We start from the raw sequence: 57,157 nt of genomic DNA, 5'->3' as shown, positions 1-57,157 counted from the left end.
CGCACCGGGGTCGCGGCTCGTCACCACCAGCATTTCCGGCGTGCCGATTTCGCCGGCGTCGAGTCGCGCTTTCAGCGCCGAGAAGGTCGGGTCGAAGCGCCGCTGAAAACCGATCATGCACACCACGCCGGCACGCTCGACCGCGTCCGCGCAAGCCTGCGCACGCGCCAGCGTCAGATCGACCGGCTTCTCGCAGAACACGTGCTTCTTCTGCGCGGCGGATTGCATGATCAGATCCGCATGCGTGTCCGTGCTCGAACAGATCACGGTCGCGCCAACGGACGCATCGCCCATCGCGCAGTCGATATCCGCGACCTGCGCGCCGTGCTCGGCGGCGAGCGCGGCGGCCGCCTCACGATTCACGTCGACCACATACTTGAGCCGCACGCCCGGCTGCCGCGCGAGATTCGCCGCATGAATCTTGCCGATGCGCCCCGCGCCGAATACGGCCACGTCGATCGTCTTTGCCCCATCAGTCATCGTATCCTCCGGTGTCTTTGGATTCTTCAACATTCAATTCGAGCTTGTACGCGAGCGCGATGAACAGCGCCTGGCACAAACAGATCGTGCTGGTCAGCGAGCGGAACGCGAACGCGCTGCCCTCTTTTACATACAATTGCGTGGTGGCGTAACGTGCGAGCGGAGATAGTTGGCTATCCGTAATAACGAGCGTCTTGGCCTGGTGATGATGCGCAACACGCAAGCAATACTGCGTTTCCTTTCCATAGGGCGCGAAGCTGATCGCAATCACCACGTCGCCTTTTTTCACGCTGCGAATCTGTTCGCGGTACATGCCGCCGAAACCGGACACCAGATGCACGCGCTTGGGCGTGTGCTGCAACGCGTAGACGATATAGCTCGCCACCGGAAACGAACGCCGCACGCCGATCACGTAAATGTTGTCGGCCTGCTGCAGCATCTTCACCGCGGCGTCGAACTGCTTGTCGTCGAGCCCGGCTTCGAGTTCTTCGAGACCGCCGCGCGCGGCTGCGATGAATTCTCGCGCCACTGAACCGCCGGACAGCGCCCCCGGCTTTTCGTCGATCAGCTTGCGAATCCGCTGCTGATAACTCGGCGACGAACTGCCCTGTCCGGTGTAAGCCTGCCGAAACACCGCCTGCAGATCAGAGAATCCGGAAAAGCCGAAGCGCTGCGCAAAACGCACCACGGCGGACGGATGCACGCCGCAACTCGCGGCGATGTCGCTGGTGCGATCCACCATCACGCTCGAACGGTGCTGCTCGATATAGGTCGCGACATTCTTCAACTGACGCGGCAATGCATCGTAGTTCTCCGCGATGCGCTGCATCAATTCTTCGACACTTGGCAATTCCTCGGTGCTCTCTTCCGCCATGGCTCTCTCTCGGGTGCTTTATTGCAGTGCGGCAGCGGCTCGTCACGCCCGCCACACGGCCTCCTGACGCTGCCGATTATAGGCAGCCGCCGAATCAAATGGAACGTATTTTCCATTTTTATTTGTAATGAAATTTTCATTGCAACGCCTCGGAAGATGGCCTAATCTTGGTCGTGAGCGATGGTGCTTTGGTGGACACACCCGGGCCGTATGCGGATGAAAAGCCGCCCGCCAGACGCTCCCTTCAAAAACGACATACCGAGAAAGGTGGAGACAATGAGACTTTGCAAGGGCAAGGCTACGCTCAGGATTCTGGTGACGGCATTGACGTTGGCGACGGGATTCGGCGCGGCCTCGGCCGCCCGCGCGGCTGACGCACACTTCGTGCTGATCAGCCACGCGCCGGATTCGGATTCGTGGTGGAACACCATCAAGAACGCCATCAAACAGGCCGACGAGGACTTCAACGTCGAGACCGACTATCGCAATCCGCCGAACGGCGACATTGCCGATATGGCGCGTCTGGTCGAGCAGGCAGCCGCGCGCAACTACGACGGCGTGATCGTCACCATCGCCGACTTCGACGTGCTGAAGAGCTCGATCAACAAAGTCACTGCGAAAAAGATTCCGCTCGTCACGATCAATTCCGGCACGGAGGAACAGAGCGCGCAACTCGGCGCGATCATGCACGTGGGCCAGCCCGAATATGTGGCAGGCAAAGCCGCCGGTGAGAAAGCCAAGGCAGCAGGCGTGAAGTCGTTCCTGTGCGTGAATCACCTCGCCACCAACACCGTGTCGTTCGACCGTTGCCGCGGTTTTGCCGAGGCGATCGGCGTCGATTACAAGTCGTCCACCATCGACTCCGGCCAGGACCCGACCGAAATTCAATCGAAGGTCAGCGCGTATCTGCGTAATCACCCGAACACCGGTGCAATCCTGACGCTCGGACCGACCCCGGCTTCGGCCACACTGAAAGCGGTCACGCAAATGGGTCTGGCGGGCAAGATCTACTTCTGCACGTTCGACTTCTCCGACGACATCGCCAAAGCGATCCAGAACGGCACGATCCAGTTCGCGATCGACCAGCAGCCGTACCTGCAAGGTTATATCCCCGTGGCCGTGCTGGCGATCGTGAAGAAAGAGCACACCACCGATCCCGCGAAGATCCGCAAGATTCTCGAGGCGAATCCGAAGTTCAAGGAACGGCTTGCCACCTACGGTCTCGCGCCGTCCTACGGCCCGAAGAATATCCGTTCGGGCCCGGGCTTCATCACCAAGGAAAACCTCGACAAGGTCATCAAGTACGCAGGGCAGTACCGCTGATTCTTTTCTCTAGTTAGTCACGCGCACGGCGGGCACCGTTTCGATACCGGACGGGCCGCCCGCCGCCACCGCGCATTTCACCGGCTGTCGTTCTCGCAATTCATCCCCACGCGAGGCAGGCACAACCGGGTTCCAAGGAGACATCATGGGTGTAGCCGGCAAACACTTCCCACCGCACGTCAAGACGAATGCCGAGGCAGCCCCGCCGCTGCCCGATTCGGATGAACGGCTGCGCAAGGAATCCAGGTTCGGCCATGTGCTGAACCGCCCCGAATTCGCCGCGATTTCCGGCGCGGTACTGGTGTTTCTCGTTTTCGCGCTGACGGCCGGCAACTCCGGCATGTTCAATCTCGACGGCGTGATGAACTGGTCGCAGGTGTCCGCGTATCTGGGCATTCTCGCCGTGGGCGCGTGTCTGTTGATGATCGCCGGCGAGTTCGATCTGTCGATCGGCTCGATGATCGGTTTCGCCGGCATGATGGTCGCGATTCCGTCTGTCTATTTTCACTGGCCGATTTCCCTCGCCATTCTGTTCGCGTTTGCGGGCTCGATGCTGCTCGGCGCGCTGAACGGCTATCTGGTCATGCGTACGCGCCTGCCCTCGTTCATCGTCACGCTCGCGTTCCTGTTCATCTTGCGTGGCCTCACGCTCGCGCTGTCGATCATGTTCGCGGACCGCACCATCGTCTCCGGCGTCGGCGATCTGGCGCAACAGGATTGGCTTGCGAACACGCTGTTTCACGGCGTCGCGCTGAACGGTCTCTTCACGATGCTCGCGCATCACGGCATCGGCACGCTGCTCGATAACGGCCACGCGCTCGTGCCGGGCATTCCGAAGGTGATTCTGTGGTGGCTCGGACTCGCCGCGGTGTGCGCGTTCGTGCTGGCGAAAACACGCGCCGGCAACTGGATTCTCGCGGTGGGCGGCGACGCCAACGCCGCCAAGAACGTCGGTGTGCCGGTGCGTCGCGTGAAGATTTCGCTGTTCGTGCTGACCGCGTTCTGCTCGTGCCTGTTCGCGGTGCTGCAGGTGTGCGATATCGGCTCGGCTGCCGCCGACCGGGGCTTGCAGAAGGAGTTCGAAGCGATCATCGCCGCGGTGATCGGCGGCACCTTGCTGACGGGCGGCTACGGATCGGTAGTCGGCGCGTGTTTCGGCGCGTTGATCTTCGGCGTGGTGCAGATCGGCATTACCTACACGAACGTCAGTTCCGACTGGTTTCGCGTGTTCCTCGGCGTGATGCTGCTGATCGCCGTGCTGTTCAATCACTATGTGCGCCGCCGCGTCTCGCAGGCGTAACGAGGAGACGACCATGTCCGATACGAATACCGTAGCGAATGCCGTGGGCAGCGCGAGCGATCGCGAGGACGACGTGATCCTCGCGCTCGAAAACGTCAACAAATACTTCGGCAAGGTGATCGCGCTGAGCGGCGTGACCTTGCGTCTGCGACGCGGCGAAGTGCATTGCCTGCTCGGCGACAACGGCGCGGGCAAGTCGACACTGATCAAGACGCTCGCCGGCGTGCATCAGCCCTCTTCCGGCCAGTATCTGGTGGATGGCAAACCGGTGTTGTTCGAGTCGCCGAAAGACGCGCTCGACCTGGGCATCGCCACCGTCTATCAGGATCTGGCGCTGGTGCCGCTACTCTCCGTCGCACGCAACTTCTTCATGGGACGCGAGCCGCAAAAGAAACTGTTCGGCTTCCTGAGCGTGATGGACCTGGAAACGAGCGCCACCACCGCGCGCGACAAACTCGCGGAAATGGGCATCAACGTGCGCGACCCGCATCAGCCGATCGGCACCATGTCTGGCGGAGAGAAACAGTGTCTGGCCATCGCGCGGGCGATTCACTTCGGCGCACGCGTGCTCATTCTCGACGAACCGACTGCCGCGCTCGGCGTGAAGCAGAGCTTCAACGTGCTGAAGCTGATCCACAAGGCGCGCGCGAAGGGCATCTCCGTGATCTTCATCACGCACAACGTGCATCACGCGTATCCGATCGGCGATTCGTTCACGGTGCTCAATCGCGGCAAATCGCTCGGCACGTTCACCAAGGAAACCATCAGCAAGGACGAAGTGCTCGACATGATGGCCGGCGGCGCCGAGATGCAGAAGATGATCGGCGAACTCGAAGGCGCGACGATCTGATTCATTCGCGCGAGGAACCGGCGCCGCTGCGCCGGCCACCGCGCTCAGCTATTCAGGAAACTTCATGGATCATTCCAGCACATCCAGCGCAAACACGTCCGCCCCGGCGACGGCGGCCAGCCGCTTCGCGCCGGGCCGCAGCCGCGACATCGTCTGCCTCGGGCGCCTCGCCGTCGATCTGTACGCGCAGCAGGTCGGCGCGCGGCTCGAAGACGTGTCGAGCTTCGCGAAGTATCTCGGCGGATCGTCGGCGAATATCGCGTTCGGCTGCGCGCGCCTCGGTCTCGCGTCAGCGATGCTGGCACGCGTCGGCAACGATCATATGGGCCGCTTTCTCACGGAGACGCTCACCAAAGAGGGCTGTGACGTCAGCCACGTGCGTATCGACCAGGAGCGCCTGACCGCCCTCGTGCTGCTCGGCCTGAAAGACCGCGACACGTTCCCGCTGATTTTCTATCGCGAGAACTGCGCGGATATGGCGGTGGATGAAGCGGATTTCGACGAGGCTTTCATCGCGTCGTCGAAAGCGCTGCTGATTACCGGCACGCACTTTTCCACCGAACAGGTGAACCGCACGAGCCGCCGCGCGCTGGATTACGCGCGCCGCAACCAGGTGCGCACCGTGCTCGATATCGACTACCGTCCGGTCTTGTGGGGTCTCACCGGCAAAGCCGACGGTGAAACGCGTTTCGTCGCGAGCGAAGGCGTCACCGCGCATTTGCAGCGCATTCTGCCGCTGTTCGATCTGGTGATCGGCACCGAGGAAGAATTCCGTATTGCCGGCGGCAAGACCGAACTGGTCGACGCCCTCGCGATGGTGCGCGCCGTCACGCCGGCCACGCTGGTGCTCAAGCGCGGACCGCTGGGCTGTCAGATTATCGACGGCGCGGTGCCCGCCTCGCTCGACGACGTGCCGATTCAAGGTGGCGTGGAAGTCGAAGTGCTGAACGTACTCGGCGCCGGCGACGCGTTCGCCTCGGGCTTTCTCTCGGGCTGGTTGCGCGATCAACCGCTCGAAGCGTGCGCGCGAGCCGCGAACGCTAGCGGCGCGCTTGTCGTGTCACGTCACGGCTGCGCACCGGCCATGCCGACGCCCGCCGAACTCGACTACTTCCTGCGCGAAGCCAAAGCCGATCCGCAGCGCATGCGCCGCCCGGATCGCGACGCGCGCCTCGCACGACTGCATCGCGTCTCGCCGGCCCGCAAGCAATGGGACGAAGTGCTCGGCTTCGCCTTCGACCACCGCAACCAGTTCTTCGAACTCGCGCAGCAAACCGGCGCCGACGACGCGCGCATTGCGCAACTGAAAGGCCTGTTCGTGGAAGCCGTCGCGCAAACCGAGCGCGCGCTGGGTTTGCAAAACCGCATCGGCGTGCTGATCGACGACCGCTACGGCCAGGACGCGCTGAACGCGGCCACCGGCCGCGGCTGGTGGATCGGCCGGCCGGTGGAACTGCCGGGCTCGGTGCCGCTCGTATTCGATCATGGCCGTTCGATCGGCACCACGCTGATCCCTTGGCCGCAGGAACATATCGTCAAATGCCTCGTGCAGTTTCATCCCGACGAACCCATCGAGCAGCGCCTCGAACAGGAAGCCCAATTGCGCGCGCTCTACGACGCGACGCAGGCAAGCGGCCATGAACTGCTGCTCGAAGTGATCCCGCCGAAGCACGCGCATTTGCCGCAAGCGCCGGACACCGTGTATCGCGCATTGAAGCGCCTGTATAACATCGGCATCTATCCCGAGTGGTGGAAGCTCGAACCGATGGACGCCGCGCAATGGCGCAACGTCGACGCGCTGATCGCCGAGCGTGATCCGTATTGCCGCGGCGTGGTCCTGCTCGGTTTGTCGGCGGCCGTCGAACAGTTGAACGAGGGTTTTCGCGCGGCGGCGCAATCGGCGACATGCCGCGGCTTCACGGTCGGGCGCACGATCTTCCACGAACCGAGCCATGCATGGCTGGCCGGAGAAATCGGCGACGACGAATTGATCGCGCGCGTGCGCCGCACCTTCGAAACGTTGATCGCTTCGTGGCGCGCAGCACGTGGCGCGAGCGCCACGCAACCGGGCGCGACCCACCACGTCCATCAGGAGCAGGCCGCATGAATCAGCGCGTAATGCATCACGACGCGGCGTCCGCCAACGACGCCAGCCTTGCTCGCACGGGCTCGGGCGGCACGGTGCGCCTGACGGCCGCGCAGGCGCTGGTCCGCTATCTCGCCGCGCAACGCGTCGCGACCGAGGACGGCCACGGTACCGATCCGCTGTTCGGCGGCGTGTTCGCCATCTTCGGCCACGGCAACGTGGCGGGGATCGGCGAAGCGCTGTATCAGCACCGCGACGAATTACCGACTCTGCGCGCCCATAACGAACAGGCGATGGCGCACAGCGCGATCGCCTATGCGAAGGCGCATTTCCGCCGCCGCATGATGGCCGTCACGACGTCGATCGGACCGGGCGCCACCAACCTCGTGACCGCGGCGGCGCTGGCCCACGTGAACCGTTTGCCGGTGCTGCTGTTGCCCGGCGACATCTTCGTCTCGCGCGCACCCGATCCTGTATTGCAGCAGCTCGAAGACTTTCACGACGGCGGCGTCTCCGCCAACGACGCGCTCAAGCCGGTGTCGCGCTACTTCGACCGCATCGTGCATCCGGCGCAATTGCTCAATGCGCTGCCGCGCGCCGTGCGCGTACTGACGGACGCCGCCTTGTGCGGACCGGTTACGCTCGCGTTGCCGCAAGACGTGCAGGCGCAGGCATGGGATTTCCCCGTCGACTTCTTCAAGCCGCACATCGTTACGTTTCATTCGCCCGCGCCGCGCATCGACGAAATCGAGGCCGCCTTCGCGCGTCTGCGGCAGGCCAGGCGGCCGTTGATCGTCGCGGGCGGCGGTGTGCTCTACGGCCGCGCCTCCGATGCACTGCATCGTTTCGCCACCGCGCACGGCGTTCCGGTCGCGGAAACGCAGGCCGGCAAAGGGTCGCTTGCCTGGAACGATCCGTTGAACGCGGGCGCGCTGGGCGTGACGGGCTCGCCCGCCGCGAACGCGCTCGCACACGACGCCGATTGCGTGCTGGCGATCGGCACGCGCTTGCAGGACTTCACGACCGGCTCGAACACCTTGTTCACGCAAGCCGATGTGATTGCCATCAACGTCAATGCTTTCGACGGCCTCAAGCATCGCGCGCTGGTGGTCGAAGCCGACGCGCGGCTTGCGCTCGATGCGCTCGCCGAACCCCTGCAAGGCTGGCACGCCGATCGCACCTGGACCGCGCGCGCACACAAACTCGCGGCGGGCTGGCGCGATACGGTGAGTACGCTCACCCATGCGCCGCAACGCGACAGCGTGCTGCCTTACGAGGGCGATGTAATCGGCGCGATACAGCGTTCGAGCGCAAGCTCGCCGGCGAACGATATCGTCGTCTGCGCGGCCGGCACCCTGCCCGCCGAATTGCATAAACTGTGGCGCGCCGGCAAACCGGGCTCGTATCACGTCGAGTACGGCTATTCGTGCATGGGCTACGAGATCGCCGGCGGACTCGGCGTCAAGCTCGCACGGCCCGCGCGTGAAGTGATCGTGATGGTCGGCGACGGCAGCTATCTGATGATGAACAGCGAGATCGCGACCTCCGTGATGATCGGCGCGAAGCTGATCGTCGTGGTGCTCGACAATCGCGGCTATGGTTGCATCAACCGCTTGCAGCAGGCGTGCGGCGGCGCGCCGTTCAACAACCTGCTCGAAGACTGCAAGCAGGGCCCGCTCGGCGCACCCAAGATCGATTTCGCCGCCCATGCGCGCGCCCTGGGCGCCCAGGCCGAACACGCCGCGAACGTCGCCGAACTCGAAGCCGCGTTGCAACGCGCGCGCGTGGCCGATCGCACCTATGTCATCAGCATCGATACCGACGCTGCCCGCACCACGGACGACGGCGGCTGGTGGTGGGAAGTGGCCGTGCCGGAAGTCTCGGCGCGCCCCGCGGTACGCGACGCCCGTGCGAAATACGAAACCCAACTCGCGGCACGCGCCGAACCGTCCAGCTCCGCGCCAAACGCCGGCCCCACCGACAACGAATGAGGACGCCCGCATGACTGCTTTCGACGTACGTATCGGCATCAATCCGCTCTCGTGGATGAACGACGATCTGCCTTCGCTCGGCGGCGAGACGCCGCTCGAGGTGGCGCTGACGGAGGGCCGCCAGATCGGCTATCAAGGCTTCGAACTGGGCAACAAGTTTCCGCGCGAGCCGCAGGCGCTGAAGACGCTGCTCGCGCAATACGATCTCGCGCTGGTCTCGGGCTGGTATTCCGGACGTCTCGCTCGGCAAAGCGTAGCGGAGGAAATCGCCGCCGTCGGCCCGCATCTGGAGTTGCTCGCGCAAAACGGCGCGACCGCGATGGTGTACGGCGAGGTCGCCGATTCGATTCAGGGCGCGCCGCAGCCGCTTTATCAACGGCCGCGTTTTTTCAGCGACGCACAATGGGCCGCTTATGCGGAGCGTGTCGACGAATTCGCGCGCTATACGCTAAGCCGCGGCGTGCGGCTCGCGTACCATCATCACATGGGCGCTTATGTCGAGACGCCTGCCGATGTCGATCAGCTGATGGCGCGCACCAGTGACGCCGTCGGCCTGCTGTTCGACGCGGGACATATCACGTTTGCCGGCGGCGATCCCATTGCCGTGCTCGACAAACATATCGCGCGGGTCTGCCACGTGCATTGCAAGGACGTGCGCCCCGCCGTGATGAAACTCGCGCGCAATCGCAACTGGAGTTTTCTGGACGCGGTGATCGCCGGCGCCTTCACGGTGCCGGGCGACGGCGCGGTGGATTTCCCGGCGATCATCGAGCGATTGAAGCGGCACGGTTATCGCGGCTGGCTGGTGGTCGAAGCCGAACAGGACCCGGTCGTGGCGCCTTCGTTCGAGTATGCGCAAAAGGGCTACAAGACGTTGCGCGCGTTGGTCGACGCACCGCTCGACGCCGCAAACAGGACAGAGCAGGAGGCAGCATGAGTCTGTTGGTGAAGGCGCAGCGCGAAGGCCAAACGATCGCGCGAGTGACACCGGAGTCGGCCTGCTGGCGATATGTGGGGTTTGCCGCTTACCGCCTCGGCACGAACGAAGTGGTGCACGTGCACGAGTCAACGCGCGAAGTGTGCATTGTCGTGCTCACCGGCACAGTGGACATCGAAACCGCGGAGACGACCTGGCGTTCCATCGGCTCGCGTGACAGCGTGTTCGAGGACGCCGCGCCTTATGCGGTGTATCTGCCGCCGAACGTGCGGGCGACGGTTCGCGCTTGCCGCGATGCCGAGATCGGCGTGGCGAGCGCGCCTGCCGAAGGCAAGTATCCCGCGAGGTTGATCGAGCCCGCTTCGATGAAGCGCTCGACACGCGGCAAAGGCCTGAATACGCGATACGTCTGCGATATTCTTCCGCAGACCGAGCCCGCCGAATCACTGTTGGTGGTGGAAGTCAGAACGCCTGGCGGACACGCTTCGAGCTACCCGCCGCATAAGCACGATACCGACAACGTGCCGCACGAGAGTTCGCTCGAAGAGACTTACTATCACCGGCTCGATCCGCCGCAAGGGTTTGCGTTCCAGCGCGTCTACACCGACATGCGCGATATCGACGAGTCGATGGCGGTGGAGGATCACGACGTCGTCATGGTGCCGCGCGGCTATCACCCCGTGGTCGTGCCGTATGGCTATGACTCGTATTATCTGAACGTCATGGCAGGCGGCAAGCGGACCTGGCATTTCCGCAATGACCCGGCGCACGAGTGGATCATCAATAAGGACGCTTGAACTTGCGGCCTGCGCGGCGTCATCGAGACGGCAACGCGCAGGCTTCAACCAATTTCAAACGGCCTCCAGTTGAGCCACGCTACTTCCTGACGGCCAGATCGACATCCAGGCCGCCATCCTCGCCCATCCTCACGGTTCCCTTCGACACGTCCTTGCGATAAGCGTACAGATCGAACTTCATGACGCTGGGGTTCGAGCTGTCCTTGATGAACGTGCGCGTATTCGTCACCAGCGAATTGAACATCTTCACGTCGCCGGACTCGATCCAGACGAAGCTCTTGCCCGCGCCCGCAGGCGGCCTTGCCGCCGCGACGTTGCTATCGCGCTTGAACTTCAGCACGAGGCCTTCATCCGTAACCGTCGCGCTCGCGAGACGCCCTTGCAGGACCGGCGGCGGAAACACCGTGTACTGATCGAACACCAGCTCGTTACCCTTGAGCGCCACACCCTTGCGCGTGAACGGCGTGAGTGAGGCGAGCGGAATATCCAGCGCGCGCAGCAAGCCGGCCTGCGGCACGCCCAGCACCTTCACCGAAGTTGGCTCGTACACCAGGTGCCGCTCGTCTTTGGCGACGATCGTGCCGCTCATCGTGGTCGGCAGCCAGACTCCAGGAAAGTGATTCCACAACTTGATGCCACCTGTCACTTCGAGTTTGCCGTCCACGGGTTTCAACTGCAGGTCGTTGAGCGAACGCGGCTCGTAGTCGAGCAGATAGTCGTTGAAGAGCGCCGCCATGGCGGGCCACGGCTCCACGACCTCGCCGCCGATAATGCGGATATCGTACTGATCGGGATCGTCCAGATCGACCGGTTGTCCCGGCTTTTTCGGCACCATCTGCGCGTCCAGCGAACGCACATGAAAACCGATGCGCCCCGCCACGTAGAAGTCGACGTTCTCGACGTGAATCAGCGGCGCGGGGCCCGGCGAATGGCGCTCATCGCTGAACGCCGAACCCGGCGTCGCCATGCGCTGCCCGGAAAACGCCGCGCGTGTGCCGACCGGAATCGCGCGCGCCACCGCGGCGGTTTGCACGGTCTGCGGCACGCGTTGCCACACGAGCCGCGCCTGCGCGAGCGCTGCCTGCTGGGCGCGAATGAAGCTGTCGTTATAACGCGCGCTCGCGCTGCCGGTTTGCGTCGGCGAGTCCTTGTCTTTGTCCGCGCTGGCTAGCGTCGTATACGACGGCAGATGCACGTCCAGCGCGCCCGCTTCGTCGAAGGTGAAAAAACCGGCCGCCATCTGCTCGCGATAGTGATACAGATCCAGCACGAACGGTGCTTTGTTGTCGATCGGCGTGAGCGCCATGTCGATGTTCATCGGCATCGAGCGCATGAATTTGACGTCGCCGCCCTGCACCAGCATGCCGCGCGCGGGCATCGTCGCGGGCCAGACGATGTTGGGCACGCTCCGGTCGTCGAGCGTGAAGCGCACGCCCGCCGCGCTCGTCTCGATCTGCGTGATCGTCATGCGCAACGCGGGCGGTGGCGTCAGTTTGGCCACCTGCATCACGACGTCGTCACCGTCGAGACGCGCGATCGGCGTGTCCACTTTCAGCAGGTCGGCCATCTTCACGTGGGCGGCCTGCATCAGCTTGTCGGCGCCGACGCCGGCCACTTCGACATGATCGGCGTGAAACACGAGTTCCTCGGTGTTGCGCATCGACAGTGATCCGCTCAACACGATCGGCACCCATGTCTCGCGATGCATCTCGCCGGTAATGCGCAAGTTGCCGCCGTCCTGCGGAACGACGCGCATATTGCGCAGCGGCGAGCCCTGATACTGGAACAGGTAGCGATTGAAGATCGCGGTGAGCTTGGCGCTGTCCAGCGTGACATGGCCGCGGTGGACGTTGATTGTGACGCTGGTGGGATCGTCGAATACGATCGGCTGGCCGGCGCGCGCCGGGCTTAGCGTCGCCGCCATGTCGTGGATCATGAAGCCGATGTCGCCCGTCACGCGAAAGTCCACGTCGCGCGCGAACATCAGCGAACCGTCGATGCCGGAATCGCGCAGCGTCAGCGGGCGGCTGCGCCTTTCGGTCAGGCCGCTCGCCGATGGCATGCGCGCCGCGATGCTTTGTTCCGCGAGTAGCTGTTTGGCTTTGGCCAGTTCGAGTGTGGGACGACGTGTAGAAGCGCCAGGTTGAGTGGCGAGCGCGGGATCCGTGGCGGCGGCGTTGGAATTGGCGTTGGCGTTGGCGTTGGCGTTGGAATTGGCGTTGGCGTTGGAATTGCCGTTGCCGCTTCCACGGCTGTCATTCGTGCTGACGTTGTTGCTCGCCACATCAACTGCCTTGTTCGCGGGATTTGCCGGTGCGGATGCCGCGTCGCCCATCGTCGAACTGGCATCGGCGCAGGCGGACATCAGCAACGCCGCCGTCAACAGCGCGGCGCCTGCGCTGATCGGCGAGCGCCAGGCGCGCTTCGGGCTTGCCTCGTGCGAAGCCGGCATCGGCGCATGATTCGCCGACACCTTATCCAACGCGCGTCCGTATCTCATGATGTCTCCTCCTGGAGCCGCGACGCGTCTTCGCGCGCCGGGCACGGCATGGTGAGTCGCGCATACGCAGGCTTTAAACAGCAAGCCGCCGTCGCGCGTCTTTTACCCGATTGTCTTTATTTGTCAGCGCGCTGCCGACAAGATTTCTGGAGGACGCTCACCAAACGATCAAGCGTTTGAATCGGCGTGACGCGTCATCGGAAAGCCGCATGCGCGCGGCCTGAGCGGCGCACTGGCAAATGAGATTCAAACGGCATGTCCGGCGCGATTGCCGCGCCGCGCACGCAATGCGCTCGCCAACCGACGCGCGAGGCATTCAGCAGCACAGCAAAACGATCATCCTTCACCATGCGGCGCTGCAATAAAACACGGCGAGTCAGCGCCTCGATCAACCAACGCCGAGCCATTCCCGCATCACGTCAGTCCTTTGCACGAACGACGCGAGCGCATCGTCGAACACCACTTCGCCATGCCCCATCACCGCGACGCGGCTTGCGATGTTCTGTGCGATCACGAGCCGCTGTTCGATCAGCAGCATCGCCACACCGCGATCGCGCAGCGCCCGCAAACATCCGGCGACCTGCTCCATCACGAGACGCGCGAGACCCTCGCCCGGTTCGTCGATCACGAGCAGATCGGGATCGCCGAGCAGTGCCCGCGCGAGCGTCAGCATCTGCTGCTCGCCGCCCGACAGCGCCCCCGCGCGCGTGCGCTTGCGCTCGCGCAGCACGGGAAAAAGCGCATAGGCGTCGTCGAAAGTGAAGCGCGGCGCGCGGCCGCGCTCGCGTGGCGCAACGCCGAGTTGAAGATTCTCGTGCACGCTTAGCGTCGGAAAGACGTCGCGATGTTCGGGCACATAACCCAGCCCGAGACGCGCGATTTCGAAGGTGCGCAGACCGCCGAGCGAGCGGCCCGCAAAACGCAGTTCGCCTTCGCTGCGCACGAGGCCCATGATCGCGCGCGCGAGTGTCGACCGGCCCGAGCCGTTGCGGCCGACCAGCGCCAGCACTTCGCCCGCCTCGATGCGCAGCGTCACGCCGTGCAACGCCTGGCTCGCGCCGTACCACGCACTGAGTCCGCGAATGTCGAGCAAGGCGCTCATGTCCCGAACCCTTCGCCGAGATACGCGGCACGTACCGCCGCATCCGCGCGGATCGCCGCCGGTGTGCCGCTTGCGATAATGCGCCCTTGCACGAGGACAGAAATGCGATCGGCGATCGCGAACACTGCGTCCATGTCGTGCTCGACCATCAGCAGCGTGCGGCCCGCCGTGGTCTCGCGAATCAGTTCGATGGCATGCGCCGCCTCCGCGCGATTCATGCCCGCCGTCGGTTCGTCGAGCAGCAAGGTATGCGCGCCGCCCGCGAGCGCGATGCCGAGATCGAGCGCGCGTTGCTCGGCATAGCTGAGCGTACCCGCCTGAGCGTGGCGGCGCGCACTCAGGCCAACCGCGTCGAGCACCTGTGCCGCGCGCGCGTCGACCGTGCGCGATCCGCTGAAACGCTGCCACCAGCGCGTGCGGTCGCGCTCCGCCAGCAGCGCCGCGCAGCGCAGGTTGTCGAACACGCTGAGCCGCGTGAACACGCTGGTGTTCTGGAAGCTGCGCGCAAGTCCGCGGCGCGTGATCGCGGCCGGCGCAAGGCGCGTAATCTCGGCGCCGAACAGATCGATGCGCCCGGCGTTCGGCCGCGCGCCGCCGGCGATCAGATTGAAGAGTGTCGACTTACCCGCGCCATTCGGACCAATCAACGCGTGGCGTTCGCCGGGCTGAACCGCGAGATCGACGCCGCGCAGAATCTGCGTAGCGCCGAAACGTTTTTCGATCCCGTAGAGCGCGAGCGCCGGGATCATCGCGCGTCTCCGTCGGTGTGCGTGGCGCTCGAAAGCGTGGCTGCGAGGCGCGCCTGCGCGCGAATCGCGTAATGCGCCGCGACTCCGCCGAGCGCGGCCAGCATGATGAGCGCGGCGCCGAGCGTGAGCGGCGACGCGCCCAGCCAGACCAGCGCGCCCGTGCCGCCGGCGCCACCGGTGCCGCTAAAGACCCCGCCGTCGTCCAATCCGAATTGCACGGCGTACGCCCATTGCACCGCGAGCACGACGGCCGCCGCCCACAGCAGTGCGGCCGCCGTGCCCCACAGGTAAGCTGCGCGGCATCGCTGCCAGCCGTGCGTGGCTACACGCGCGGCATGCCGCTGCACGAAACCCGCGAGTCCGTCGGGCGAAATCACCACCACCACGATGAAGAAGAGTCCCAGATAGAACAGCCATGCGCGCGTGACGCTCGCCACCGCGACACTGAAAAACGTCAGAACGACCGCGCCCGCGACCGGACCGAAAAACACCGCCGTGCCGCCGATCACCGTGGCGATCAACACTGCGCCCGAGCGCATCATGCCGACGCTTTCCGTCGACACCAGTTCCACGTTGATCAGCGCCAAGGTTCCCGAGATACCCGCGAAAAACGCCGACACCACCACCACGCCGTAACGGATGCGGCGCGGATAACAGCCGATCGCCGCCGCCCGCACCGGGTTGTCGCGCACCGCATTGGCAACGCGCATGAAGGGCGTGCGCGAGAGCGCGAACATCGCCCCGCTCGCGAGCAGACACCACACGACGATCAGCGCATACGCCTCGCGCGCCGGACCGAAGCTCCAGCTTCCCCACGGCGCTCCGCTCGCGCGATCGATCGCCACGCCCGCCTCGCCGCCGAACCAGTCGGGCAGCGTCCATGCGGTGGCTGCCACGAGTTCGCCGAGACCGAGCGTGATCATCGCGAAGGCCGTGCCGGCACGCCGCGTCGAGACGAAACCGAACAACGCACCGCACAGCGCGCCGCCGATGCCGCCGACCAACGGCAACAGCACGAGCGGCACGCCGATCCGGTTGAACACCTGCGCGGCGAGGAGTGCGCCAAGGCCGGAATAAGCGGCATGACCGAATGACAGCAGTCCCGTCTCGCCGAGCAGCAGATTGTAGGAAAGCGCGAACACGATCATCGTCGCGGTCTGCGCGAGATAGGCGAGCAGCCAGCTTTGCGGCCAGACAAAAGGCGGCACGGTGAGGAACAGGATAAGCACGAGCCACGGCGCGAGCACGCGCCACACCGCACGCGGCGCGGTCGCGGACAGCGCGGACGATGCGCCTGGGTCACGCACGGTCGTCACGCCGCCCGAAGAGGCCGCGCGGGCGCAGCGCCAGCATCGCGACCAGCAGCAGATACGGAATCAGCGGCGCGAGTTGCGCGAGCGTCAGCGCGTCCCATTGCGCCGGCAGCGATGCGTCGAATAGCGACAGCACGTCGCCCAGCGACACATTGCTCGCCACGGCCAGCGTCTGCACGCAGCCCACCAGCAGCGACGCCGCCAGCGCCCCGCTCAGCGAGCCCAGTCCGCCGATCACGACCACCACGAACACGATCGAGCCAAGCGACTCCGCCATGCCCGGTTCGATCACGAAGAGCGGCGCGCCGATCACGCCGGCCAACGCGGCGAGCGCCGTGCCGGCCGCGAACACGCCGGTGAACACGCGCGGCACGTTGTGGCCGAGCGCTTCGACGGCGCTCGCGTGCGTGAGCGCGGCGCGCACGATCAGCCCCGCCTTCGACACGCGCAACACCGCGTAGAGCACGCCCAGCATGGCGAGCGATACCGCCATCATGAACGCCCGATAGCGCGCGAACGCCGCGCCGTAGACCGTGAAGAGCGGCCCGTCGAGCACGGCCGGCACCGTCGCGGAAAGCGGGCTCAAGCCCCAGCCGAGCTTGACCAGTTCGCCGAGCAGATACGCGGCGCCGAACGTCAGCAGCAATTCCGCGAGATGTCCATGCACGCGCACGCGCCGCAACAGCCAACGCTCAAGGCCCGCGCCGATCAGCCCGACGACCAGCGGCGCGATCACCAGCGCGCCCCAGAATCCCGCGCGCGCCGCCACCGAAAAACCGACGTACGCGCCCAGCATGTAAAAGCCCGCGTGCGCGAAATTCAGCACGCCGAGCATGCTGAAAATCAGCGTCAAGCCTGCCGACAGCATGAACAGCAACAGGCCGTAACTGACACCGTTGAGCAGATTGATGACGAACGACTGCACGCGCCTATTCCGCCTGCCCAGCGACGCACAGCGGTTCGAGCGCCGCGCGCAATTCGGCGGGCAAGCTCACCGGACGCCGTGTGACGCGATCCACATACACATGCACGAAGTGTCCTTGCGCGGCGGGTTGATCTTCGCCCTCCTTGAAAAGCCCCACTTCGTAGCGCACGCTCGACGTACCGAGCCGCACCACCCGCAGGCCCGCTTCGATCCGCTCGGGAAACACCAGCGGCGCGAAGTAATTGCAGTGCGTCTCGACCACCAGCCCGATCGTCGCGCCATGCTCGAAATCGAGCACGCCGGTGCGGATCAGATACTCGTTCACCACCGTGTCGAAGTAGCTGTAGTAGACGACGTTGTTGACATGGCCATAGACGTCGTTGTCCATCCAGCGCGTGGTGATCGGCAGGAAATGCCGGTAGGCGATGCGCGCGGCGGGTACGGGTTTGTTCATGCTGGCGTGAGTATCTTTAGCGTTGTCGTGCGCGGTGCGCGGCGATTGTTTTTTTCAGAGCGATTCGCTCAGCATGCGGCGGTAGTCGTCGGCCGTCGCTTCGCGCGGATTCGTGCGGTGACAGTGGTCGGCGAGCGCACCCTGAATCACCTTGTCGAACATGCTTTCGTCGACGCCCATTTGCCCGAGGCCGGTCGGTAAACCGAGCCGCGCGGTCATGTCGAACAGCGCCTGGGCGAGATCGGCATTCTCCGGCAAATTCATCACGCGGCGCATTCTTGCATAGCGGCGCTCGGCCACCACGCTGTCCGCCGTCTCGTTGAAACGCAGCACGGCGGGCAGCACAACCGCGTTCAGCGTGCCGTGATGCAGCGACGTGCGCCCGTTCACCGTCAGGCCGCCCAGCGGATGCGACAACGAGTGCACGCAGCCCAGCCCTTTCTGGAAGGCCATGGCGCCTTGCATCGAAGCGCTCATCATGTTCAGGCGCGCGTCGCGATCGCTGCCGTCCGCCGTCGCGCGTTCGATGTTGGCCCAGGCGCGCTCCAAGCCGTCCAGCGCGATGCCGTCCGCGGGAGGATTGAAGGCCGGCGCGAGAAAAGTTTCGATGCAGTGCGCAACCGCGTCCATGCCGGTGGCCGCCGTCAACCCCGGCGGCAGGCCGAGCGTGAGCGCCGGATCGCACAACGCCGACTTGGGCAGCAGATGCCACGAATGAAAGCCGAGCTTGCGGCCATCGTTCAGGATCACGATTGCACCGCGCGCGACTTCGCTGCCCGTGCCCGCCGTGGTGGGAACCGCGATCAGCGGCGCGACCGCGGCCGTGATCTTCGGGCTGCCGCCTTCAATGGTCGCGTATTGCGTCAGCGCGCCTGGATGCGTGGCGGCGATCGCTACGCCCTTGGCCAGATCGATGGACGATCCTCCGCCCACCGCGATCAGGCCGTCGCAGCCTTCGTCACGGTACATCTGAGCGGCCGCGAGCACCATCGCCTCGGTCGGGTTCGACGGCGTGTCGTCGAAGACCGGGACGTCGCCGAACTTCAGCGCGTCGAGCGCGCGCTGCGCGAGGCCGGCTGCGACCACGCCCTTGTCCGTGATGATCAGCGGCCGCTTGATGCCGACGCGTCCGCATTCCGACGGCAACTGCGACAGCGCGTCGTAGCCGAGATGGATATGGGTCAGATAGAAAATATAGGCCATGCCGTGCTCCTCCCTGAGCGCGAGCTCGTTTACCTGCTGCCTGGTCTGTTACTGCCCGGGCCTTTCGACAAACTCGAACGGCAAGCCGCGCCGCCGCATCCACTCGCCGAGCGCCTGGCCGGTGCCCGCGCGCCACGGCCGCAACCTGGCCGGCTCGACCAGCCGGTATTCGAGCAATTCCGGCGAGAGCGCAACCGTGCCGTATGCCTTCACGTGGTACGCGATGATCAGCTCGTTCTTGCGGATGAATTCATACACGCCGATCAGCTCGACCGTCTCCGCGTGCAACGAAGTTTCCTCGAGGACTTCCCGGGCAATCCCCTCTTCCGGCGTCTCGCCGTTTTCGAGGAAGCCCGTAATCAGCGCGAATACGCCTTCCTGCCACGCGGCATTGCGCGCCAGCAGAATCTTGCCTTCGTATTCGACGATCGCCGCCACCACGGGCAGCGGGTTGTTCCAATGGACGTAGCCGCACTCGGTATCGGGACAGGTCTGGCGGATGCGCCCGCCTTCATGCGCTTCATCGGCGCGCTCGATCAGCGGCGTGGAACAGCGTGGGCAGAATCGGTATTCGGTCATGGCGTGAGAGAGACGTCCCGTTTGTTTTGTGTGATTGTGTCTGACTTCTGGGGAATGGCGTTCGGGTCACGCCGCGCACAACTCCCGCACCTCGGCGGCGAACCGTTCGACCGTTTCCGGCTGCGTATCCCACGCGCACATCAGCCGGCAACCGCCCGCGCCGATGAACTCGTAGAACTTCCAGCCGCGCGCGCGCATGGCCTTGGCGGCTTGCGTGGGCAACTGCGCAAAGACCGCGTTCGATTCTCTGGGGAACATGATGCTCACGCCCGGAATTTCCTGCAACCGCGTTTGCAGCAGTTGCGCCATCGCATTCGCGTGACGCGCGTTGCGCAACCAGACGTCGTTATCGAGCAGACCCAGCCACGGCGCGGAAATAAAGCGCATCTTCGAAGCCAGTTGGCCCGCCTGTTTCAGGCGGTAGGCGAAATCGTCGGCGAGCGCGCGGTCGAAGAACACCACTGCTTCACCGACCGGCAAGCCGTTCTTGGTGCCGCCGAAACACAGCACGTCCACGCCCGCGCGCCACGTGATCTCCGATGGATGCACGTCCAGCGCGGCGACCGCGTTGGCGAAACGCGCGCCGTCCATATGCACTTTCAGATGACGCCGTTTGGCGATCGCCGCGATCGCCCGCACTTCCTCGACGCTGTAGACCGTGCCGACTTCCGTCGATTGAGTCAGCGTGACGACTTTCGGTTTCGGGTAGTGGATGTCGGCACGGCGTGTGACCACCGCTTCGATCGCGTCCGGCGTGAGTTTGCCGCCGACGCCCGGCGCCGTCAGCAGTTTCGAGCCGCCCGAGAAGAACTCCGGTCCGCCGCATTCGTCGGTTTCGATATGCGCGAGTTCGTGGCAGATCACCGAATGGTACGACTGGCATAGCGACGCGAGCGCCAGCGAATTGGCGGCCGTGCCGTTGAATACGAAGAACACTTCGCAGTCGGTCTGGAACAGCTCACGCAGACGGTCGCATACCTGGTTGGTCCAGGAGTCGTCGCCGTAGGCCGGCTCGTGGCCGCTGTTGTTGGCGGCGATCAGCGCTTCGAGCGCTTCGGGGCAGATGCCGGCGTAGTTGTCGGACGCGAAATGTTGCATGGCTGGCGGCGCGCCCGGCGACAGGCGCGCTGAGATGACGGGAAAGCGGTCATTTTAGTGCGCCCTTCGGTTATTTGTTTTCCGGTTGCGGGCCGGCGGGGGCGGTCGCGTCGATACGCGCTCAGTTGCAGCCGCAATCGGGCATGCGGCCACGGCCACGAGTCATGCGCGCGACGACGATCAGCCCGGCCGCGCCCACCAGCAACGCGGTCGCCGCCAGCCACAGCGCCGGCGAAAACGACCCGCTCTGTGCGGCAATCGGCGCCGCGACCAGCGGGCCGACGATCTGACCGACACCATAGGCCGCCGTCGCATAACCCATCAGCGCGGCAGCGTCGTCGCCACGCAGACGCCTCGCCTCGCGCATCGCGAACAGGGTGATCGCGGTAAACGGCAAGCCGATCAGGATGCTGCCGAATGAGAAGCCGCCTGCTGTCGGCCAGACGATACCGAGCGCGATGCCGCACGCCTGCAGCACGTAACAGCCGGCCAGCAGCTTGCGATTGTCCCAATGCACCGGCAAACGCGCGGCCAGCAGTGCGCCGACGATCAGCGCCGCGCCGAACATCGGCCAGAACAGGTCGGGCCAGGACGAACCGGGCAACGCGTGACGCGCGATCACCGGCAGGAAAGTCGCGGTGATGATGTAGCCGAAGCCGGGGATGCCGTAGAGGAGGATGAGCCAGAAGGCGTCGGCGGGGCGGGTGGTGGTGTGGGCGGTGTGGGTCTTAGTGGCGGGGGTCGGAGTGGCGGGAGTCGTAGTGGCGGAGGCGGTAGCGGCGTGGGCTGCGGGGGCGCGATCTGTGGCGGCGCTGCCAGTGGTGGCGCTTGTAGTGCCCGTGCTTGTCGAGCCCGCGCCTGTCGTGCCCGCGCTTGTCGTGCCCGCGCTTGTCGTGCCCGCGTTCGTCGTGCCCGCGCTTGTCGTGCCCGCGCCTGTCGCGCCCGCGCTCGTCGCGCCCGCGCCTGTCGTGCCCGCGCCTGTCGTGCCCGCGCTTGTCGCGCCCACGCTCGTCGTGCCCGAGCCTGCCGCGGCGGCATAGGCAGGCGCGGCACCGCCGCCCGCCACTCGAACACCCCGCTCATTCCCGCGAGCGGTGAAAACCGGCCAAACCACAATCGCCAGAACTGCGGCGACAAGCCCAAAACCGAGCCACCCCGTCGAGGGCCCGTACCCATCCGCCACCGTGACCAGCAGACCCGTTCCGACGATACCCACACCCGGCCCCGTATAGATCACCCCGCCCCACTCCGGCGCACCGAGTTCGGCAAGCCGCCGCAAGCCCCACTGCGACGCGAAAACGAACGTCATCGCACTGACCGCGCCGGCGACGAAGCGTACCGCCGCCCATACCCAGAACTGACTCGTCACGCCCATCGCCAGCGTCAGCAGCACCGTCGCGGCAAGCCCCGCGCGCACCATGCGCGCCGGCTCGATCCGCAGCGCGGCGCAACTGACCGCGCCGACGAAATAGCCCGCGTAATTGAACGACGCAAGCCACCCACCATGCTGAATGTCGATCTGCGGCTGGCCAAATGCGCCGCCGTGCAGCATCAGAGGCAAGAGCGGCGTGAACGCAAATCGGCCGATGCCGAGCGCAACGGCCAGTGTGACCATGCAGGCAAGCGCGGCGCGGCGGGCGGCGTGGTGCCCGGCTAGGCTGCCGCGCGCAATGGAGGCGAATTCGTTCATGAGCGGGCGGTGATAGATGCCGTTAGCAGGATCGGAATGGCTGAATTCATGATAGCTTGACCTTTCGATCACGAAAAATGAATAATTCGGATATCACCAATCGCCAGGAGAGAATCATGGATCTGGCCGCCCTGACCATTTTTCGCGCCGTCGTGCGGGAAAACGGCGTGACGCGCGCCGCTGCCAAGCTCAACCGCGTGCAATCGAACGTCACCACGCGCATCAAGCAGCTTGAAGAGCAACTGGGCACCGACCTGTTTATCCGCGACGGCCGCCGTCTCGTGCTGACGCCGGCCGGCGAGACGCTGCTGCCATATGCCGAACGACTGCTCGCGCTCGCCGACGAGGCGCGTCACGCGGTGCGCGAGGATCGTCCGAGCGGGCGCCTGCGTTTGGGCACGATGGAAAGCGTCGCGGCAACGCGTCTTCCCGCGTTGCTCGCGCATTACCACCAGCGGTGGCCCGCAGTTGCACTGGAACTGGAAACCGGCACGACCGGCAAGCTGATCGAGCGGGTGCGCGAATTCGAAGTGGATGCGGCGTTGGTGGCAACGCCGTTGGACCCCGCCGCGCTCGGCGAATTATTCGAGTCGGTGCCTGTGTTCAGGGAGGAGCTGGTGATGCTGACGCCCCGCGGGCATCGGCCGATCCACGACGTACGGGACATTGCGCTGTCAACGCTGATCGCGTTCGAGCGCGGTTGCGCTTACCGGGCCTACATCGAGAAGTGGTATCTGGAACACGGCGTGAGGCCCGCGCGCGTGCTGGAGTTGGGCTCCTACCACGCGATCGTGGCTTGCGTGGCCGCCGGCGCGGGAGTGGCGGTCGCGCCACGATCGGTGCTGGATTTGCAGGCTGACGCCAGCAATATCGCGGTGCATGAGCTACCGGATATCGGCGAGATCGAGACATTGCTCGTGTGGCGGCGCGGGCATTTTTCGTCCGCACTGAACGCGCTCAAGCAGGCAATGGTGACTCGGGAAAGTGTCGCGAATTTGCCTGAGCCAGCAACTGCGGCGGAAGGTGCTTCCTGATCTTGCCGCTGTGGCTGTGGCTGTGGCTGAGGTTGCGGTTGCGGTTGCGGTTGCGGTTGCGGTTGCGGTTGCGGTTGCGGTTGCGGTTGCGGTTGCGGTTGCGGTTGCGGTTGCGGTTGCGGTTGCGGTTGCGGTTGCGGTTGCGGTTGCGGTTGCGGTTGCGGTTGCGGTTGCGGTTGCGGTTGCGGTTGCGGTTGCGGTTGCGGTTGCGGTTGCGGTTGCGATTATGCCTGCGCGGCGCGGCATGAGATCAATTGTGCGAAGGTGAACTACGAGGGAATCCTCGCGAGGCGGGGCGCCACGCCAATGAACAAACTGGCGTGACAGACCTAAAAAACTCAGGCCACACGGCACGCCCAAACTGCGGCGCGCGGTGTGGCCCAATCATGCTCGAATCAGAGCTGGCCTTCGACCCAGCCCTTGACGCCGGCCAGTGCCGCCGGCAGATTCGCCGGCTCGGTGCCGCCCGCCTGGGCCATGTCCGGACGGCCACCACCCTTGCCGCCGACTTGCTGCGCGACGAAGTTCACCAGTTCGCCTGCCTTGACCTTCTTGCTGGCGTCCGCCGTGACACCGGCGATCAGGCTCACCTTGCCGCCTTCGACCGATGCCAGCACGATCGCCGCGCTCTTCAGCTTGTCCTTCAGCTTGTCGACGGTTTCGCGCAGCGTCTTCACGTCCGCGCCTTCGAGCGTAGCCGCCAGCACGTGCACGCCGCCGACTTCGATCGCCTGACCGGCCAGTTCGTCGCCCTGGCTCGACGCCATTTTCGACTTCAGCGCGCTCAGTTCCTTTTCCAGCGACTTCACCTGGTCCTGCACCTGGACGATACGCTGCGTCAATTCCGACGGTTGCGCCTTCAGCACGGCAGCGGCCGCATTGATGCGCGCGTCGAGATCCTGCACGAAGCGCACGGCGTTGTCGCCCGTAATCGCTTCCACGCGACGGATGCCCGCCGCCACGCCGCCTTCCATCACGATCTTGAAGAGGCCGATGTCGCCGGTGCGATGCACGTGCGTACCGCCGCACAATTCACGCGAAAAACCCAGGTCGAGCACGCGCACTTCGTCGCCGTACTTTTCGCCGAACAGCGCCATCGCACCGCCCTTCACGGCTTCGTCGAACGGCATGACCTGCACGATGCCCGGCGCGTTCGCCAGCACTTCGGCATTGACGATTTCCTCGACGCGGCGGATCTGCTCGTCTGTCATCGGCGCGTTGTGCGCGAAGTCGAAACGGGTCTTGTCCGCGTCGACGAGCGAGCCCTTCTGTTGCACGTGCGTGCCGAGCACTTCGCGCAACGCCTTGTGCATCAAGTGCGTGGCCGAGTGGTTGCGAGCCGTGCGGGCGCGGCGCACCGCGTCGATTTCCGCCTTGACGACGTCGCCCACCTTCAGCGTGCCCTGCTCGAGCGTGCCGTGATGACCGACCACGTCGGCCTGCACCTTCAGCGTATCGCTCACCGCGAAGCGCACGCTCGCATTGGCCAGCACGCCCTGGTCGCCGACCTGGCCGCCCGATTCCGCGTAGAACGGCGTGTGGTCCAGCACGACCACCGCCTGCTGGCCGTGGTTCACTTCCTGCACCGAAGCGCCGTCCACGTACAGCGCGATCACCTTCGCGTCGTCGAAGACGATTTCTTCGTAGCCGTGGAACGTGGTCTTCGCGCCCGAGTATTCGAGGCCTTGCGCCATCTTGAACTTGCCGGCCGCGCGAGCCTGTTCGCGCTGACGCGCCATGGCTTCGTCGAACGCGGCTTCGTCGACCGTGACTTCGCGCTCGCGGCACACGTCTGCCGTCAGATCCAGCGGGAAACCATACGTGTCGTGCAGCTTGAATGCGAGTTCGCCGTCGAGCGTCTTACCGCCCTTGGCGTCCAGATCGGCCAACGCGCTCTCGAGAATCGACATGCCGTGTTCGATGGTTTCAAAGAAGCGCTCTTCTTCCTGACGCAGCACGTCGGTCACGCGTTGCTCGGCTTCCTTCAATTCCGGATATGCACCGCCCATTTGCGCGACGAGGTCCGCCACCATGCGGTGGAAGAACGAGCCCTTCTTGCCCAGCTTGTAGCCGTGACGGATCGCGCGGCGCACGATCCGGCGCAGCACGTAGCCGCGGCCTTCGTTGCCCGGAATCACACCGTCGACGATCAGGAACGAGCACGCGCGAATGTGATCGGCAATCACCTTCAGCGAGTTGTTGGTCAGGTCGCTCACGCCGGTTTCGCGGCCCGCAGCCTTGATGAGCGCCTGGAACAGGTCGATCTCATAGTTGCTGTGCACGTGCTGCAGAACGGCGGCGATACGCTCCAGGCCCATGCCGGTGTCGACGCACTGCTTGGGCAGCGGCGTCATGTTGCCTTGCGCGTCGCGATTGAACTGCATGAACACGAGATTCCAGATCTCGATGTAGCGGTCGCCGTCTTCTTCAGGAGACCCCGGGGGGCCGCCCCACACGTCCGGGCCGTGATCGTAGAAAATTTCCGAGCACGGGCCGCACGGGCCGGTGTCGGCCATCTGCCAGAAGTTGTCCGACGCGTAGCGCGCACCCTTGTTGTCGCCGATACGGATGATGCGCTCGACCGGCACGCCCACTTCTTTCGCCCAGATGTCGTGCGCTTCGTCGTCTTCGTGATAGACGGTGACCCACAGCTTGTCTTTCGGCAGCTGGTACACACCTGTCAGCAGTTCCCACGCGTAGTGGATCGCGTCGCGCTTGAAGTAGTCGCCGAACGAGAAGTTGCCCAGCATTTCGAAGAACGTGTGGTGACGCGCGGTATAGCCGACGTTTTCCAGATCGTTGTGCTTGCCGCCGGCGCGCACGCTACGCTGCGCGGTCGTGGCGCGGGAATACGGACGCGACTCCGCGCCGAGGAACACATCTTTGAACTGCACCATTCCCGAATTGGTGAAGAGCAGTGTCGGATCGTTGCCGGGCACAAGGCTCGACGAGCGAACGATCGTATGGCCCTTCGATTCGAAGAACTTGAGGAATTTCTCGCGGATTTCGGCGGCTTTCATAGCGTGCGGGGGACGGGTTTGCCAGTTCCCTGGCTGTTACCGGCGGCATCGTGGGATGCGCCAACTGTTTGTTTCTTAAACGACTGATTATACGGGATCGGCGCCCGTGCGCGGCAGCGCGCCCTGCAGGGTCGGCCGTTCGGCCAGGTTTGAGCGGGCAGCGTGGGACATTATGGGGCGCGCCGTTAGTCTTATGACGTTCGGCCGACTCCGCCCGCGTGCCGGAATCGCTTAAGATTGCCTCCATTCGCGGCGCCTTGCGCGCCGCCTCGCGATTCGCAACTACGTGCATGAAACCAGGGCGCGCTGCGCGCTGGCCGACACAGGAGACATCTACGAATATGGGCGCTCTCAGTCATATCCGCGTGCTGGATCTCACACGCGTGCTCGCCGGACCCTGGTGCGCGCAGACTCTTGCCGATTTCGGCGCCGACGTGATCAAGATCGAACGCCCCGAAGTCGGCGACGACACCCGCCATTGGGGGCCGCCGTACCTCAAGACACCTGACGGCGAAGACACCCGCGAAGCCGCGTATTACCTCGCGGCGAACCGCAACAAGCGCTCGGTCACCGTCGACATCGCTTCGCCCGAAGGCCAGCGGATCATCCGCGAGCTGGCCGCGCAGAGCGACGTGGTGCTTGAGAACTACAAGGTCGGCCAGTTGAAGAAATACGGTCTGGACTACGCATCGCTCAAGGAAGTGAAGCCCGACCTCATCTATTGCTCGGTGACAGGCTTCGGGCAGACCGGGCCGTATGCGCAGCGCGCCGGCTACGACTTTATCGTGCAAGGCATTGGCGGCTTCATGAGCATTACCGGCGAACGCGACGGCCAGCCGGGCGGCGGCCCGCAGAAGGCCGGCGTCGCGATCGCCGACCTCATGACCGGCATGTACTCGACCATTGCCGTGCTCACCGCCCTCACCCACCGCGACCGGACGGGCGAAGGCCAGTACATCGACATGGCGCTGCTCGACGTGCAGGTGGCGATGCTCGCCAATATGAATTCGAACTACCTGGCAAGCGGCCAGCCGCCGGTGCGCTGGGGCAATGCGCATCCCAACATCGTGCCGTACCAGACGTTCCAGACGAGCGACGGCTGGATCATCGTCGCGGTCGGCAACGACGGGCAGTTCCGCAAGTTCGTCGAAGTGGGCGGCCGTCCGGAACTGGCCGACGACGAGCGATTCGCGACCAACCCGGCGCGGGTGCGCAATCGCGACATCCTCGTGCCGATTCTCGCGGAGATGGTCCGGCTCCAGGGCAAGCAGCAATGGATCAGCGCGCTCGAAGCCGCAGGCGTGCCGTGTGGGCCGATCAACGATCTCGGTGAAGTCTTCGAGAACGAACAGGTGGTAGCGCGCGGGATGCAGGTGGATCTGCCGCATCCGTCGGGCGGCACGGTCAAGCTGGTGCGCAATCCGATCAATATGACCGGCACGCCGCCCGAAGCGCTTGCGCATCCGCCTACGCTCGGGGAACACACGGAGAGCATTTTGCGTGACGTGCTCGGCTATGACGAAGCGAGGATCGCGGCGTTGCGGGGGCAGTCGGTGATTTGAATCCGACGGGGTCGCGTTGGTCGCGCGTTGATCGCGTTGATCGCGTTGATCACGGTGGCACGTTGATCGCGTTCAGCGCGAGCGTTACTCAGCGACGGTTTGACGTACCGAACGACTCCAGCCACTCGCGCCCTTCGTCCCAATCACCAAGCCCGCTGTCCGCGTTGATATGCCCGCGCGCACCGATGTCGATCCAACGGCTGCCCCAACCGTTCGCACAGGCCTGTGAAAACGGCACGCCGCCATAGGGATCGTCGCGGCTCGCCACGACAATGGACGGAAACGGCAGGCGCGTGAGCGGCACGGGTGCGAATCCGCTCGCGTCCTGCGGGAAATGCGCTTCGGCGGGATCGGGCGGAGCGACCAGCAATGCGCCCGCCACCTTCGCAAGCTGCGCGGCGCCCGCGTACTGCGAGGCCCAGAAGGCGACCGTCAGGCAGCCGAGGCTATGCGCGGCGAACACCACCGGTGCGTCAGCGGCGGCTACGGCGGCATCGAGCGTGCGGCACCAGGCGTCGCGTTCGGGGTGGTCCCAGTCCGGCATCCGCATCCGTACGAATGCCGGATTCAGCGCTTCCCAACGTGTCTGCCAGTGGCCGGCGCCGGAGCCTTGATAGCCGGGCAGCACGAGTGTGCTCAGTTGTTTTTGTCCGCTCATCGCGTTCCCCGTTGGTCGTTACCTGCAGTTAGTCGTGACTTGCAATTTGTTGTCGTAGGCACGGCCACCCTTTCAACGCATCACGCGCGCCACACCCACGCCGCGCGGATCCGCTGCCGGCTCAGGCGCGGCGCCCTCGATGCGGATCATCTGCACGTCGCCATTGAACGACTGCCCCTCGAGCGTGTAGCCCATGCCTTGCAACTGCTCCGCCAGTTCACCCGTGACCGGATGATACGGCTCGAAATAGATCGTCTTCTGCGGCAGCAACTGATGGTGGAAACGCATCGCGGCGAGCGCGTCGGCGGGCGGCATATTGAAATCGTACAGGTCGGTCATTACCTGGAATATCGACGTCAGGATGCGCGAGCCGCCTGGCGTGCCGATCACGAGCGACACCTTGTTGTCCTTCAGCAGAATGGTCGGCGTCATCGACGACAGCGGGCGGCGTCCGGGCGCCACCGTATTGACCTCCGCGCTGCTCGCGCTCGCCGGCCTGGTGACGAAGTCATCCATGGCGTCGTTCAGCAGAAAGCCGCCGCCGTCCACCACCACGCCCGAACCGAAGTCACCGTTCAACGTGTACGTGTTCGACACGGCATTGCCCCACTTGTCGACCACCGAGAAATGCGTGGTCTGCGCCTTCTCCGGCGCCGCGTCGCCGAGGCCTGGCTTGACCGGCGCCGCGCCCGGCACTTCGTCGGGTTTGACTTCGTCCGCGCGCTGCGCCAGGTAGGCGTCGTCGGTCAGTTTGCCGACCGGCACCTTGTACGCATCCGGATCGCCCAGGTACTGCTGGCGATCAGCAAACACGCGGTCTTCGATCTGCGCGATCAGATGGATATACGGCACGGAATTGAGTTCGAGGCCGTCGAACGCCTGCTTCAGATCGGCTTTCATCTTCAGCATCTGGATCAGCCCGACGCCGCCCGAACTCGGCGGCGGCGCGGTAACGACCTGGTAGCCGTTCCAGTCGGCGGTGAGCGGCTGACGCCACACGGCTTTGTATTGAATCAGGTCCTGCTTCGTGACGAGACCGTGGCCGTACATCTGCTGGGCAATCAGATCCGCGGTGCGGCCTTCGTAGAATTCGCGCCCGCCGTCGCTCGCAAGGCGCGACAGCGTCTGCGCGAGTTCAGGCTGGCGGTACGTCACGCCCGCCTTGAGACTGGAAAAGTACGCGTCGAAATTGGTCTTGCGGGCGAAGTTCTTCGCCGCGGCGTCGCGGCGCTGCTGCAACCATGGCTCGACCTGAAAGCCGTCGGTGGCATAGCGGATCGCCGGCGCCAGCACCTGCTTCCACTTCAGCTTGCCGAAACGCTGCTGCGCCTCCCACATGCCCTCGACCGTCCCCGGCACGGCCACCGCGCGATGGCCGACAGTGCTCATGCCCGGCAACAGGTTGCCCTTGTCGTCGAGGTACATGTCGCGGGTCGCCTGTTGCGGCGCGCGCTCGCGGTAGTCGAGGAAGTGCGGCTTGCCGTCCATGAACACGGTCATGAATCCGCCGCCGCCCAGATTGCCCGCGTCCGGACAGGTCACGGCCAGCGTGAACGCGATTGCGACAGCGGCATCCACCGCGTTGCCGCCGGCGGCGAAAATCTGCTGCGCCGTGTCCGCGCTGTAACGGTCCGGCACGGCCACGGCCGACGCGTCGAATACGGCTTTGGGCGGCGGCGTTTTCGCCAAAGCGGGCACGGGCGCGAGCGCGCTGCCCGCAAACGCGGCGAGCATGGCCGACACCGTCACGAGCCGGGCGAAATTAAGAGCGGTGAAAGGCGCGCGAGGCGCGCCGTGCGTGGGGACAGACATCCGAGAAACTCCGGCAACTGAGGGCGCCATGGTGCACGAACGGCAGGATTTCGTGCAAGGCGACAAGGGACTGTGCGGCCCGGGCATGGAAGGCTCGCGACCGGGTGCGGCGCCAGAAAGCCCAATGCAGGCATGCCGCACGCGAGCGGACGAGGCCGCGCCGCTCGCATCCTAAGTCGGCGGCGAACCCATCAACAAACCGATTTACCTCCTGTTACAGCGCCGGCTGCGCCCCGAATCCGCCTCGAAAACGGCTCAAACGTTGGCTGCATGCCGCACTCGCCTGCCGCAACGGGGCTCGTCAGGTAGAATTGTCGGATAAGAGGACGCATTGCGCGCCCTCGACAGACTTTCACCTTCTCGCATGAATACCGAACGCAACGACGCGCCAGCGGCATCCAATTTCATCCGCAACATCATTGACGAAGACAACCGCACCGGCAAGTGGGGCCAGCGCGTCGAAACGCGCTTTCCGCCCGAGCCGAACGGCTATCTGCATATCGGTCACGCCAAGAGCATCTGCCTGAACTTCGGCGTGGCGCGCAGCTACGGCGGCGTGTGCCATTTGCGCTTCGACGACACCAATCCGGAAAAGGAAAGCGTCGAATACGTCGACTCGATCATCGACGCCGTGCGCTGGCTCGGCTTCGAGTGGGAAAAAGACGGCAAGGAACAGCTCTACTACGCGAGCGATTACTACGACAAGCTGTACGAATTCGCCGAGCTGCTGATCGAACGCGGTAAGGCGTATGTGGACAGTCAGTCGGCCGAAGAAATGCGCGCGAACCGCGGCTCGGCCACGGAAGTCGGCACGCCCTCGCGCTTTCGCGAACGTTCGGTGCAGGAGAATCTCGACCTGTTCCGCCGCATGAAGGCCGGTGAGTTCAAGGAAGGCGAGCACGTGCTGCGCGCGAAGATCGACATGTCGTCGCCGAACTTCAATATGCGCGATCCGGTCATTTACCGGATCCGTTTCGCGCATCACTACCGGACCGGCGACAAGTGGTGCGTGTACCCCATGTACGACTACACGCACTGCATCTCGGACGCGCTGGAAAACATCACGCATTCGCTGTGCACGCTGGAGTTCGAAGACCACCGTCCGCTGTACGACTGGATTCTGAACGAGCTTGCCGAGGCCGGCATTTTCACGCGCCCGCTGCCGCAGCAGATCGAATTTTCGCGCCTGAACCTGACTTACGCGATCACCAGCAAGCGCAAGCTGCTGCAACTCGTGACCGAAGGCCACGTGGACGGCTGGGACGATCCGCGTATGCCGACCATCGTCGGCGTGCGCCGGCGCGGCTTCACGCCGGAAGCGATCCAGTTGTTCTGCGAGCGTATCGGCATCACCAAGGTCGATTCGTGGATCGACATGAGCGTGTTCGAAGGCGCGCTGCGCGACGATCTCGACGCGAAGGCGCCGCGCACGGCCGCCGTGCTCGACCCGGTCAAGCTGATCATCGACAACTTCCCGGAGGGCGTGACCGAGCCGTGCAATGCGCCGGTCCACCCGCATCATCCGGAAATGGGCGTGCGCGAATTTCCGATTTCACGCGAGCTGTGGATCGAGCGCGACGACTACAACGAAACGCCGCCCAAGGGCTACTTCCGTCTGTTCCCAGGCAACAAGGTACGCCTGCGCTACGGCTACGTGATCGAATGCATCGGCGCGGACAAGGACGAAAACGGCAACATCGTCGCGATCCACTGCAACTACTTCCCGGACAGCAAATCGGGCACCGAAGGCGCGAACAACTACAAGGTCAAGGGCAACATCCACTGGGTCAGCGCCGCAGCCGCGTGCCCGGCCGAAGTGCGCATCTACGACCGCCTGTTCAAGGAGCCGCAACCGGACGCCGGCGGCCGCGATTTCCTCGAGGCGCTGAATCCGGATTCGAAGCGCGTGGTCAACGCCTACCTCGAGCCGGGCGCGCGCGAGGCGCTGCCGGAACAGCGCTATCAGTTCGAACGCCACGGCTACTTCGTTGCCGACCGCGTCGATTCGCAACCGGGTAAGCCCGTATTCAATCGCATCGTCAGCCTGCGCGATAGTTGGGGCAAGCCGGCGTAAGCTGAACGTGAGCTTTGTTGCGCAGTAAACGTTGAATACGGCGTGCGTCTCGTGAGAAGGATGCACGCCGTTTTGTTGCATCCCTATTCCATCGACAGTGACGACGCGGTGTTCGCAAGCGCCAGTCCCGGAGGTCTGATGAAAGTTTCAGCCCGCCACAGGGCGAGTATCAAGGACACAGCGCGGCACCCCATGCAGGACACGGCGTGGCGTGCAACGCGCGGCGCCGCGCAGGCCACGCGCGGCTGCGTTCGTGGTGCGCGTCGCGCGCTCATGGCACTGGCCGCCTTCGGCGCGGCGTCGCTGACCTGCTCCGCGTACGCGGACGAACTCACCGGCACGCTGAAGAAAATTCACGATGATGGCGTGGTCGTGCTCGGCGTGCGTGAAGCGTCGATCCCCTTTTCCTATTTCGGCGGCAAAGGCACGGTCGGCTACTCGCAGACCATCGCGCTGCAGATCGTGGACGAGATCAAGAAGACGCTCGGCATGCCGCAACTGAAGGTGCGCGAGATCACCGTGACCTCGTCGAACCGTACGCCGATGTTGCTCAACAACCAGATCGATCTGGAGTGCGGGTCGACCACGCATACGGTGGAACGCGAAAATCTGGCTGCGTTCTCCAACAGTTTCTTCCAGTACGCGGTGCGCATGATCGTGCGCAAAAACAGCGGCATTACGGATTTTCAGGATCTGGCCGGCAAGGCGGTCGTAACGACCGCGGGCACCTCGGATGAGCGCCTGCTGCGTCGCCTGAATACCGACAAGCATCTGAACATGCGCATCACCAGTGCCCGGGATCATCCCGAGGCGTTCGGCGCGCTCAAGGACGATCGGGCCGTGGCCTTCGTGATGGACGAGCCGATCGTGTACGGTTTCAAAGCGACCGACCCGCGTCCGGACGACTTCGTGGTGACCGGCACGCCGCTTGGCTATGAAGTTTACGCGTGCATGTTCCGCAAGGGCGATGAACCGTTCCGCAGCCTTGTGAACGGGGTGATCGCACGCGGTCAGACTTCCGGCGAAGCGGAACGTCTGTACAAGCAGTGGTTCACGCAACCTATTCCGCCGCACGGTATCAATCTGAATTTTCCGCTGTCGGAGCAGAACCGCGCCCTCTTCGCGCATCCCAACGACCGCGCGCTCGACTGAACGTCAGGCGGCCTGCGCACTCGCCCGCCTCGCCAACCTCGCCACTAGAGCGACCGGTGCAGTTCCGCGAGTGACAGCGTGGTCTGAAAGAGCCGCGTGAGACTGCGGCTCGCATACTTGTCGACCTCGTCCGGCGAGGTCCAGCGGTAGGCATCCATTTCCGGAATCAGCGTGCCGTCATACCGGCGCGGAAAAAGCGACGTGCAGGTGCATACGCTCAGATCGAGTTCGTCGACGGTAGCGCGCGCGCCGAACAGATGCAGATCCTTGTCGCGCCGGTAGACGAACAGACCGAGGTCTTTCAGACGCGCGGGCTCGATGGCGATACCGGTCTCCTCGACCATCTCGCGCAACGCCGTGACATGCGGCGCCTCGCCTTCTTCGCCGTGCCCTTTCGGAATATCCCAGTGCGATGTCTCGGTGGCATGCGCGAGCAGCACGCGGCCATCCGGATCAAGCAACACGATGCCGCACGAGATCACCCGCGCGCTCATCGCGCCCCCGCTTCACGCGAGCACACACACGAGCGCACACGCACATGCGAGGCTTCCAGCCGCGCCGGCAGCAAGCGGACACGCGCCGCCATGACGGCCTGCATGCTCAATGCTTTTTCTGCAGTTGCCAGGTGCCGCTGCCCTGCTTGCAGAACTGCGGGCGCAGGCTCATGGACTGTCCCTTCGCATTGAGGACGACGCCGACATCACGGCAGGTGCGTTCGCCATCTTTGGCCGTACTGGCGACCGTTATCGCTGCGTCGATCTTTACGCTGTTGCCCGTGCCTTCGTTGACCCAGTTCGTGGTTTCGCCGTCCTGTTTGTCGTTGAGGGCGGAGAAGACCGCCTTTTTGACCGAGTCGATGTCGCGTTGCTTCATATAGGTGAGCGGCGTGTCGTTCAGAAAGCCGAGGTTCGCTGCGTGCGCGCCGATCGCGCCACCGAGCAACACACTAGCGGCGGTCAGGTGACACAGCACACGGGTTCGCATCGACATGAAGGGTTCTCCTCGAAAGTGTTCGGACGGTCTCGCGCACGCTCACGGCGTCTCGCGATCTGGACCTCAAAAGCATAGCATGGCGCCTCTGAAGTGACCGTGCGAAACGGCTGAGCTCTGAGTCAGCGCAAACGCCCGCGACGTGAGCCTGCGGCGCGCGCCGCTCCCCGAGTCACGCGTTGGCGCCTGCGGCGGTCTCACGCAATTTTAGGACGCGTCCCATTCCGAGTAGTACGACCCATTCTTAAGATGGCTTGTCGCGCTTTCGCGGCAATCCAAAACCCGCTCCGGCCACCTCGCCATGCACATCCTGTCCACCCTGGAAATCTTCGCTGCCGCACTGGCGCTGCTGTGCCTCGCGCTCGTGCCGGTTGCTATTCGCCGCGATCCGGGACTTGCGCGGCGCATCGTGCGGATGGACGCGTTGCCTCGCGCCCGCTGGCCTAATCTGCTGACGCGCGCGGGCATCGCTTGCCTGCTCATGTCGTTCGCCTGGCTGCTCGTCGGCTGCTATTACATGCTGGCGAGCGCAGGCGATTGAGACTGCACTGAGCGGCTGACTACGCGAGCAATCGCAGCCCTTGCACCACCTGCATCCACGTCTTGCTTCACTTCGCGGCCACTGAACTGACCGTCCCGCCACCCGCGCTATACCCGTCCGTCAGCGTATTCAAAAACGCGACCACGTCCTTGATTTCAGCCTCGTCGAGCGCCGGCTTGTCGCCCGGTTTGCGGTCGAACGGCGCCTCGGTATTCAGATTGGCCCAGTATTGCTGCGGCAGATCGTCGAACTTCTGCACCTTGCCTTTCGACACCGGATAGAACTTCTCGGGGTTCGTGTCGCGCTGCGCATAGAAGCGCACCACCTGATCGAGCGAATGATAGATGCCGTTGTGGAAGAAGCTCTTCTTCAGCGCCCCATTGCGCAGCGTCGGTGTGCGGAAAATGCCGCAAAATTCGGCGCGGCCCTTCAGATCGGTGCGCTCCGGACCGCACGCGCCGAGGTCGTAGAAATGCGGATCGCGATTCACGGGCAGCGCGCGATTACGCGGCACGCCGATCGCGATCAAGCCAAAGTCGCTGAACTGCGGTGGCGCGCCGTCTTTAGTGCGCTGGCTAATGTGGCAGCTTGCACAATTGCCTTTATTTTCGTCGTTGAAGAGCTGCAGTCCGCGAAGTTCGGCTTGCGTCAACGGTGCCTTGCCCGCGAGATACGCGTCGTACTTGCTGGTGTACGGATAGAAGGTTTCGGGCGTCTGCTCGAAGGTTTCGAGCGCTTGCAGCACGGCTTTGAAGGTGGCGTCGTCGCTATCGAAAACGTGTTCGCCGAAGGCCGCGCGGAAAGCGTCGGCATACGGCGCGGCCTTGACCGCCGCTGTGACCCTGGCCGGCGTGCTGCCCATTTCGAACGACGACAGCAACGGAATGCGCGCCTGGTCAGCGCCACGGTCCACGCGGCCATCCCAGGTCAGGCCGCCCGTCGGCCCCGCGTCCACGCTTTCATCGCCCTCGTCGTCGGACTCGTGATAGTGCTCGGCGAACGCCGGCACCGATTGCAGATACTTCAGCGTCGGCGCGGCGCGCATGCCGGTGCGGCGCATATCGCTGCCGCCCAGTTGCACCGACAACGCATTGGCCGGCGAGAACCCATGGTCCGGACTGTGGCACGACGCGCAAGCGAGCTTGCCGGAGCCGGAGAGCGACGCATCGAAAAACAGCTGCTTACCGAGGGCTGTCATCTGCCGCACCGACTCATAGACCTGCGCGCGCGACTGGCCCGCCTCATGGCCGGCGACCCGCACAGCCGACGCCGCGACCGGCCCGGACGAATGCGACGATGCGCCCGCGCCAGCGCTCGCCGCTTCACTCGCGATGGCCGCGGTCCCCGGCGCACCCGCGTCACACGCGGCAAGGGTCATGGTCATGGCGGTCAGCGCGAGCGCCGCGGCGAGCCGCACGCGCCTCGGCGCGAGTCCGGCAGTACGCCGCGCCACGCCTCCAGCCATTATTTTTCGAATCCCCGACAGACCTGGCCGCATATGAAAGATGTGAGTTCGCGATAGTGAAGTCCGCGAGCGTATTTCATCCGCATGTCGATTAAATGACATGTAGCCGACGGAATTTCCCAAATCAGAGGCGATTCGTAATCAATTACATCTTTCTGTCAAATTGCCTTGCCAAACTTTCGCCGGCGGCCATCCGTGTAAGGAGTGCACGTGGCCCGTCCCCAACGCGAGAGAGAAACCACATCAAATGAACAAGAAACTGATCTGCGCGACGCCTATCGCGATCGCAGCAGCGTTGAGCCTGTATGCATGCGGCGGCAGTGAAGTCACGCAACCGGACATCACCTCGATCAAGACGGTCGTGGTGATTTACGCGGAAAACCGCAGCTTCGACAATCTGTATGGCAACTTCCCGGGCGCGAACGGCTTGCAGAACGTGACGGCGGCAAGCGCCACGCAGGTGGACCGCAACGGCACGACGCTCGCGACGCTGCCGCAGGTGTGGAACGGCCTCACGCAAACCGGCGTGACGCCGGTGGTTACTCAAGCCATGACGGCGAATCTGCCGAACAGCCCGTTCGCGATCGACGATCCGAACGGTTTCAACACGCCGATCACGGCCACGACGCGCGACCTGTATCACCGCTTCTACGAGAACCAGATGCAGATCGACGGCGGCAAGAACGACAAGTTCGCTGCATGGGCGGATTCGGGCGGTCTCGTGATGGGCCACTACTCGCTCAATGCCGACAAGCTGCCGCTTTGGAAGATCGCGCAACAGTACACGCTGGCCGACAACTTCTTCATGGGCGCGTTCGGCGGCTCGTTCCTGAACCACCAGTGGCTCGTGTGCGCGTGCACGCCGACCTATCCGAACGCGGACAAGAGCCCGGCGGCCGGCTCGATCTCGTCGGTGGAAAGCGACGGCGTCACGCTGAAGGTCGCGGCCAACTCGCCGGCTTCGGCGTTGAGCGGCCCGCCCAAATACGTGAATTCAGGCAACCTCACGCCTGACTTCTACGCGATCAACACGATGCAGCCGCCGTATCAGCCGAGCGGCAACAAGGCGGCGTCGGGCGGCGACAAGAATCTCGCCGATCCGTCCGCGGCGACCACCCTGCCGGCGCAGACGCAGCAGCACATCGGCGATCTGCTGAACAACGCGAAGGTGTCGTGGGCATGGTACGGCGGCGCGTGGGGTGCGGCGGTGTCGGCGGCGCAAACCGGCACGTCGAACGTGATCTACGGCGCGAATCTGTCGGCGCCGAACTTCCAGCCGCATCACCAGCCGTTCAACTATTTCGCCGACTTCGCGCCGGGTAGCGCGAACCGCGCGCAGCATCTGCTCGACGGCGGCCTCGCCGGTTCGGAGTTCATCAAGGCGATCGACAGCGGCACGCTGCCGCAAGTGTCGTTCTACAAGCCGCAGGGCAACCTGAACGAACACCCGGGCTATACGGACGTCGCGTCGGGCGACCAGCACATCGCCGACGTGATTTCGCATCTGCAGAAGAGCCCGCAGTGGAACAACATGGTGGTCGTCGTGACGTACGACGAAAACGGCGGCTTCTGGGATCACGTGGCGCCGCCGAAAGCCGACCGCTGGGGTCCGGGCACGCGTATTCCGGCGCTGATCATCTCGCCGTACGCGAAGAAGGGTTATGTCGACCACACGCAGTACGACACCACCTCGATCCTGCGTTTCATCACGCACCGCTTCTCGCTGCCGACGCTGCCGGGCATCGCGGCGCGCGACGCGGCGCTCGTGAGCAACGGCAGCAAGCCGATGGGCGATCTCACGGCCGCGCTGAACATCCGGCCATGAGCGAACGGCCGAACGCGTCCGATACCACGCGGACGACGTTGAGCATCAAGCAACAGTCCGCCGGACGGTGAGACTTTGAGGGGCAGCTTCGGCTGCCCTTTTTTTATGCCTGCCGCACGGAGTGCGACGCGTTTCCACGAGCGGCGTATGCTTCGACGCAAGACGCGATCGCTTCGCCTCGCCGATAACGGCCCGACATGCTTCGCAATGCATGGCGGGCTTGCCCACTCACTCAGGAGTTCGACAGCATGACTGGAAGAACCATCAAGGTACCCGGCCCCGATCATCCGATTACGGTCGAACCAGCGAAGGCGCGCGTGGTCGTGACCGTAGCCGGCAAGGTGATCGCCGATACGCACAATGCGCTGGTGCTGCGTGAAGCGTCGTATCCGGCGGTGTATTACATTCCGCGCAACGACGTCGAGATGACGCTGCTCGCGCGCACCGACCACGTAACCTACTGCCCGTACAAGGGCGATTGCGCGTACTACAGCATTCCGCTCGGCGGCGAGCGGACGGTGAACGCGGTGTGGACTTACGAGTCGCCGTATGCGGCGGTAAAAGAGATCGCACAGCATCTCGCGTTCTATCCAGACCGCGTCGACTCGATCGATGTGAAAGCGGCCGGTTGAGAACGGCGCGGCGAGGCAGCAGCAATGCGCGACGCACGCTCGCCGCGCACCTGCACGGGCCGCGGCACGCCGCGCGGCGTGAGCACTCGCAAACATGAAAAGTACGGCAGGAGGGACTCGAACCCCCCACCCTCGGCTTAGAAGGCCGATGCTCTATCCAGCTGAGCTACTGCCGTATTGACGTGAGGCGATGCAACTACGCACAGCATGCATCGCCCGCAATGAGAACCCGCTCTCGGGCATTGGACCCTGTGCCCCGACAAGCCACAGAGTTCGTGGAATACCGAAATTCTAACTGACCGTGCCCGAGACGGGAAATCTGAGCTCGCGCGGGACAGCGCGTTGGACAGAGTTCCGCGAGCCGGCCCGAGCGCCGTGGCAAGCCATAACAAGCCATCAAACAAACGGGCCCGGCAGGTTGAGCCGGGCCCGGATTATAACCGATCGCTCCCTGCCCGCCAGCACGCAGCGGACACGGCGAACACAATCAGACCGGCTGCGGATTCAGCAGGAACCAGCCGAGGAACACGATACCGGCAATCACGCAATACACGCCGAACGAAGCCAGACGACCGCGGCCTTCGAAATAGCGCATCAGGAAACGCACGCTGAGGTACGCGGCGATCGCCGTCAGCACGCCGCCAAGCAACGCGTCCGCGAGCTGGCCCGGCGCGTGGAACAGCTTCGGCAGTTCGAGCACGCCGGCCGCGAAGATGATCGGCGTGCCGAGCAGGAACGAAAACTCCGCGGCCTTCTCCGCCGTCAGGCCGGCCGCATTACCGGCGATCATCGTCAGGCCGCTGCGCGAAAAACCTGGAATCAGCGCGCCGATCTGCGCCAGACCCACGAAAAACGCCTGACCGAAACTCAGCTTCTCCGGCGCCTGATGCGTCCGCGTACGCTGCAGGCGGTCGCCGAACCACAGCAGCACACCGTTGACGATCAGCGCGATCGCCACGATCCGCAAGTCGTGGAAAATCCGCTCGAGCCGCTTTTCCAGCAGCAGGCCGACGAGACCCGCTGGAATCGTGCCGATGATGAGCGCCCACATCATGTGCGCGTCGTCGTTACGGCGGCCACCGAACGACGCGAAGAAACCGCGCACCAGCGCACACCAGCGTTTGCGGAAGTACCACAGCAGCGCGAACGCCGTGCCGAGATGCAGCGCGACGAGGAACGGCAGCAGTTGCGGCGCGTGTTTGTCGATATGCATACCGAACAGCGCGGGCACGAGCAGCGTATGGCCGAGGCTGCTCACCGGAAACAGTTCGGTGACGCCTTGCAGCACGCTCAGGAAGATCAGAAACGACAGGTTCACGCGGCGGATCCTTGTAAGGAAAATGTCGGGGACTAGCGCGCCGGATAAGGATCTGCGGGCGCGTCAAAGGCGCACCGATTATGCCTGGCTGCAATGTCAGCGCCAAGCGTTTGAGCCGCATTCGAGGAAATATTGTGCGCCGCGTCACAACTCGAAACCGTTGTTACGGGCCTGAAAAAGAATGGGCACCGCGGGAAGGCTGCCCTATGTGACTAGCGTGTAAGTCATGACAGCCGGCGGACCAACCATCCGCGTGCCGCGCTTTGACGGCGAAACAAGAAGGTAATCCGGAGCGCTCGAATCAGCGTTCGAGTTTGTAGAAGAAGTAGACCGTGCTTGCCGCGAACATGCCGAATAAAGCCACACCCATTGCCATTGCGAGATCCATACAGCCTCCTGAGCCGATCTTGCCGGGTCGTCGAAATTACCCGGCAGTCAGATGAATTATCAGAAGGATGCCCTTGCGGCGACACCCGCAATTTCCCCAGAAGGGTTTCCCCGTAGCGGAAAGCAGCGCAAAATCATTCCTTTCGTGAGCCGCCGCGCGGCGATTTCCGATGTTCACCGTCGCTCGCAAGCCGCGCTTGCGCGGCCTTCGGCTCACCACTGTCCGCCCTCAAACCCTTACCCATCAGCCCATCGACCATGCCCCTCTCTCCGCAACAGGACATTCTCGAGATCGACCAGGACGACTCCGTGCTCCGTTTCGCGCCGCAAGCCGGCGGCCGCCTCATGTCGTGGACGATCGACGGCGAAGAAGTCATCCATTGGCCGGAGCACGCCGACTGGAGCCAGCCCGCGCGGATTCGCGGCGGCAATCCGTTGCTGTTCCCGTTTCTCGGCCGGCACAGGGTCGACGGCAAGATCGGTTTCTGGCGTGACGCCAAAGGCACGGTGCGCGAACTGCCGATGCACGGCTTTGCCCGCGACCTCCCATTCGAAGCCCACGCCGACGTGCATGGCGCGGGACTGCGCATGATCCTCACCGATAGCAAGGCAACCCGTCACGGCTATCCGTTCGGCTTCCGCTTCGAGGCCGCCTACAGCCTCGCGGATGCGCGCACGCTCGACGTCACCTTCACCACCACCAATACCGGCGACGCGCGTCTGCCCTACTACGCCGGCCATCACTTCTACTTCACGCTGCCGCACACGCAGCGCGCCGAGACCTCGCTGGAGCTGCCGCGCACCGAACGGCGCTATCAGCAGGACGACGGGTCGATCAGCGCCGCCGAGCCTGGCGAAGCGCGCTACACGCTCGACGAGGCGCGCATTCACGACCGCTTCCATTGCCTCACTGACACGCCGGATCAACCGGTGCGGCTCATCGCGCCGGGTCTGGACCGGCTCGTCACGATCGACCTGCAACGGCCGGGCTCGGTGCCGTGGTACGCCGTGACGACGTGGACCGAAGCCGCGGAGTCGGACTTCTACTGCGTCGAACCGTGGCTCGGTCTGCCGGACGCGATTCACAACGGGATGGGCTTGCGCTGGCTCGAACCGGGTCAGACGGAGGTCGCGGCGCTGCGCATCACCGTCACCAGGCTGGGTTGATCGCGGCAATTTCACCTAGAGGCTCGCGGACGGATCTGAAGCGGGGTTTGCTTCCGGCTTTAACCCCTGCTTTTGCCACGACCGTCGCTACATTTCACCGCACGCCGGCCCGCGCGAGCCTCCCGCGTTGCCCGCTTTTCGCGTGTTGCAGCGCAAAACCGTTAGAATCGGACGCTTTGTATCCACCTGCCGCGTGATCGGGATCGGCGCGCGGCAGCGCTTTGCGAGGTCCAATGCGTAACACAACAAGAATGATGAAGCAGCTCGTCGGTGCGTCGTTGGTGGCTTTGCTCGCCGCATGCGGGTCAGCGCCGGTGGGACCGGGCTTCTATCGGGTGGAACAGGGCGATACGCTGTCGAAGATCGCGCGCAGTAACCGGCAATCGGTGCAAAGCATCGTGCGCTGGAACAATTTGACCAATCCGGATAGCATCGAGGTCGGCCAGGTGCTGCGCGTCGCGCCGCCGGGCGGCGCCGCATCGACCAGTGGCGCCGTGCGCAGCAGCGGAAACGGCAGCGCGTCTTCGCCGGCTCCGCGCCCGGCGCCCGCGGACAGTACGCCGTCCGCCGCGCCGGCTTCGACCATCTCGCTGGTATGGCCAGCCGACGGCACGGTCATCCGCCGTTTCGACGGCAGCAATTCGAAGGGCATCGATATTTCGGCGGCAGCGGGCACGCCCGTGATCGCCGCGGCGCCCGGCACGGTGGTCTACGCCGGCAATGGTTTGCGCGGCTACGGCAATCTGCTGATTCTGAAACACAACGCCGAGTATCTGACCGCCTATGCGCACAACCGTGTGCTGCTGGTGAAGGAAGGCCAATCGGTCACGCGCGGCGAGAAAATTGCCGAGATGGGCGACACCGATACCGACCGTGTCATGCTGCATTTCGAGTTGCGCTATCAGGGCCGCTCGATCGACCCGTCTCGGGCGCTGCCGCCTCGCTAGAGGGCAGACGCAAGCGCGGGCTGGCGGACGGTTTCGCCAGTCCCGATCCGGACTGTGCCGATCATGTATGCGCCTCTGGCGCTCACCACGCCGCGTCTGGCACGCGCCGTGCAATGCGGCCGGGGGAACCCGGCGTGCTATAAAACGCCCAATCAGGACACGACGTGGCCTCGCTTCACGTCTTTTTCGGTCATTTGTAAGGAATCTCTATGAAGAGCGCATTTGCGTCCGTCGCGACGGCTGCGGCGATCGGTCTCGGCGTGCTGACGCTCGGCGGCCTCGGCGGCTGCTCCAGCACCACCACCATGACCTACCTGCCGAGCGGCGACACCGGCTTTGCAATCAATTGCAGCGGCAGCGACGCAAGCTCGAGCTGGGCCGAGTGCTACAAACGCGCGGGTGAAGTCTGCGGCAACTACGGCTACGACGTCGTTTCGAAAGATGTCGACAACGGCGCGACCTCGGGCGGAACGGTGGGCGGTATTTTTGGCGCGAACGTGAAAAATCGCTCGATGGTGGTTCGCTGCAAGCAATAACGACAACCCACGACAACCCACGACAACGCACGGCAACGCGCCAGCCGCCACGCGCGCGGAGGCGGCGATTAGCGGCGGCGCCAGCGTCCTGAGCGCGGGTCGATGCGCGCGGCGAAGGCGACCAGCACGCCGAGCGCGATCGGCCAGATGCCAAGAAAGATGAGTAGCGCGGTCATACTCAGGAAAGGAAAAGTAAGGTTTCATGATCCGCCCCAGATATGAATCCGCAGTGACCCGCACATGAATCCGACGAAAAAAAAGCCCGGCACGAGGCCGGGCTAACGGGGGTTCGGCGCATATCGGCAAAGGACCGGTTCACCATGCGCCAGAACGAAATCTAACAACCCGCTTTTACAAGCGCAATATATTAATTGCGCATGCAATGTGATACGGCGTACGGATTCCGCGCTACGTGAACTAAACAAGTCGGAAATAAACAGGCTTAATACGCCCGGCGTTTCAAATGAAACGCCAGCAGTGCCGCGCCGTAAAGCCCACGCAAAACTCTCGGATTGCCCGGCGCACCGCGCGGCGCTGGAATCCGCCTGAACCGGCCTGCTAAAAGGCTGAAGAAAGGCTACTGGCGGATTTCGGCTAATCCATTCAGCATATTTCGGACGCTTTGCGTCTTGCGTAGCTTTAGTGCGCCAACGCACTCTTTCTGACAATCAACGAAAATCGGGAGGACATTCACCGCCTCAATAAATCAGCTGATTTCTTCACCACACATTCGCGAATGGCGAATATATAGAGATCGGTTAATCCACCGACAAATTGCGATGCCCAAAATCGACTCACATTAATGAGTCGATCAAACAAATCATAAGTAGCGGCATCGAATCGTTCAAGCTGGCCGAATGGCTAAAATCGGCCGGCTGGAGTTCCGTGCCTACATGACGCGCAAGCCCAGTTCGGTGACGAGCACGGCCGCCTGGGCATGCGAGATCGTCGCGCCCTTGAAGAGCGCTGCGTCGACGAGCCGCATGCCGCTCAGGTCGGCTTCGCGCAAGTCCGCGCCGTCGAAGCGCGCGCCCTTCAGATGCGCGTCCTTCAGGCTGCCGCCGTCGAAAATCGCTTCGCGGAAATCGACCCCGGCGAGATCGGCGTCGGAGAAATCAAGCTGATGCAGGGTGGCTTTGCGAAACGACAGGCCGCGCAAGTGCGCGCCGACCAGCAGGGTTTCGACGAAGCTCAAGCCGAGCGCCGCGCACGCTTCAAAATTGGCGCCGGTCAGCTTGCAGTTGTGAAACGACGCGGAAGCGAGCTTGGCGCGCCGCCAACTGGTGTTGTTCAGGTCACTCGACTGAAACTGCGCGTCGACCAGATCGGCTGACGCGAAATCCGCCTCGCGGCCGCGGCAACGGACCCAGCGGGTATGCGAGAGCGTCGCGCCGAAAAACGAGGTTTCGACGATCGTGCAGCGATGAAACTCGGCGCCGCGCAGGTCGAGTCGTGACAGATCCACACCTTCGAAATCGCAGCCGGTGAAATGAAGCGGCGTCTTGTTGCCGGCGCCGCTCGCCGCGATGAGTTGCTCGACCTCGGCACGCGTGAGCGTCGCGTCGGTCACGATATGCGCTTGCGCGCCCGCAGCCGGCGCCGTTGAATCCAGTGACATGAAGGTTAGAATCGATTTCGAAAGACCGCTAGCCTACCGGAACGCGGGGCCCGCTGGCGGCCCGCACCGATGGTTTATAGTAACGACCCCGTCAAATCCCGCTTACGATGACTTCCAACGACGCCACCCATAGCCCGCTGTACGCCAAGCTGCTCGCCGAAACCGCCAAGATCGGCTGGCCCGAACTCGAACGCTTTTTTGCGCGCGGCATGCTGCTGCGCGTCGTGCGCGACCTCGACCTGGTCAGCGTTGCCGAAGCCATCGCCAGCGACGACACCACGCAGGTGACGCAATGGCTGTCCGCGGGCCTCGTCGAGCGCGTGCAGGCGGAAACCGCCGCCGATTTCGCCGCGCGCGACCCGGACCTCTGGGCGGTGGTCGTCTCGCCTTGGGTGTGCGTGCAGGAACGCAATTGAGCAATGCCGCGCGCGGCGCGGACCCGTCGGCAGCAGCGCCCGCCGTTCCCATCCACTGGCACCGCCGGGTGCTGGCGCTGGCGTTTCCCATCGTCCTTGCGAATCTGACGCAGCCGATTCTCGGTGCGGTCGACACCGCTGTCGCCGGCCATCTGGACGGCGCGTCGTATCTCGGCGGCGTGGCGCTCGGCGGGCTATTTTTCAACTTCGTGTTCTGGGGTTTCGGCTTCCTGCGCATGGGCACCACGGGTCTGGTCGCGCAATCGCACGGCGCGAACGACTCCGCCGAACTGCGCAACAACGTCGTGCGCGCGCTGTTGCTGGCGGCCGCGATCGGCGCCACGGTGCTGGCGCTGCAATTGCCGCTGATCGACTACGCCTTGCGCGTGATCGGCGGCAGCGACGCGGTGCAACGCAATGCCCGGCTCTATTGCCACGCGCGTATCTGGGCCGCCCCGCTCGCGCTGGGCAATTACGTGGTGCTCGGCTGGCTGCTCGGCACGCAGCAGGTGCGGCTCGCGTTGCTCTCGCAGGTGTTTATCAACGGCGTGAACATCGCGGCCGTGCTGTTGTACGTGTATGTGTTCGATTGGGGCGTAGCGGGCATCGGCGCGGCCACGGCCACGGCCGACGCACTCGGCTTCGTGCTCGGCGCCGCGCTGTTATGGCACGGCAGGCCGCGCGGCCTGCCCGCGCTGAACCGCGCCGCCCTGTTCGACGCGGCTGCACTCAAGCGGCTGGTGGTGCTCAATCGCGACATCTTCGTGCGCACCTTGTGCCTGCTCTCGTCGTTCGGCTGGTTTGCCCATCTGGGCGCGCGGCAAGGCGACACCACACTCGCCGCCAACGCGCTGCTGCTCAATTTTCAGACCTTCATGGCTTACGGGCTCGACGGCTTTGCGCACGCCGCGGAGGCGCTGGTCGGCGCGGCGATCGGCGCGCGCGACCGCCATGCATTCACGCAGGCGATCAAGGTGACGGCGCTGTGGTCGACCCTCGGCGCTCTGGGGTTCTCGCTGGTGTATTGGGGCGCGGGCTCGTGGATCGTCGAACGTCTGACCAATCAGGCCGCGGTGCGGGCCACCGCCGAGATGTATCTGCCGTGGGCGGCGCTCTCGCCGGTGGTTTCCGTGTGGGGCTTTCTGCTCGACGGGGTATTCATCGGCGCAACACGCACGCGCGAACTCATGATGTCGATGGTGGTGTCGTTCACGCTGTTCGTGGCGGCGTCGTGGGCCTTGCTGGCGCTCTACGGCAATCACGGTTTGTGGGCCGCGATGCTGCTCTTCATGGCGCTGCGCGGCCTCACGCTCGGTCGGTATGTGCCGGGCGTCGTGCGCGGCATGGCGGGTGCGACGGGGTAGGTGGCGTGGTGCCGTGCTGGCGTGGTGGCTTGCTGCTTGATCGGCTTGAACGGCTTGAACGGCTTGAACGGCTTGAACGGCTTGAACGGCTTGAACGGCTCATGTAGCCTAAGCGGCTTGGCCCAGCTGGCCAGCTTAAGCCCCACTCATTTCGCATCGCGGTAGCCGGTTACGGCTTGAAACAAGCGCACACATATCCGCCGCCACGCGCGCCCTAGAATGATTCCAGCCCGCGCATTCCGCGCGAACAGTCTGCGCGGGTCAGAGGCGCCGGCGTGCCCGCGCCGGTGCTTCGCCTCCGCTATTCATCCCCCGCCTCCTCTTTGCCGATTTCGTGTTCCGTCGACGCTCAAGGCGCGACCGGTGCAGGCACCATCGTAGGCGGCCGGGTGTCGGTGGGCACGCCGTGATAGTCGGCGGGATCTTGCGGCGGCGGACCGCCGTGATGGCCGGACGGATTGTTCGCACAGCCGGCAACGCCGGCAATCAGCAGCAACGCAAGCATCGGAACGCGGATCATAAACAGGTAGTCTCTCGAAGCGGAATGCAGAATAAAAAAGCAGCAGCCCGCCGGTAGTCCGGCAAGCGCGAGCGCCGAGAGTCTAACCGCAAAGCGCCTTTAACGACGCCGCGGAAAACAGCGTGCACCTGCCATTTTGTCGCGCGTGACCTACTATAAAGTCACCGCCGCATGTCATAGGAGGCTGCCATGGACGCTGAAACGATCGCGGGTCTGACCGGACTCGCCATAGGCCTGCTCGTGCTACTCGCATTGTCGATTTTCGAAGCGAGAACGTATCGGCGCGAACACGACGGCGAAGGCATGGTGCATCACTGGCTGACTCATCAGCACATGCCGCATTGGATGCGTCGCCGGCACTGAACGGAAACCGGCTGACGAACGATGACGCCCGCAGTGGTCTTGCTGTTGCGGGCGGATTTCAATCATGCCTGCGCGCGGAAGACAAGCGCGACGGCGGCCACGCACTGAAATATTGCCCCATTGCGCGGTAACGGCGGCAACGCATCCGCCCGGGCCGCGCGAATCTTTCCTGCCTGCCACTCCCCACGCACGTTGCGCTCTCGTGACGCACGGCACCCGAGCGCCGTTCCGCGCTCGCTCGTCGCTACAACCCGCTCAGGCACACGCCTTGCTGCTCTTCAGTCTGCAAGCAGCGCGCAGATCGCGCGCGGAATGTCCCGGCGTGAATGCGCCGAACCAATCAGACTAACTGGCCGAGGCCAGACAGGGAGAACCAGAATGACCATCGGAACCATACTGCTTATCGTGCTCATCCTCCTGCTGATCGGCGCGCTACCGAGCTGGCCGTATAGCAGCGGCTGGGGCTACCGGCCGACCGGACTCGTGGGCGTCGTACTGATCATCGTGATCGTCTTGCTGCTGATGGGACGCATATAAACGCGGCCGCATCGCGTTTCTGAGCAATCGTTTTCGGTCCGGCGCAAATCGTGGTTGACTCTGGCACCCAATGCCACGTAGAATCTCGGATTCGTCGGAGCGTAGCGCAGCCTGGTAGCGCATCTGATTTGGGATCAGAGGGTCGAAGGTTCGAATCCTTTCGCTCCGACCACGAAAAGCAACACGAAACCCGCGTAGCCTCCGGCTTCGCGGGTTTTTGCTTTTTGGCGTTCGCGTCGCGACAAATAAAGCGCGACAAACGAAGCAACGGCTCACGCGCGTCATACCGCGACGACTTGCCGCAACGCTTATACGGTCTGCCCCGATCGCCTTGCGGATTCACGAGCCCGCATGCGACAGTGATCAAAACCGTGCGCGTGCCTCATCAGGCACAAGCGCCGCAACCAGAGTCAAGGAGACACGCATGGATCTGATTCTCTGGCGTCACGCCGAAGCCGAAGACATCGCCACGACCGACCTCGCGCGAGCGCTGACCACCCGAGGCCGCAAGCAGGCGCAAAACGTCGCCAAGTGGCTGCGTACCCGGCTGCCCGATGACGCCGTGGTGCTCGCGAGTCCTGCCGTGCGCACCATCCAGACCGCCGAGACCTTGAGCGATCAATATCGCGTGCTGCGCGAACTCGCGCCCAACGCGAGCGCGGACGACGTGCTCGAGGCGGCCGGCTGGCCCAAAGGCGTCGCGCAGACGGTGGTGATTGTCGGCCATCAACCCACGCTAGGCCACGTGGCCGCCCGTCTGCTTGGCAATAGCGAAGCGAGTTGGCCGCTCAAGAAAGCCGGCGTATGGTGGATTGCGAGCCGCGAGCGCGACGGCGACGACCACGCCGTGTTGCGCGCCGCAATGAGTCCCGATCTGGTCTGATTCGGTTCGGCGGGCCCGCGTCCTTAAAAAACCCCACGCGGTTCGGCGAGCCCGCGCCCATAAAAACCCACACGCGGTTCGCGACCCTCGCCGCGCCGCCCGTATCGATCACACGCTTGCCCCACTTCGCCGGGATTGAATCGTCCCTGCGCTCGAACCGCTCCCACACTTCGCCCCGCTGCCCGGCTTTTGCGCGGGAGCAACACTCGCCCGACGCACGCACAACATTACAAGCCGCGCGCCCACAGCTTACGGGCAGTCATCCAATCGTCATGGCTTTGCCATGCGAGCGTCACCAGGCGTTACTACATTGGCGAAAAAAGAATTCTCCCTTTTTTCGACCAGGACCCCCAATGCGAGAACTGCCGACGCCTACCCTGCCCCTCGCTTCCATCTTCGAGTCGCGCCGCCTGCCGCGCGCCGAGGAGACGGTCACCGCCCAGCATCGTTTGCAGGTCACGTGGGCGCGCACCGACGAGGAACTGCGCGAAGCCCAGCGTCTGCGCTACCGCGTGTTCGCCGACGAAATGGGCGCGCGTCTGACGGGCCCCGCGGGTCTCGACGTCGATTCGTTCGACGCCTACTGCGATCACCTGCTGGTGCGCGATCTCGACACGTTGAAAGTGGTCGGCACGTATCGCGCCTTGCCGCCGCATCAGGCCGCGCGCATTGGCCGTCTGTATGCGGAAAGCGAATTCGATGTGTCGCGCCTGACGCACCTGCGCGCCAAGATGGTCGAAGTGGGCCGCTCGTGCGTGCATCCCGACTATCGCAGCGGCTCGGTCATCATGTCGCTGTGGGCGGGGCTTGCCGCCTACATGAAGCACAACGGCTACGAGACGATGCTCGGCTGCGCGAGCGTGGCGATGGTCGACGGTGGCCACTACGCGGCGAATCTGTATTGCTCGCTGCGCGACAACGCGCTGACCGCGCCGGAATATCGCGCGTTCCCGCATACGCCGCTGCCGGTCGATGAATTGCAAACGGGCGCCGAAGTGGCGCCGCCGCCGCTGGTGAAGGGCTATCTGCGCCTCGGCGCCAAGATTTGCGGCGCACCGGCATGGGATCCCGACTTCAATACCGCGGACTTTCTGACACTGTTCCGTTTGTCCGATATCAATGCACGTTACGCTCGCCATTTCCTCGGCGATGCGCTGCCGCGCTAAGCGGACTCGCTCGCGTGACGCGCCTCGATGCGCGTCGGCGAAACGAACGGCCGTAAAAAAAGCCCGGCGACATGCCGGGCTTTCTCATTCATGCACGAGCTGGAACGTTCAATCGTCCGTATAGACCACGCGATACGGCAAACCGACCTTCTCCCACTCCGCAGCTTCCTGGATCAGGCTGTAGTCGGTGAGCGGATTGTTGGCCACCCACTCGTTCGGCAAACGCACCTCGTAACCGCCGTTGACTTGCGCCACCGAAATTCCCGGCAAGCCGACATCCGCACGCCGACGGCACAGCAGCGCCGCGAGGCGCAGACAGAACAACAGCGGCCACTCCACTTCGCGCGTTTGAGACAGCTTGCCGAGTTTGCCCGCGTGACCGAGCACGAGCGCGGCGAGCCGCGCCTGGTCGGTGCGCGAAAAGCCCGGCATGTCCGCGTTGCTGGCGATATAGGCCGAATGCTTGTGATACGCGCTGTGCGAGATAGACAGGCCGATTTCGTGCAGCGCTGCCGCCCAGCCGAGAAACATGCGGTTTTCCGCACGGCGTTCTTCGTCGGGTTCCGCGAACTGGTCGTAAAAGCGCACCGCGAGTTCGCCGATGCGCCCCGCCTGCGCCCGATCCACGCCGTAGCGGCGCATGAAGCCCTCCACCGTCACCGTGCGCATGTCCTCGTGCTGCGAACGGCCCAGCAGGTCGTACAGCACGCCGAGACGCAGCGCGCCGTCCGTGGTGTCGACGTAATCGACGCCGAGTTCGTCGAACACCGCGATCATGATCGACAGGCCACCGGCCAGCACCGGAACCCGATCGCCCTTCAACGCGACGAGCTTCAGCCGATTAACGTTCTCCGCCTTGATGAGCGCGCGCTTGAGCCGTTCAAGCCCGCCGCGCGAGATGCCGTGCGTGATGCCCGGATCGTTGAAACCATTCGCTTCGACCAGTTCGGCCAACGCGCGTGCGGTGCCCGACGAGCCGATCGCCTGTTCCCAGCCGGTCTTCTTGTACTCGGCGGAAATGATCTGGATTTCGCGCCCCGCGGCGAGTTCGGCCTGGCGCATGGTGTATTCGTCGACGTTGCCGGCCGGGAAGAACGCACGGCTATGGCTCACGCAGCCGATATACAGGCTCTCCATCTTGATCGGCGTGTAATGCGAGCCGATGATGAATTCCGTCGAGCCGCCGCCAATGTCGACCACCAGACGTTTACCAGGGCTCGCAGGCACGGAGTGTGCGGCGCCTGCGTAGATCAGGCGCGCTTCTTCACGCCCGGCGATCACTTCGATCGGAAAACCCAGCGCAGCTTGTGCCTCACCGAGAAATTCACCGGCATTCTTGGCGATGCGCAACGTATTGGTGGCGACAGCACGCACATGATCGGGATGAAAGTCGCGAAGACGCTCGCCGAAACGCTTGAGCGCGTCCCATCCGCGCACCTGCGAAGCGCGATCGAGCATCTTGTCGCGCGACAGGCCGGCCGCGAGGCGAACCGGTTCGCGCAACGCATCGACCTGATAAATCTGGCTGCCTGCGTCGGTTTCCTCGACCCGGCCGACGATCAGGCGGAAGCTGTTCGAGCCGAGATCGACGGCAGCGAGGAGTTGTGGCGTAGTGACCATCGAGTAAGCGGACTCCATGCGCGCGAGCGTGGCGGCGGAAGATGCGTGGGGAGCCGGTCGTCCACCCGGTGCCTTAGGCGCCTTCTGGCCAGCCGCGCTGTTCAAAGACGCCATTCTAAGCGTACCGGACCTCACGATGTCACCTCGCAGCGTTGGGGGAAACTATGCTCCCATATGAACTGCGTCATATTGACGACACGCAGCGAATCCGGCGTAAAATTTAAAAGATCGAGAATGTCATAACAACGTCATCATACTGTGAGAATTTCCGAGCGTCTTTCCGCCTCCCTTCCTGACATTCCATTCTCGCTGCCGATGTCCATCCGCTACCCCCTATTGAACCGCGAGCTGGGCATTCTGGGTTTCAACGAGCGTGTGTTGGCACAAGCTGCCGACCCAGCCGTCCCTTTGCTCGAACGCCTGCGCTTCATCTGCATCACCAGTAGCAATCTCGACGAATTCTTCGAAGTCCGCATGGCCGGACTGCACGAGCAGATGCGCGACAACCCGGGCGGACTGTCGCCGGACGGCATGTCGCTGCAGCACGTCTATGACCTCGTGGTCGAACGCGCGCAGAAGCTCGTGCATCGTCAATACACCATGCTGCACGACACGGTGCTCACCGCGCTCGAAGCGGAAGGCATCTATTTTCACGGCACCGAAGCGTGGAACGAAGCGCAGACCGAATGGGCGCGCAACTACTTCTTCGACGAACTGTTGCCGGTGCTCACGCCAATCGGCCTCGATCCCGCGCACCCGTTTCCGCGCGTGCTCAACAAGAGCCTGAACTTCGTCGTCGAACTGGAGGGCAAAGACGCCTTCGGCCGTCAGGCGATGATGGGCATCGTGCAGGCGCCGCGCGCGCTGCCGCGCCTCGTGCGCATGCCGCAAGACCTATCCGGCTACCCGCATGGCTTCGTGCTGCTGAGCTCGCTATTGCAACGCTTTGTCGGCGAGCTGTTTCCGAACCTCGTCGTGCGCAGTTGCAATCAGTTTCGCATCACGCGCAATAGCGAACTGTTCGTCGACGAAGACGAAATCACCAATCTGCGTGTCGCGCTGCAGGGTGAATTGCCGGCGCGGCATCTGGGCAACGCGGTGCGGCTCGAAGTGTCGGCGGACACGCCCTCGCACGTGGTGCGGCGCCTGCTCGACGAAAGCAGCCTCTCCAACAAAGATTGCTATTACGCCGACGGCCCCGTCAATCTGGTGCGGTTGATGCAATTGCCGGAGATGGTGGACCGCCCCGATCTGAAGTTCGTGCCGCACATTCCCGCAATTCCACCGCAGATCGCCAACAGCACCAGCATGTTCGACGTGATCGATCAGGGCGATGTGCTGCTGCATCACCCATACGAAAGTTTTCAGCCGGTGCTCGAACTGTTGCTGCAGGCGGCCAAAGATCCGAACGTGATGGCCATCAAGCAGACCATCTATCGCACCGGCACCGATTCGCCGCTGATGGACGCGCTCATGCAAGCCGCGCGCAACGGCAAGGAAGTGACGGTGGTGGTCGAACTGCTCGCGCGCTTCGACGAAGAAACCAACATCAACTGGGCCTCGCAGCTCGAAGCGGTCGGCGCGCACGTCGTGTATGGCGTAGTGGGCCACAAGTGCCACGCGAAGATGATGCTGATCGTGCGGCGCGTGTCGGTGGGCGGCAAGACCACGCTCAAGCGTTACGTCCACCTCGGCACCGGCAACTATCATCCGCGTACGGCGCGTCTGTACACCGACTTCGGCCTGATGACCGCCGACCAGAAAATCTGCGAAGACGTGCATCACGTGTTCCAGCAGTTGACCGGCATTGGCGGTGAATTGAAGCTGCACGAGTTGTGGCAATCGCCGTTCACGCTGCATCCGAAACTGGTCGAGGCGATTCGCGCTGAAGCCGAGCATGCGCGCGCCGGCAGGAAAGCGCGCATCGTCGCGAAGATGAACGCGCTCCTCGAACCCACGGTGATTGCCGAGTTGTACGAAGCAGCGCAAGCCGGCGTCAAGATCGATCTGATCGTGCGTGGCGTGTGTTCGTTGCAGCCAGGTGTGGCGGGCCTTTCGGAGAACATCACCGTGCGCTCGATCGTCGGGCGCTTTCTCGAACATCACCGCATCTTCTACTTCTACGACGGTGGCAAGGAACAGGTGTATCTGTCGAGCGCCGACTGGATGGACCGCAACTTCTTTCGGCGCGTGGAAGTCGCGTTTCCGATCAACAACCGGCGTCTTAAGCGGCGCGTGATCGCCGAAGGTCTGTCGGCGTTTCTCGGCGACAATCAATCCGCGTGGCTGATGCAAAGCGACGGCCATTATCGGCGCCGTCGGCCGGGCAAGTCTTCGCGCAACGCGCAGATGAGTCTGCTGGGGAAATTCTGTTCGTGACGGGTGCGCTCGCTCCGGCGGGCTAGTAACAACGCTCGTCACGCGCCGTCGAATAAGGTTCTTCTCACTTTGGAAAGAGGCTTTCCCGGCGGCGGGCAACGTTTTGCCTCACATCACCTGCATGCGGCAGTTCGGGGCGGAGTCGATATCCGCTCATATTCTGAGTCGATTAGGCATTCAATCGACTCACGGTGGGCTATACTTATTCGACTCACAAAACGAGTCGAATAGCACCCACAATCGCCTCATCGCTCATCCGGCACCATGAAATCGACCCCGGCATTCATCTGGCAGACCCCCACGTGGCCTGGCATGCACTACGACGCCGTTCGCGTCGGCGGCGAACTGGCCCGCGCGCATCGAGTTCAGGGCGTCGTTGAAGGCAAGCTGGCAGGTCTTGGCTTCGAACAGCGCCTCGAACTCGCCGCCGAGGCATGGAGCCAGGATGCAGTCTCGACGGCAGCGATCGAAGGCGAACGCATCGACCTCAGCGCAGTGCGGTCGTCCGTGGCGCGGCGACTTGGTGTCGGCAATCAGAATGGGCCCAACGCGCCCCGAAGCGTCGAAGGCCTGCTCGATATCATGGATGACGCCGTCCGGCAAAGAGAAGCCCCGCTTACACACGAGCGCCTGTGGGCATGGCAGGCGGCTCTTTTTCCTACCGGCTATTCAGGCATGACCAGAATTCTTGTCGGAGCCTACCGCGAGCATGCGGAGCCGATGCAAATTGTCAGCGGGCACGCCGGGCGCGAAAGGGTCCACTACGAGGCCCCATCATCGGCCCGCGTCCCAGCCGAAATGCAAACGTTCCTGGATTGGTTCAATGCAACGACCGAGCACGACAATCTGGTGAAAGCAGCACTCGCTCACCTGTGGTTCGAAACGATTCACCCCTTTGAAGACGGCAATGGCCGCATCGGTCGAGTTCTCATCGACCTCGTGCTGGCGCGCGACATCGGCGAGGTCAGCCGCCTGATTCGAACCTCACAGCGCTTGCTCGACAGGCGCCACGACTACTATGAGCAGCTCGAACGCGCCCAGCATGGCGAGCTGGACGTGACCGAATGGGTTCTGTGGTTCGTGGAACAGGTGCGAGTGTCCTGCGAAGAAGCATCCAGTGCGGTAGACGCCGCGCTTGGCAAAGCCATTTTCTGGATGAACCATCAGGACAAGATACTCACGACCCGACAGCGCAAAGTCGTCAACCTTCTGCTCGATGCCGGTCCCAAGGGTTTCGAAGGGGGCATGAACACCAGAAAGTACGAGAGCATCGGCAGCACCTCGCGGGCCACAGCGTCGCGCGAACTCATCGAACTCGAGGACATGGGGCTACTATGCCGAGTCGGTGCCGGTCGCTCCACCCGCTATTACCTGAACATCCCAGGGTGGGGGCCCGGGGACGCTGCCCTCGCCGAGCCTCCCTCTCATAATGGCTGAACAAGCGATAGGCTTTCGCAACGTGCGTGATTCTTGACCAGCGATACGTGGGCGCTCAAACCGGCGCCGGTTGCCGACGCGCCGTGCGATACACCGGAAAGCGCACCGTGAACGTACTGCCACGCCCCTCTTCGCTCTTCACATCGAGCTGTGCATCGTGACGTTGCAGCACGTGCTTGACGATCGCGAGACCGAGGCCCGTACCGCCGGTGTCGCGTGAACGGCTGCGATCCACGCGATAGAAGCGCTCGGTCAGCCGCGGAATGTCCGCGGCGGGAATGCCCAAACCACTGTCCGTCACGGAAAACACCGCATTGCCGCCTTGCGCGTGCCAGGACACCTTGATCGCACCGCCGTCCGGCGTGTAGCGGATCGCGTTCGTGACGAGATTGCCGAACGCGCTGAGAATTTCCGTTTCGACGCCGGTGACGGTGAGCCCTTCATCGGCATCGAACACGATCTTGTGATGATCGCTAGACAGGCTTTGCGCGTCGTCACGCAAATGCCGCAACACCGCGCGCATGTCGATCATCTGATCGCTCGGCGGCTTGTTGTCACCCTCGAGTTTGGCGAGCACCAACAGGTCGCTGACGATATGGCGCATGCGCGAAGCCTGTTGCTCCATCAGCTCGAGATAGCGCGAACGTTCAGCTTCGCTCAACGGCAACTCGCGCATGGTCTCCAGAAAGCCCGAGAGCACCGTGAGTGGCGTCTTCAGCTCATGCGACACATTGGCGACGAAATCGCGCCGCATCGCATCGGTCCGTTCGAGTTCGGTGATGTCTTGCGAGAGCACCAGCTTGCGGTTTTCGCCGTACGGAAAGACCTGTACCGACAGCACGTTTTGACGCTTGTCACCCATGCCGCGCATGATCAGCATCTCTTCGTACCGGTGCGAATTCAGGTAACGCACAAAGTCCGGCTGACGCACCAGATGCGTGATGTGCTGACGCAGATCGCGTTTCGCGTCCAGGCCGAAATGAAGTTCGGAGATCGCGTTGCACCACTCGATCTGATCATGATCGTCGAGCATCGCCACGCCGTTCGGCGAAGCCTGGATCGCCTGGATGAAACGCGAATGCTGCTGCTCGACCTGGCGCACCTGGGCGTGCCAGCGCTTCGCGAGCTTGTGCAAACGGTAGTAGATTTCGCCCCAGATGCCGGGGGCGCTCGGCACTTCGCCGTACACCGGCGCGTCGAGCAAACGCCACAGACGCTGCTTATGGAAGGTGCTGAAAATGCTCTGCGCGAGCAGCATGACGATCGCGAGGACGAGCGCTGTCTTGACGTTCACCAGTGCGCCGACCACCACGCACAGAACAGCCAGCAGCACGACCGACACGATGGAGCGCGCCCAGATGATGTTCATGGTCTAGCGATCGAAGAAAAAAGCCTATGCGCCGGAATCGGAATCGCGGCGCCTAACGTAGCGAAGAGTGACGACGAGCAGCAAAGATCACATACCTGATGCAGGCGGCCCAAC

Annotated in this window: 50 protein-coding genes and 2 tRNA genes (1 of these 52 running past the window's edge); 27 read left to right on the top strand and 25 right to left on the bottom strand. The window is 63.9% G+C overall.

The annotated features are described in order from the left end of the window. Window positions 1–480, bottom strand: the beginning of a protein-coding gene (iolG, locus tag BLW71_RS01040) for an inositol 2-dehydrogenase (protein ID WP_091792654.1). The gene continues 537 nt to the left of window position 1, outside the view; only the first 480 of its 1,017 coding nucleotides appear in the window; the start codon lies at window positions 478–480; the stop codon falls past the left edge of the window. After that, window positions 473–1,354, bottom strand: coding sequence for a MurR/RpiR family transcriptional regulator (locus BLW71_RS01035; protein WP_091792653.1), 882 nt, complete (start codon window positions 1,352–1,354; stop codon window positions 473–475). The genes iolG and BLW71_RS01035 overlap by 8 nt, the downstream gene beginning before the upstream one ends. A 276-nt stretch (window positions 1,355–1,630) precedes the next feature. On the opposite strand from BLW71_RS01035, the gene BLW71_RS01030 reads away from it, so the two are divergent. The 7 genes from BLW71_RS01030 to iolB all read left to right on the top strand — a co-directional run bounded on the left by BLW71_RS01030 (window position 1,631) and on the right by iolB (window position 10,638). Beyond that, window positions 1,631–2,677: a sugar ABC transporter substrate-binding protein gene (locus BLW71_RS01030; protein WP_091792652.1), complete on the top strand. Its 1,047-nt coding sequence runs from the start codon at window positions 1,631–1,633 to the stop codon at window positions 2,675–2,677. Window positions 2,678–2,822: 145 nt separating this feature from the next. Beyond that, the gene (locus BLW71_RS01025) at window positions 2,823–3,977 is read left to right on the top strand and encodes an ABC transporter permease (protein WP_091792651.1); all 1,155 of its coding nucleotides are present in this window, start codon (window positions 2,823–2,825) and stop codon (window positions 3,975–3,977) included. A 13-nt stretch (window positions 3,978–3,990) separates the two neighbouring features. After that, the gene (locus BLW71_RS01020) at window positions 3,991–4,827 is read left to right on the top strand and encodes an ATP-binding cassette domain-containing protein (protein ID WP_091792650.1); all 837 of its coding nucleotides are present in this window, start codon (window positions 3,991–3,993) and stop codon (window positions 4,825–4,827) included. A 64-nt stretch (window positions 4,828–4,891) separates the two neighbouring features. Next, on the top strand, window positions 4,892–6,934 hold the full coding sequence (locus BLW71_RS01015; protein ID WP_091792649.1) for a bifunctional 5-dehydro-2-deoxygluconokinase/5-dehydro-2-deoxyphosphogluconate aldolase: 2,043 nt from the start codon (window positions 4,892–4,894) through the stop codon (window positions 6,932–6,934). Next, entirely contained in the window at window positions 6,931–8,904 is a 1,974-nt protein-coding gene (gene iolD / locus BLW71_RS01010) for a 3D-(3,5/4)-trihydroxycyclohexane-1,2-dione acylhydrolase (decyclizing) (protein ID WP_091792648.1), read from the top strand. The genes BLW71_RS01015 and iolD overlap by 4 nt, the downstream gene beginning before the upstream one ends. Before the next feature lie 10 nt (window positions 8,905–8,914). Beyond that, the gene (iolE, locus tag BLW71_RS01005) at window positions 8,915–9,841 is read left to right on the top strand and encodes a myo-inosose-2 dehydratase (RefSeq protein WP_091792647.1); all 927 of its coding nucleotides are present in this window, start codon (window positions 8,915–8,917) and stop codon (window positions 9,839–9,841) included. Then, entirely contained in the window at window positions 9,838–10,638 is an 801-nt protein-coding gene (iolB, locus tag BLW71_RS01000) for a 5-deoxy-glucuronate isomerase (RefSeq protein WP_091792646.1), read from the top strand. Before iolE ends, iolB begins: the two co-directional genes overlap by 4 nt. Window positions 10,639–10,717: 79 nt before the next feature. Here the strand turns inward: iolB and BLW71_RS00995 are convergent, their stop codons facing one another. From BLW71_RS00995 to BLW71_RS00950, 11 genes are all read right to left on the bottom strand, one after another. Further along, entirely contained in the window at window positions 10,718–13,138 is a 2,421-nt protein-coding gene (locus tag BLW71_RS00995; protein ID WP_091792645.1) for a hypothetical protein, read from the bottom strand. Window positions 13,139–13,332: 194 nt separating this feature from the next. Further along, a complete protein-coding gene (locus BLW71_RS40660; protein WP_143048271.1) occupies window positions 13,333–13,530 on the bottom strand; it encodes a hypothetical protein in 198 nt (65 codons plus the stop codon). Beyond that, window positions 13,527–14,240, bottom strand: a complete 714-nt coding sequence (locus tag BLW71_RS00990; RefSeq protein WP_091792644.1) for an ABC transporter ATP-binding protein — start codon at window positions 14,238–14,240, stop codon at window positions 13,527–13,529. Before BLW71_RS00990 ends, BLW71_RS40660 begins: the two co-directional genes overlap by 4 nt. Further along, a complete protein-coding gene (locus BLW71_RS00985; protein WP_091792643.1) occupies window positions 14,237–14,989 on the bottom strand; it encodes an ABC transporter ATP-binding protein in 753 nt (250 codons plus the stop codon). Before BLW71_RS00985 ends, BLW71_RS00990 begins: the two co-directional genes overlap by 4 nt. Beyond that, window positions 14,986–16,296 carry a branched-chain amino acid ABC transporter permease gene (locus tag BLW71_RS00980; protein WP_091800205.1) on the bottom strand — a complete coding sequence of 437 codons (1,311 nt, stop codon included), beginning with the start codon at window positions 16,294–16,296 and terminating at the stop codon, window positions 14,986–14,988. Before BLW71_RS00980 ends, BLW71_RS00985 begins: the two co-directional genes overlap by 4 nt. Beyond that, window positions 16,289–17,227: a branched-chain amino acid ABC transporter permease gene (locus BLW71_RS00975; protein WP_091792642.1), complete on the bottom strand. Its 939-nt coding sequence runs from the start codon at window positions 17,225–17,227 to the stop codon at window positions 16,289–16,291. Before BLW71_RS00975 ends, BLW71_RS00980 begins: the two co-directional genes overlap by 8 nt. A gap of 4 nt (window positions 17,228–17,231) precedes the next feature. Then, complete coding sequence (locus tag BLW71_RS00970; protein WP_091792641.1) at window positions 17,232–17,681, bottom strand: acyl-CoA thioesterase; 450 nt, start codon at window positions 17,679–17,681, stop codon at window positions 17,232–17,234. A 54-nt stretch (window positions 17,682–17,735) separates the two neighbouring features. Further along, complete coding sequence (gbd, locus tag BLW71_RS00965) at window positions 17,736–18,884, bottom strand: 4-hydroxybutyrate dehydrogenase (protein WP_091792640.1); 1,149 nt, start codon at window positions 18,882–18,884, stop codon at window positions 17,736–17,738. Between the two features lie 48 nt (window positions 18,885–18,932). Next, a complete protein-coding gene (locus BLW71_RS00960) occupies window positions 18,933–19,463 on the bottom strand; it encodes an NUDIX domain-containing protein (RefSeq protein WP_091792639.1) in 531 nt (176 codons plus the stop codon). A gap of 66 nt (window positions 19,464–19,529) precedes the next feature. Next, window positions 19,530–20,561, bottom strand: a complete 1,032-nt coding sequence (locus BLW71_RS00955; RefSeq protein ID WP_091792638.1) for a threonine aldolase family protein — start codon at window positions 20,559–20,561, stop codon at window positions 19,530–19,532. Between the two features lie 121 nt (window positions 20,562–20,682). Further along, complete coding sequence (locus BLW71_RS00950) at window positions 20,683–22,251, bottom strand: YbfB/YjiJ family MFS transporter (protein ID WP_091800202.1); 1,569 nt, start codon at window positions 22,249–22,251, stop codon at window positions 20,683–20,685. A gap of 116 nt (window positions 22,252–22,367) precedes the next feature. Here BLW71_RS00950 and BLW71_RS00945 point away from each other — a divergent pair, with 116 nt between their 5' ends. Beyond that, entirely contained in the window at window positions 22,368–23,285 is a 918-nt protein-coding gene (locus BLW71_RS00945; RefSeq protein WP_091792637.1) for a LysR family transcriptional regulator, read from the top strand. Between the two features lie 395 nt (window positions 23,286–23,680). Here the strand turns inward: BLW71_RS00945 and alaS are convergent, their stop codons facing one another. Beyond that, window positions 23,681–26,305 (bottom strand): alanine--tRNA ligase, encoded by a 2,625-nt coding sequence (gene alaS / locus BLW71_RS00935; protein ID WP_091792636.1) that lies wholly within the window; start codon window positions 26,303–26,305, stop codon window positions 23,681–23,683. A gap of 341 nt (window positions 26,306–26,646) precedes the next feature. On the opposite strand from alaS, the gene BLW71_RS00930 reads away from it, so the two are divergent. Then, window positions 26,647–27,867: a CaiB/BaiF CoA transferase family protein gene (locus BLW71_RS00930; RefSeq protein ID WP_091792635.1), complete on the top strand. Its 1,221-nt coding sequence runs from the start codon at window positions 26,647–26,649 to the stop codon at window positions 27,865–27,867. Window positions 27,868–27,955: 88 nt separating this feature from the next. On the opposite strand, the gene BLW71_RS00925 is transcribed toward BLW71_RS00930, so the two are convergent. Next, window positions 27,956–28,525, bottom strand: coding sequence for an RBBP9/YdeN family alpha/beta hydrolase (locus BLW71_RS00925; RefSeq protein WP_091792634.1), 570 nt, complete (start codon window positions 28,523–28,525; stop codon window positions 27,956–27,958). A gap of 72 nt (window positions 28,526–28,597) precedes the next feature. Then, window positions 28,598–30,337 (bottom strand): gamma-glutamyltransferase, encoded by a 1,740-nt coding sequence (gene ggt, locus BLW71_RS00920; RefSeq protein ID WP_091792633.1) that lies wholly within the window; start codon window positions 30,335–30,337, stop codon window positions 28,598–28,600. A gap of 28 nt (window positions 30,338–30,365) precedes the next feature. On the opposite strand from ggt, the gene BLW71_RS41490 reads away from it, so the two are divergent. The 3 genes from BLW71_RS41490 to BLW71_RS00910 all read left to right on the top strand — a co-directional run bounded on the left by BLW71_RS41490 (window position 30,366) and on the right by BLW71_RS00910 (window position 33,563). Then, a complete protein-coding gene (locus BLW71_RS41490) occupies window positions 30,366–30,512 on the top strand; it encodes a hypothetical protein (RefSeq protein ID WP_177204942.1) in 147 nt (48 codons plus the stop codon). 189 nt (window positions 30,513–30,701) lie between these two features. Then, complete coding sequence (locus tag BLW71_RS00915; RefSeq protein WP_091792632.1) at window positions 30,702–32,411, top strand: glutamine--tRNA ligase/YqeY domain fusion protein; 1,710 nt, start codon at window positions 30,702–30,704, stop codon at window positions 32,409–32,411. 138 nt (window positions 32,412–32,549) lie between these two features. Beyond that, entirely contained in the window at window positions 32,550–33,563 is a 1,014-nt protein-coding gene (locus BLW71_RS00910) for a transporter substrate-binding domain-containing protein (RefSeq protein WP_502686811.1), read from the top strand. A 44-nt stretch (window positions 33,564–33,607) separates the two neighbouring features. Here the strand turns inward: BLW71_RS00910 and BLW71_RS00905 are convergent, their stop codons facing one another. Both BLW71_RS00905 and BLW71_RS00900 read right to left on the bottom strand, forming a co-directional pair. After that, window positions 33,608–34,057 (bottom strand): NUDIX hydrolase, encoded by a 450-nt coding sequence (locus BLW71_RS00905; protein WP_091792631.1) that lies wholly within the window; start codon window positions 34,055–34,057, stop codon window positions 33,608–33,610. 106 nt (window positions 34,058–34,163) lie between these two features. Continuing rightward, window positions 34,164–34,553: an RT0821/Lpp0805 family surface protein gene (locus tag BLW71_RS00900; protein ID WP_091792630.1), complete on the bottom strand. Its 390-nt coding sequence runs from the start codon at window positions 34,551–34,553 to the stop codon at window positions 34,164–34,166. 301 nt (window positions 34,554–34,854) lie between these two features. Here BLW71_RS00900 and BLW71_RS00895 point away from each other — a divergent pair, with 301 nt between their 5' ends. Further along, complete coding sequence (locus BLW71_RS00895; protein WP_091792629.1) at window positions 34,855–35,094, top strand: hypothetical protein; 240 nt, start codon at window positions 34,855–34,857, stop codon at window positions 35,092–35,094. A gap of 67 nt (window positions 35,095–35,161) precedes the next feature. Here BLW71_RS00895 and BLW71_RS00890 read toward each other — a convergent pair whose 3' ends face one another. Next, a complete protein-coding gene (locus tag BLW71_RS00890; protein ID WP_091792628.1) occupies window positions 35,162–36,559 on the bottom strand; it encodes a cytochrome-c peroxidase in 1,398 nt (465 codons plus the stop codon). A 247-nt stretch (window positions 36,560–36,806) separates the two neighbouring features. Here BLW71_RS00890 and BLW71_RS00885 point away from each other — a divergent pair, with 247 nt between their 5' ends. Both BLW71_RS00885 and BLW71_RS00880 read left to right on the top strand, forming a co-directional pair. Further along, a complete protein-coding gene (locus tag BLW71_RS00885) occupies window positions 36,807–38,384 on the top strand; it encodes an acid phosphatase (RefSeq protein ID WP_091792627.1) in 1,578 nt (525 codons plus the stop codon). A gap of 248 nt (window positions 38,385–38,632) precedes the next feature. Next, window positions 38,633–39,016: a DUF427 domain-containing protein gene (locus BLW71_RS00880; protein WP_091792626.1), complete on the top strand. Its 384-nt coding sequence runs from the start codon at window positions 38,633–38,635 to the stop codon at window positions 39,014–39,016. 102 nt (window positions 39,017–39,118) lie between these two features. Here the strand turns inward: BLW71_RS00880 and BLW71_RS00875 are convergent. Continuing rightward, window positions 39,119–39,192: transfer RNA gene (locus BLW71_RS00875), tRNA-Arg, on the bottom strand. A gap of 311 nt (window positions 39,193–39,503) precedes the next feature. Next, complete coding sequence (locus tag BLW71_RS00870; RefSeq protein ID WP_091792625.1) at window positions 39,504–40,334, bottom strand: undecaprenyl-diphosphate phosphatase; 831 nt, start codon at window positions 40,332–40,334, stop codon at window positions 39,504–39,506. Window positions 40,335–40,979: 645 nt separating this feature from the next. Between BLW71_RS00870 and BLW71_RS00865 the strand changes: the two genes are divergently transcribed. From BLW71_RS00865 to BLW71_RS00855, 3 genes are all read left to right on the top strand, one after another. After that, window positions 40,980–41,888: an aldose epimerase family protein gene (locus BLW71_RS00865; protein ID WP_091792624.1), complete on the top strand. Its 909-nt coding sequence runs from the start codon at window positions 40,980–40,982 to the stop codon at window positions 41,886–41,888. A 233-nt stretch (window positions 41,889–42,121) separates the two neighbouring features. Then, window positions 42,122–42,835: a peptidoglycan DD-metalloendopeptidase family protein gene (locus BLW71_RS00860; protein ID WP_091792623.1), complete on the top strand. Its 714-nt coding sequence runs from the start codon at window positions 42,122–42,124 to the stop codon at window positions 42,833–42,835. A 209-nt stretch (window positions 42,836–43,044) separates the two neighbouring features. Then, window positions 43,045–43,371 carry a hypothetical protein gene (locus BLW71_RS00855; protein WP_091792622.1) on the top strand — a complete coding sequence of 109 codons (327 nt, stop codon included), beginning with the start codon at window positions 43,045–43,047 and terminating at the stop codon, window positions 43,369–43,371. An 889-nt stretch (window positions 43,372–44,260) separates the two neighbouring features. Here the strand turns inward: BLW71_RS00855 and BLW71_RS00850 are convergent. Continuing rightward, window positions 44,261–44,989, bottom strand: a complete 729-nt coding sequence (locus BLW71_RS00850; protein WP_091792621.1) for a pentapeptide repeat-containing protein — start codon at window positions 44,987–44,989, stop codon at window positions 44,261–44,263. Window positions 44,990–45,096: 107 nt separating this feature from the next. Here BLW71_RS00850 and BLW71_RS00845 point away from each other — a divergent pair, with 107 nt between their 5' ends. Both BLW71_RS00845 and BLW71_RS00840 read left to right on the top strand, forming a co-directional pair. After that, entirely contained in the window at window positions 45,097–45,405 is a 309-nt protein-coding gene (locus BLW71_RS00845; protein WP_091792620.1) for a DUF2288 domain-containing protein, read from the top strand. After that, window positions 45,402–46,769 carry an MATE family efflux transporter gene (locus BLW71_RS00840; RefSeq protein ID WP_091792619.1) on the top strand — a complete coding sequence of 456 codons (1,368 nt, stop codon included), beginning with the start codon at window positions 45,402–45,404 and terminating at the stop codon, window positions 46,767–46,769. The genes BLW71_RS00845 and BLW71_RS00840 overlap by 4 nt, the downstream gene beginning before the upstream one ends. A gap of 349 nt (window positions 46,770–47,118) precedes the next feature. Here the strand turns inward: BLW71_RS00840 and BLW71_RS41485 are convergent, their stop codons facing one another. After that, window positions 47,119–47,289: a hypothetical protein gene (locus BLW71_RS41485; RefSeq protein WP_177204941.1), complete on the bottom strand. Its 171-nt coding sequence runs from the start codon at window positions 47,287–47,289 to the stop codon at window positions 47,119–47,121. A gap of 189 nt (window positions 47,290–47,478) precedes the next feature. On the opposite strand from BLW71_RS41485, the gene BLW71_RS41480 reads away from it, so the two are divergent. The 5 genes from BLW71_RS41480 to BLW71_RS00820 all read left to right on the top strand — a co-directional run bounded on the left by BLW71_RS41480 (window position 47,479) and on the right by BLW71_RS00820 (window position 50,238). Further along, on the top strand, window positions 47,479–47,652 hold the full coding sequence (locus BLW71_RS41480; protein WP_177204940.1) for a hypothetical protein: 174 nt from the start codon (window positions 47,479–47,481) through the stop codon (window positions 47,650–47,652). Between the two features lie 378 nt (window positions 47,653–48,030). After that, window positions 48,031–48,189 (top strand): DUF3309 family protein, encoded by a 159-nt coding sequence (locus tag BLW71_RS00835; RefSeq protein WP_091792618.1) that lies wholly within the window; start codon window positions 48,031–48,033, stop codon window positions 48,187–48,189. Window positions 48,190–48,284: 95 nt separating this feature from the next. Continuing rightward, window positions 48,285–48,361: transfer RNA gene (locus tag BLW71_RS00830), tRNA-Pro, on the top strand. A 252-nt stretch (window positions 48,362–48,613) separates the two neighbouring features. Next, window positions 48,614–49,072, top strand: coding sequence for a phosphohistidine phosphatase SixA (gene sixA, locus BLW71_RS00825; RefSeq protein WP_091792617.1), 459 nt, complete (start codon window positions 48,614–48,616; stop codon window positions 49,070–49,072). Window positions 49,073–49,425: 353 nt separating this feature from the next. Beyond that, window positions 49,426–50,238: a GNAT family N-acetyltransferase gene (locus BLW71_RS00820; RefSeq protein ID WP_091792616.1), complete on the top strand. Its 813-nt coding sequence runs from the start codon at window positions 49,426–49,428 to the stop codon at window positions 50,236–50,238. 108 nt (window positions 50,239–50,346) lie between these two features. Here BLW71_RS00820 and BLW71_RS00815 read toward each other — a convergent pair whose 3' ends face one another. Beyond that, a complete protein-coding gene (locus BLW71_RS00815) occupies window positions 50,347–51,972 on the bottom strand; it encodes a Ppx/GppA phosphatase family protein (RefSeq protein WP_177204939.1) in 1,626 nt (541 codons plus the stop codon). Between the two features lie 201 nt (window positions 51,973–52,173). Between BLW71_RS00815 and ppk1 the strand changes: the two genes are divergently transcribed. Further along, the gene (ppk1, locus tag BLW71_RS00810; RefSeq protein WP_091792614.1) at window positions 52,174–54,237 is read left to right on the top strand and encodes a polyphosphate kinase 1; all 2,064 of its coding nucleotides are present in this window, start codon (window positions 52,174–52,176) and stop codon (window positions 54,235–54,237) included. A 264-nt stretch (window positions 54,238–54,501) separates the two neighbouring features. Further along, the gene (locus BLW71_RS00805; protein ID WP_091792613.1) at window positions 54,502–55,674 is read left to right on the top strand and encodes a Fic family protein; all 1,173 of its coding nucleotides are present in this window, start codon (window positions 54,502–54,504) and stop codon (window positions 55,672–55,674) included. A gap of 55 nt (window positions 55,675–55,729) precedes the next feature. Here the strand turns inward: BLW71_RS00805 and phoR are convergent, their stop codons facing one another. Next, window positions 55,730–57,043 carry a phosphate regulon sensor histidine kinase PhoR gene (gene phoR / locus BLW71_RS00800; RefSeq protein WP_091792612.1) on the bottom strand — a complete coding sequence of 438 codons (1,314 nt, stop codon included), beginning with the start codon at window positions 57,041–57,043 and terminating at the stop codon, window positions 55,730–55,732. Between the last annotated feature and the right edge of the window lie 114 nt (window positions 57,044–57,157).

This window comes from Burkholderia sp. WP9 (genome assembly GCF_900104795.1).
Taxonomy (GTDB): Bacteria; Pseudomonadota; Gammaproteobacteria; order Burkholderiales; family Burkholderiaceae; genus Paraburkholderia.
Note: the sequence above shows the minus strand (reverse complement) of the source record. Positions and strands in the feature narration are given on the sequence as shown.

Bases quoted from the DNA above. Each gene is read 5' to 3' on its own strand.
- BLW71_RS01035 (WP_091792653.1), bottom strand. From the start codon at position 1,354: ATGGCGGAAGAGAGCACCGAGGAATTGCCAAGTGTCGAAGAATTGATG.
- BLW71_RS01030 (WP_091792652.1), top strand. From the start codon at position 1,631: ATGAGACTTTGCAAGGGCAAGGCTACGCTCAGGATTCTGGTGACGGCA.
- BLW71_RS01025 (WP_091792651.1), top strand. From the start codon at position 2,823: ATGGGTGTAGCCGGCAAACACTTCCCACCGCACGTCAAGACGAATGCC.
- BLW71_RS01020 (WP_091792650.1), top strand. From the start codon at position 3,991: ATGTCCGATACGAATACCGTAGCGAATGCCGTGGGCAGCGCGAGCGAT.
- BLW71_RS01015 (WP_091792649.1), top strand. From the start codon at position 4,892: ATGGATCATTCCAGCACATCCAGCGCAAACACGTCCGCCCCGGCGACG.
- iolD (WP_091792648.1), top strand. From the start codon at position 6,931: ATGAATCAGCGCGTAATGCATCACGACGCGGCGTCCGCCAACGACGCC.
- iolE (WP_091792647.1), top strand. From the start codon at position 8,915: ATGACTGCTTTCGACGTACGTATCGGCATCAATCCGCTCTCGTGGATG.
- iolB (WP_091792646.1), top strand. From the start codon at position 9,838: ATGAGTCTGTTGGTGAAGGCGCAGCGCGAAGGCCAAACGATCGCGCGA.
- BLW71_RS00995 (WP_091792645.1), bottom strand. From the start codon at position 13,138: ATGAGATACGGACGCGCGTTGGATAAGGTGTCGGCGAATCATGCGCCG.
- BLW71_RS00990 (WP_091792644.1), bottom strand. From the start codon at position 14,240: ATGAGCGCCTTGCTCGACATTCGCGGACTCAGTGCGTGGTACGGCGCG.
- BLW71_RS00985 (WP_091792643.1), bottom strand. From the start codon at position 14,989: ATGATCCCGGCGCTCGCGCTCTACGGGATCGAAAAACGTTTCGGCGCT.
- BLW71_RS00970 (WP_091792641.1), bottom strand. From the start codon at position 17,681: ATGAACAAACCCGTACCCGCCGCGCGCATCGCCTACCGGCATTTCCTG.
- gbd (WP_091792640.1), bottom strand. From the start codon at position 18,884: ATGGCCTATATTTTCTATCTGACCCATATCCATCTCGGCTACGACGCG.
- BLW71_RS00960 (WP_091792639.1), bottom strand. From the start codon at position 19,463: ATGACCGAATACCGATTCTGCCCACGCTGTTCCACGCCGCTGATCGAG.
- BLW71_RS00955 (WP_091792638.1), bottom strand. From the start codon at position 20,561: ATGCAACATTTCGCGTCCGACAACTACGCCGGCATCTGCCCCGAAGCG.
- BLW71_RS00950 (WP_091800202.1), bottom strand. From the start codon at position 22,251: ATGAACGAATTCGCCTCCATTGCGCGCGGCAGCCTAGCCGGGCACCAC.
- BLW71_RS00945 (WP_091792637.1), top strand. From the start codon at position 22,368: ATGGATCTGGCCGCCCTGACCATTTTTCGCGCCGTCGTGCGGGAAAAC.
- alaS (WP_091792636.1), bottom strand. From the start codon at position 26,305: ATGAAAGCCGCCGAAATCCGCGAGAAATTCCTCAAGTTCTTCGAATCG.
- BLW71_RS00930 (WP_091792635.1), top strand. From the start codon at position 26,647: ATGGGCGCTCTCAGTCATATCCGCGTGCTGGATCTCACACGCGTGCTC.
- BLW71_RS00925 (WP_091792634.1), bottom strand. From the start codon at position 28,525: ATGAGCGGACAAAAACAACTGAGCACACTCGTGCTGCCCGGCTATCAA.
- ggt (WP_091792633.1), bottom strand. From the start codon at position 30,337: ATGTCTGTCCCCACGCACGGCGCGCCTCGCGCGCCTTTCACCGCTCTT.
- BLW71_RS41490 (WP_177204942.1), top strand. From the start codon at position 30,366: ATGGTGCACGAACGGCAGGATTTCGTGCAAGGCGACAAGGGACTGTGC.
- BLW71_RS00915 (WP_091792632.1), top strand. From the start codon at position 30,702: ATGAATACCGAACGCAACGACGCGCCAGCGGCATCCAATTTCATCCGC.
- BLW71_RS00910 (WP_502686811.1), top strand. From the start codon at position 32,550: ATGAAAGTTTCAGCCCGCCACAGGGCGAGTATCAAGGACACAGCGCGG.
- BLW71_RS00905 (WP_091792631.1), bottom strand. From the start codon at position 34,057: ATGAGCGCGCGGGTGATCTCGTGCGGCATCGTGTTGCTTGATCCGGAT.
- BLW71_RS00900 (WP_091792630.1), bottom strand. From the start codon at position 34,553: ATGTCGATGCGAACCCGTGTGCTGTGTCACCTGACCGCCGCTAGTGTG.
- BLW71_RS00895 (WP_091792629.1), top strand. From the start codon at position 34,855: ATGCACATCCTGTCCACCCTGGAAATCTTCGCTGCCGCACTGGCGCTG.
- BLW71_RS00890 (WP_091792628.1), bottom strand. From the start codon at position 36,559: ATGGCTGGAGGCGTGGCGCGGCGTACTGCCGGACTCGCGCCGAGGCGC.
- BLW71_RS00885 (WP_091792627.1), top strand. From the start codon at position 36,807: ATGAACAAGAAACTGATCTGCGCGACGCCTATCGCGATCGCAGCAGCG.
- BLW71_RS00880 (WP_091792626.1), top strand. From the start codon at position 38,633: ATGACTGGAAGAACCATCAAGGTACCCGGCCCCGATCATCCGATTACG.
- BLW71_RS00865 (WP_091792624.1), top strand. From the start codon at position 40,980: ATGCCCCTCTCTCCGCAACAGGACATTCTCGAGATCGACCAGGACGAC.
- BLW71_RS00860 (WP_091792623.1), top strand. From the start codon at position 42,122: ATGCGTAACACAACAAGAATGATGAAGCAGCTCGTCGGTGCGTCGTTG.
- BLW71_RS00855 (WP_091792622.1), top strand. From the start codon at position 43,045: ATGAAGAGCGCATTTGCGTCCGTCGCGACGGCTGCGGCGATCGGTCTC.
- BLW71_RS00850 (WP_091792621.1), bottom strand. From the start codon at position 44,989: ATGTCACTGGATTCAACGGCGCCGGCTGCGGGCGCGCAAGCGCATATC.
- BLW71_RS00845 (WP_091792620.1), top strand. From the start codon at position 45,097: ATGACTTCCAACGACGCCACCCATAGCCCGCTGTACGCCAAGCTGCTC.
- BLW71_RS41485 (WP_177204941.1), bottom strand. From the start codon at position 47,289: ATGATCCGCGTTCCGATGCTTGCGTTGCTGCTGATTGCCGGCGTTGCC.
- BLW71_RS41480 (WP_177204940.1), top strand. From the start codon at position 47,479: ATGGACGCTGAAACGATCGCGGGTCTGACCGGACTCGCCATAGGCCTG.
- BLW71_RS00835 (WP_091792618.1), top strand. From the start codon at position 48,031: ATGACCATCGGAACCATACTGCTTATCGTGCTCATCCTCCTGCTGATC.
- sixA (WP_091792617.1), top strand. From the start codon at position 48,614: ATGGATCTGATTCTCTGGCGTCACGCCGAAGCCGAAGACATCGCCACG.
- BLW71_RS00820 (WP_091792616.1), top strand. From the start codon at position 49,426: ATGCGAGAACTGCCGACGCCTACCCTGCCCCTCGCTTCCATCTTCGAG.
- BLW71_RS00815 (WP_177204939.1), bottom strand. From the start codon at position 51,972: ATGGCGTCTTTGAACAGCGCGGCTGGCCAGAAGGCGCCTAAGGCACCG.
- ppk1 (WP_091792614.1), top strand. From the start codon at position 52,174: ATGTCCATCCGCTACCCCCTATTGAACCGCGAGCTGGGCATTCTGGGT.
- BLW71_RS00805 (WP_091792613.1), top strand. From the start codon at position 54,502: ATGAAATCGACCCCGGCATTCATCTGGCAGACCCCCACGTGGCCTGGC.
- phoR (WP_091792612.1), bottom strand. From the start codon at position 57,043: ATGAACATCATCTGGGCGCGCTCCATCGTGTCGGTCGTGCTGCTGGCT.